Genomic DNA, 57,671 nt, shown 5'->3' on the forward strand with positions numbered 1-57,671 from the left:
TTTAGTGATAAAGTACCAGCAGGCTATATTATTTCTCAATATCCTGAGGCTGGCAGCGTTGTAAAAGAACAACGGATGATTGTTCTTGTTGTGAGTAAAGGTGGTGAGGTTGCCATCGTACCTGACCTTAAAGGATTAAATCGTCGAGATGCAGAACTTAAAATTAAAAATGCGGGACTTGTTGTTGGTCGAGTTGATGAACAATTTAATACAGATGTACCTGCTGATACCATTATTGCGCAGCAGCCTCGCCCACCGGTACAAGTCAATAAGAATACAGCTGTTGATCTTGTGATTAGTAAAGGCGCTGCTCCGCGTAAAATTTCTTTGCCTGATTTTAGAGGTACACCATTAAGTACAGTGGGTACACAACTTGAAAGTTTAAAATTAAAACAAGGCAAAGTAACTGAGGAAGCCAATAGTAAATATTCACCAGGGACGATTATCGGACAAAATCCAGTAGCTGCTACAGAGGCATCAGAAGGTTTAGCTATAGATTTTACTGTCGCAAAAGCCGAAGTGAATACTGCAAAACGAGTCGCACTCGCTATCACCGTGCCTGAAGGAGCTGCTCGCCAAGCTGTGCAGATTATCGTGACAGACACGAATGGACGACGTGTTGTTTATGAGAATGTGCATAAACCTGGAGAAAAGATTGAAAAGGTGGTTGAAGGTAACGGGCAAGTTAGAGTACAAGTCTATAGTAATGGAATCTTATTACAAGAACAAACAATATAGCAGGAGGTACAAATGCTAAATGGAGTAATCATAAGAGCATATAATAGTTTTTATTATGTACAAACTGCTGACAATGTGGTTTCATGTAAATTGCGTGGACGTTTCAAAAAGGAACGATTTTCACTATTAGTGGGAGATCAAGTAGAGTATGAGATGGCAGGTGCTGGTAAAGGCATCATTGAAAATATTTTGCCGCGGCGTAGTATGCTCAGAAGGCCCATGATTGCCAATATTGATCAAGTGATTCTTACCTTTGCCGCGGTGAATCCTAATATCAATCGAATTTTGGTAGATCGTTTTCTCGTTTTGGCGGAAATGTCAGAATTAGAAATCATTCTTTGCATTAATAAAATTGATCTTGCAGATAGTCAAGAGTTAGAAGAGATTGTTACTCACTATCGTGGAATTGGTTATCAAGTTCTTACCGTATCAGCAAAAGCCGATTTAGGCATCAATGAATTACGTAGTAAGTTGTATGGTAAAATTAGTGTGTTTGCTGGTCCATCTGGAGCCGGCAAATCTACGCTACTAAACAATATTGAACGAGGCCTAACCTTAGTAACGGGTGAATTGAGTGAAAAAATTGGTCGAGGTAAGCATACGACCCGTTTTGCAGAGTTATTACCCTTGTCTGGAGGCGGTTTTGTTGTTGACACACCTGGTTTTAGTTTTACTGAGTTCAATGACATGAAACCAACGGAATTAATGCATTGTTTTCCTGAGATATCAGACCGCGTGTCTGAATGTAAATTTAGCACTTGCATTCATTCGAGAGAGCCTCGATGTGCGGTCAAACAAGCCGTAGCAGATGGAAAGATTGATGAACAACGATATCAATCCTACCTTGAGATCTTAGGAGAAATTACTGAAAATAAAAAGGGGTTTTAACTATCATGATAAAAATTGCACCATCAATTCTTTCTGCTGATTTTTCTAAATTAGCAGATGAAATCAAGCGAGTAGAAATTGCCGGAGCTGATATATTACATATTGACGTAATGGATGGTCATTTTGTACCTAATCTAACCTTTGGCCCGCCTGTTGTCGCATCAATTCGCAAAGTAACAACGATGATGTTTGATGTACATCTTATGGTAAATAATCCTCAAGATTTTATTGATTCCTTTGCTAAGGCAGGGGCAGATCTTATTACAATTCATGTTGAGACGGCACCACATTTACATCGTCTCATACAAAATATTAAAGAACATGGATTAAAAGCCGCCGTATCTCTTAATCCTTCCACGTCCCTATCTACGATTGAAGAAGTGCTCGGTGAAGTTGATATGGTGTTATTAATGACTGTCAATCCAGGTTTTGGTGGTCAGAAATTTATTCCAGAGATGCTTGATAAAATTGCTCGATTACGAAAGATGATTACTGAACGTAATTTGTCAGTTGATATTCAAGTCGATGGTGGGATAAATGCAGCAACTGCACGACAAGTGATTGCTGCTGGTGCCAATATTTTGGTTGCAGGATCAGCCGTTTATCAAGCCCCAGATATTGAACAAGCCATTCGGGATATTCGAGGGACTTGATTATTTTAAAAAATACTGGTAATATATATACATAACTAAATAAGTGAGCCTTTGGGGCAAGGTGAAAAAGAGTAATCTTTTAATTCCTTACCGGCGGTGACTAGCCCGCGAGCCGTATGGCTGATCCGGTGAAATTCCGGAGCCGACAGTATAGTCTGGATGGAAAAAGGTTTATATTAAAGTGTGTTTGTGAAAACGCAACCTTAATATAAAGAGTTTGTTGTTGAAACAAGTTCTTTCATAAGGTTTAATATTGATAACTATTTTCCTATATTCTACAAGGCTGTTAAAAAAGTGTAAAAACTTTTTCAACAGCTTATTTTTTTGGAGGATTCAGTTATGGATGAGCAGTATATGAGGCAAGCGCTGGTCATAGCCCAGTATGCCATTGGCCGTACGAGTCCGAATCCCATGGTTGGTGCTGTGATCGTTCGTAATGGACGAGTTGTTGGTCAAGGTTGGCATAAGAAGGCAGGTACGCCACATGCTGAAATTAATGCACTGCAGCAAGCTGGAGAATTAGCTCGAGATGCTACTATGTATGTGACCTTAGAACCTTGTTCCCATCATGGAAGAACAGGGCCATGTGCCGATGCCGTAATTGCCGCAGGCATCAAAAAAGTCATTGTTGCTATGAATGACCCCAATCCTCTTGTTGCAGGGCAAGGTATCAACAAGTTACGTGAAGCAGGTATTGAGGTCATAGAAGGAGTACTCGCAGCTGAAGCTGCTAAGCTTAATGAAATTTTTATTAAGTGGATTTCAACAAAGTTACCTTTTATCGCTTTAAAAAGTGGGATGTCACTTGATGGTAAAATCGCTGCTCATACTGGACATTCCCAGTGGATTACAGGGCCTAAGTCTCGCGAACGTGTGCAGCAACTAAGAGATTGTTATGATGCCATTTTAGTTGGAATTGGTACAGTACTTGCGGATAACCCGCGTTTAACAACTCGCCTTTCATATGAGGGGAAAAATCCAATTCGAATTATTATTGATAGTATGGCACGGACTCCTCTTGATGCACATGTGGTGATTGATGGATTGGCTCCAACAATTATTGTAGTGACTCCCAAGGCCCCAATTGATAGAGTAAATGCTTTGCGTGAATGCGGTGTTGAAGTACTATCTATTGAATCTAAGGAAGCTGGTGTCAACTTACGTCAAACTTTCAAAACCTTAGCTGCGCGTGAGATTACAAGTATTCTCGTTGAAGGTGGCGCAAGAATTAATGGATCAGTCATGGAAGAGCATCTTGTGGATAAAATCTATTGGTTTATTGCCCCTAAAATTATAGGCGGTCATGGTGCCTTAGGTCCTGTCGGGGGACAAGGTGTAACTGACGTAAATCATGCTCATTTGTTTGAAGATATGACGATTGAGCCTATCGGGCAAGATATATTAATTAGCGCTTATATGTGCAACCGGGAGGGACGAGATGTTTACCGGACTTGTGGAAGAATTAGGTAAAATAAAAGCCATTACCCATGGAGCCAAATCTGTACGCATAACGGTATTAGCAAGCACGGTACTAAGTGATGTGCAGCTTGGTGATAGTATCGCTGTTAATGGAACATGTTTGACTGTTGTAGAATTTTCTACAACATGGTTCACAGCAGATGTTATGCCAGAGACGGTAAAGAGCACTGTACTTGCAACTTTAAAAATTGGTGATACAGTCAATCTTGAACGAACACTGCGTGTAGGAGACCGCTTTGGTGGGCATATTGTTAGTGGACATATTGATGGCGTTGGTACGATTAGTGCCAAAGAATTAAATGATATCGCAATGATTGTTACAATCAAAGCAGGTTCTGAAGTAATGAAATACATAGTAAAAAAGGGATCAATTGCCATTGATGGAATTAGCTTGACTGTTGTTGAATATGATCAAGATTGGTTTACTGTATCTTTGATCCCTCATAGTGCTGGTCGCACGACACTTGGATTTAAAAAAATTGGCGACAGTGTAAATCTAGAGGGCGATGTGATTGGAAAATATGTAGAAAAATTACTAGGTTTACAATCCAATCAGCCACATAACGCAAAGAGTAAAATTGAGATGAGTTTCTTACAACAGCATGGTTTTACGCTATAACATGATCTTAAAAAATTTGTGGAGGTATTATAATGAAATTTAATACAATTGATGAAGCGATTGAAGATATAAAAAATGGTAAAATGATTGTTGTTGTTGATGATGAAGATCGTGAAAATGAAGGCGATTTACTAATGGCTGCTGACAAAGTAACTCCTGAAGCCATTAATTTTATGGCTACTCATGGACGTGGATTGATTTGTATGCCGATTATTGGATCAAGACTTGATGAACTTGGAATTGGTGCCATGGTGTGTGATAATACAGATAATCATTGTACAGCTTTTACAGTGTCCGTTGATGCTCATACGACCACAACAGGGATTTCTGCCCCGGAACGGGCCGAAACAGTTCTTGCCATGCTTGATCCCAATTCTCGACCTGAACATTTTAGACGACCAGGCCATGTATTTCCACTCCGCTATGTGGAAGGCGGAGTTTTACGCCGGGCTGGACATACAGAAGCAGCAGTTGATTTACCTAAAATGGCTGGCTTATATCCTGCTGGTGTGATTTGTGAAATTATGAATGATGATGGTACTATGGCGCGGGTACCTGATCTGCAAGAATTTGTGAAAAAACATGATTTAAAATTGATTACCATTGCAGATTTAATCAGATACCGCAAAGCAACTGAACTTTTCATAAAACGTGGAGCTGAAACCACGATGCCAACTCAATATGGAAATTTTAAACTTGTTGCCTATGAAAGTAAACTTGATAATCAGTGTCATATCGCTTTGGTAAAGGGTGATATAGAGGGCAAAAAAAATGTTTTAGTGCGTATACATTCTGAATGTTTAACAGGAGATGCATTTGGTTCACTTCGTTGTGATTGTGGGGAACAATTAGCTACTTCTTTAAAACGTATTGATCAAGAAGGTGAAGGCGTTCTGGTGTATATGCGACAGGAAGGAAGAGGCATTGGTCTTGCCAATAAAATGCTTGCTTATGCATTACAGGATCAAGGCAAAGATACTGTTGAAGCCAATGAACTGTTAGGATTTGCTCCTGATTTAAGAGATTATGGTATCGGAGCTCAAATATTAGTTGATTTAGGTTTGACTAGCATTCGCCTATTGACCAATAATCCTAAGAAGAGAGCTGGGCTTGAGGGTTATGGATTGACGATTTCTGAACGAGTCCCAGTAGAGGTTAAAGCCAATCGATTTAATCAACGCTACTTATCTGTAAAAAAAGCTAAAATGGGGCATTTGCTCAAACAAAATGGGGAGGAATAGATCATGGTAAAAGTTTTTGAAGGACAATTAGTTGCTGAGGGATTAAAAGTTGGTATTGTTGTAGCAAGGTTTAATGAATTTATTAATAGTAAATTGCTCGGTGGTGCATTAGATGGCTTAAAACGTCATGGTGTTAAAGAAGAAGATACTTCAATTGTTTGGGTACCTGGTGCTTTTGAAATTCCTCTCGTTGCCCAAAAAATGGCTGAGAGTAAAAAATATGATGCTGTAATTTGCTTAGGAACTGTCATTCGCGGCAGTACATCACATTATGATTATGTGTGTTCGGAAGTTTCTAAAGGGGTCGCTCAAGTTGGTATGCATACTGGTATTCCTACGATTTTTGGTGTACTGACTACGGAAAATATTGAACAAGCCATTGAACGTGCTGGTACTAAAGCTGGTAATAAAGGTTTTGAGTCTGCAGTGACTGCAATTGAAATGGCTAATTTATTAAAAAATATCTAAAAAAAATTTATTCTGTATTGTTAGTTTGCCAGTCATGAGATATAAAGTTATATCTCATGACTGGCGATTGACATTTGTTATATCTGTTTTAAAAGTAAAATATTTCCAGGAAATAATGGGGTGATGATATGAACATAGGTATTATCAGTGATACCCATGGCTGTGCAGAGACATGGGAAAAGGTTTATACAAGATATTTTATGGAGTGTGAATTAATCATTCATGCTGGTGATATACTATATCATGGTCCGCGCAATGATATTCCCTTAGAATATAATCCAAAAAAATTAGCTGAGTCCTTGAATTCTTGTAGTGTTCCGATCATCGTGGCTTCTGGTAATTGTGATGCTGATGTAGATGGTATGGTTCTTACGATGCCTATCCAATCACCCTATGCTTACATTATGATTGAGGGTATACCTATTGTTGTTAACCATGGACACACTCTTACTGAGCAGACTCAGCAGGAAATGGCAGCTAAGTTTAAAGCCGCTTTATTTATTACTGGGCATACTCATATCCCATCATTGGAAAAACGCAATGGTATTATTTATCTTAATCCAGGTTCGCCTGCTATGTCCAAGCGCCCAGATAAGCGCGGTACTATTGCTAGATTGATTGATCGTACTATTGAAGTATTAGATGTTGCCACAGGGCAATTACTCATGTCAGAGAGGTTATAGGAGGCTATATGCAAGATCATATTATAAAAGCGACAACAGCAGGTGGTGTAAGGGCTTTCGCTGTCGTTACTACAAATTTAGTCGAAGAAGCAAGACAACGTCATGATTGTTATCCAGTGGCAGCAGCTGGACTAGGACGCACGATGACGGCAGCATTACTGTTGGCTGCCAATCTTAAAACAGATGAGAGTATCACCGTTCGCATTGCTGGTGATGGTCCTCTTGGTGAAATTGTTGCAGATGCCCATGCCAGTGGAATTGTGCGAGGTTATGTGAGAAATCCACATATTGATTTACCATTGCGCAATGGTAAGCTTGATGTGGGGGCAGGAGTTGGTAATGGGCAGATTTTCGTAACTCGCTTTACTGGAATGAAGCAGCCTTTCACAGGAAGTTCAGAACTTGTCAGTGGAGAAATTGCTGAAGATGTGACTCAGTATTTATTTGTATCTGAGCAAACGCCCTCAAGTGTCGCACTTGGTGTGTTAGTTCAGCCAGATTTAACTGTTGGTGCAGCTGGCGGCTTTATGATACAAGCTTTGCCAGATGCTGATGATGAAGTATTAAGCCAGATTGAAAAGAATATAGCAATCCTGCCACCTGTATCTCAATTAATTCGTGAAGGTAAAGATGCGGCTGCTATTATCAATATGATTTTTGCAGGACTACCTGTCACTTTATATGAAGAATTTCCTGTCAGTTTTAAGTGTCCTTGTTCTCACGAACGGATTGAAAATGTGCTAGTGAGTCTTGGTGCTGAAGAAATTCATGATATCATTACTAGTGATGGACAAGCTGAGATTTGTTGTCATTTTTGTGGAGAAAAATATCAATTTGATCAAAGTGACCTTGAACATGTTCTTGCGATCATAACAGAAAAAAATAGTACAATGTAAAAAAGACTTGGCTTGTACCAAGTCTTCAGACACAGGCAGAAGCCTAAGTCATTAAAAAAAGACTGGGAAATTCCCCAGTCTTTTTGTTGTGCTGTAATTATAAATTATATTAACTTTTAATTAGATAGCACGTTGAATTTTGCCAGAGCGTAGGCAACGAGTACAAGTATTAACTCTTTTTACTTCACCGTTAACGATCGCTTTAACTCTTTGGATGTTTGGTTTCCAAGTACGTCTAGTTTTTAAATGAGAATGGCTGACATTATTGCCGCTACTTGGGGATTTACTGCAGATTTCACAAAGATTTGCCATGTATTCCACCTCCTTTGATGAAGGACGAGACATCCTTATTACAATAACAGTAGTATTTTAGCATAATTTCCTTAGTTAATGCAAGATCTATTTTTGAGATGCCTTGTATTTATGCGTTTTTCAACAAAAATAAGGAAAGCTAATGACTATGGCAGGAGTTTTAAATCTATATATTGAAATAAAATCATATAGATAGAGATGGGAGGCGTGAAGAGTGATTACAAAAAAAACGGCAATCATTGAGGTACTCCGGTCGCATCCATTAGCCCGAGATATTTTTGCAAAACATGGTATGGGATGTATAGGGTGCATGGGAGCAACGACTGAAACAATAGAAAACGGTGCTAAAATGCACGATATTGACTTAGAAGCATTATTAAAAGAATTAAATGAATCAGATTTAGGGAAATAGGCAAAATAAAATTGCCTATTTCCCTAAATCTATATCATTCAGTAATTTTTATTACTGAAAAATGTGAAGGTGATGGTTTGATCAATTTTTGGACAAGAAGTATTCAATATATTAAAGGCGTGGGGCCACACAAAGCAACTTTATTGAATAAGTTAGGCATATTTACAATTGGAGATTTACTCGAACACTATCCTCGCCGTTATGAGGATCGTAGTCAACTTAAGATGATAAATTCTCTCATTGATGGACAACTAGAAACTTTTAAGGCCAAAGTAGTTAACTTTGTGGAGACTAAGCCACGACGTGGTTTAAGCATTCTCAAAATGAGCGTTAGTGATGGCTCTGGGGTTGCTCAAGTCGTTTGGTTTAATCAGCCTCATATGAAAAAAAAGTATCAGACTGGCATGGAAGTGATTGTATCAGGTAAGATTAAGATTTTTTATCAAGTAGAAGTTCAAAATCCAGAAATTGAAGTCATAGATAGTTCAGAACCGATCGATACTGGACGAATTATCCCTGTTTATGCTGCAAGCGAAAATATTAATCAGCGTTTTTTACGGACAATGATTAATCAAGTATTGAATGACTATCAAGAGATTATAGAAATTTTACCTACGAACATTATTGATAAATTTTCCTTATTTAATCGTAGATTGGCTTTTGAAGCCATTCATTTTCCTCAAAGTATGGAGATTTTAGAACGAGCGAGACAAAGATTGGTATTTGAGGAATTATATTTATTGCAGTGTAGCCTATTGTTACTAAAAAAACAACATAGAAATCATCATATGGGAATAAAACATGGGCTCGATGCTTTGCTTTCAAGTCAAGCATATAAAAACTTACCTTTTAGATTGACTGATGATCAAGAAAAAGTATTATCTGAAGTAAAGTCAGATATGGAAGATATCACAACCATGCAGCGTTTGTTGCAAGGTGATGTTGGTTCTGGTAAAACGATTATAGCAGCCCTAGCGTTGATTAAGACTGTAGAAAATGGTTATCAGGGGGCTATGATGGTTCCAACTGAAATATTAGCTGAGCAGCATTATAAGACGCTATCAGAGCTATTTGCGCCCCTTGGCATTACAGTATGTATGCTTACAGGCAAATTGTCACGACGGCTTCGTGAAGATGTCTTATGTAAATTACGAGAGGGTTTGGTGGATGTCATCATAGGGACTCATGCTCTCATTCAAGAGGTTGTTGAATTTAAATATTTAGGATTGGTAGTGACTGATGAGCAACATCGGTTTGGTGTTCGCCAGCGAAGCATATTACAGGAAAAAGGCAATATGCCTGACGTATTGGTGATGACAGCAACGCCGATCCCTCGAACAATGGCACTTACTGTTTATGGAGATCTTGATGTATCTTCTATCCGACAATTGCCTCCTGGTCGTAAAGCCATCAGAACTTTTGTGCGTGGTAGTGATCGACGACATTTAGTGTACAAGTTTATTGTGGACGAAGTCAAAAATGGACGCCAAGCTTATGTGGTTTGTCCCTTGGTAGAAGAATCGGAAAAAATTGATGCTCAGTCAGCAGTCGAACTTTACGAGCAACTAATACAAACAGATTTAAAAGATATTCCCTGCGGCTTAGTCCACGGCAAAATGAAGGCAGTTGATAAAGAAACTGTAATGAATGGATTTTATAGTGGAGAAATAAAAGTATTGATCGCAACAACGGTGATTGAAGTCGGTGTAAATGTACCAAATGCCACTGTTATGGTGATTGAAGGGGCAGAACGATTTGGTTTAGCTCAATTGCATCAATTACGGGGACGTATTGGTCGAGGTGCTCATCAATCTTATTGTATTTTGCTCTCTGATAATCGAAATCCTGAGACTCAAGAAAGGCTTACGATTATGACAACAACCAATGATGGTTTCGTACTTGCTGAAGAAGATTTAAAATTACGTGGTCCTGGACAATTTTTTGGTACACGACAACACGGTCTTCCAGACCTTAAGATTGCAGATATCATTAGCGATATTAGTATTTTACTAGAGGCTAAACGTGCAGCGGAGCAAACCATTGCAAATGCTGATGATTGTGTGAGTATACGTTCTGTTTTAAGTCAACGGTTTGGTAAAGAAATAGGCATGATGTTTTCCAATTAATTTGTACGTAAAAAAAGGCGACCGCATGGTCGCCAAAGATGGGAGAGGAGAAAATTTACACTATAGTTATGCCACATTTATACTCTATTTATACCTATCATTATCACGCCTCTAGTTGCCTTTTAGTAATAAATTTAGTATAGTAGTAACATTGTTTGTGATCCAGATTTTTCCGTAGTGTGGAGGGGTATAATGGTTAAATTAGTAGGGTGGTTATTTATTATATTATCCTTTGGAATCTTGTATTTATGGCAACCTGAATTTTTTCAACATGCATATGGTATTATTGAACATGGCGATATCGTTGGTTTAGCAGACTATCTACGGAGTTTTGGTTCCTGGTCAATTCTTGTCACAATTCTATTGTTCATTGTTATGACCTTTACCATCGTCTTTCCCTTTATGATTTTATCGGGAGCCGCTGGTATTATGTATGGTCTGTTTTGGGGAGTCATCATTTCATGGACTGGTGAAGTGGTTGGGGCAGTTGTTATGTTCGTCTTTGCCCGTTATTTTTTCCGAACATTGATCGAAGGATGGATAAAGAAAAGTAGTTATTTAAAACAAGTCGATGATTATAGTGCCAAAAACGGATTTAAAGCCTTGCTTATTGCTCGACTATTGCCGTTAGCACCTTCGGGCATTATTACAGCTGTTGCAGCAATCAGTAGAATTAGTTTTAGAGACTTCTTTTTAGCTACTTTAATAGGTAAATTACCACCAGTCGTTATTAAAGTATTATTAGGTCATGATTTAGTATTCGCTGGGGAAAATATGACCCGTTTAATTATAATTGTGGTTGTAGTTATTCTTGTGTATATTGGATTGTGGTGGTATAGACGCTCTAAAAAAGAAAAATAGTTAAAATAATCAGTGATGGAAATAAGGAATGCCTTTGCAGGAATATTGTTATGGATATCGAATAAAAGATAATCATAACAATGAGAAGGAGGTTATACTATGCCTATCGTACAAATTGATTTAGTTGAAGGACGCAGTGTTGACCAAAAGCGCGCCTTAGTAAAAAAGGTGACTGAAGCAATATGTGAAACTGCAGCTTGCCCTGCGGAAGCTGTCACTATTATTCTTAGAGATGCACCTAAGCACGATATAGCTAAAGCTGGCGTGCTAATGTCCGATAAATAGAATTTGAGTCTATCTTTTTGAAAACACTAACAATTACTGATTGATTTTCTGAATAAAAACATCCTCATTGACTATAAATGAGGATGTTTTCTTCTTGTATATTGCCTAAATGATAGTTTTTGAAAATAAAAATGAAAAATTATTAAAAAATTACATAAAAAAGAGTGGATAAGGTCAGTTTAAGTATGTTATTATAGTTGAAATAACTTTTGCAAGTAGTATGAAAGGAGAAACGTTTATGTTTGAAAATAAGTTTATGCAAGAAGGTTTGACTTTTGATGATGTTTTGTTAGTTCCTTCTAAATCAGATGTTCTACCTAAAGATGTTGATGTAAGTACATATTTGACTAAAAATATCAAGCTCAATATCCCAATTATTAGTGCGGGTATGGATACTGTTACTGAAGGGCGTATGGCGATTGCCATGGCTCGGGAGGGTGGTATCGGAGTTATTCATAAAAATATGTCCATCGAGCGGCAAGCTGGTGAAATTGATAAAGTAAAACGTTCTGAACATGGGATAATTGTTGATCCTATTTTTTTATCCCCTGATAATAGTTTGCAAGATGCACAAAACTTGATGGAAAAATATCATATCTCAGGTGTTCCAGTAACTAAAAATAATAAATTAGTCGGTATTTTGACCAATCGCGATTTGCGTTTTGAAACGGATTTGACGCGTAAAATAGAAGACTGCATGACAACGGAGGATCTGATCACAGCGCCAGTTGGGACTTCTGTGGAAGATGCTAAAGCTCTCCTCCATAAACATAGAATTGAGAAATTACCACTGGTTGATAGCGATGGTAAGCTAAAAGGTCTCATTACGATTAAGGATATTGAAAAATCACAAAAATATCCTAATTCCGCAAAGGATCCTAAAGGTCGTTTATTAGTCGGTGCAGCTATTGGTGTAGGATCAGATATGATGGAACGGCTTGCTGCGATCGTTGCTGCTAAAGCTGATGTCATTGTCGTTGATACTGCTCATGGCCATTCACAAGGTGTACTTGATGCTGTTAAAAAAATTAAAGCAGCCTATCCTGAAATTGATTTGATTGCTGGTAACGTAGCTACTGCAGAAGCTACCCGTGATTTGATTGAAGCAGGTGCAGATGCCATTAAAGTTGGTATTGGACCGGGTTCAATTTGTACAACTCGTATTGTTGCTGGTATTGGTGTACCGCAAATTACGGCTGTGTACGACTGTGCAAGGGTTGCACGAGAGTATAATATTCCGATTATTGCCGATGGCGGTATTAAATACTCTGGAGATATGGTAAAGGCTCTTGCTGCTGGTGCTAGTGTTGTAATGCTTGGTAATTTGTTTGCCGGAACAGAAGAAAGTCCAGGTGAAACTGTTATTTATCAAGGACGTAGCTATAAAGTATATAGAGGTATGGGATCGCTTGGCGCTATGGCTCAAGGTAGTAAAGATCGTTATTTCCAAGAAAATATGGACAAACTTGTTCCCGAAGGTATTGAAGGAAGAGTACCATATAAAGGAACACTTGCTGATACGGCCTTCCAATTGATCGGTGGTCTGCGTGCTGGTATGGGATATTGTGGTGTGCCTACGATTAAGGAATTAATCAATAATACTCGTTTTATTCGCATCACGGGAGCTGGTCTAAAAGAAAGCCATCCTCATGATATTAGCATTACGAAAGAATCACCTAACTACAGTTTTTAAACAAGAAAAATCAAAAACACCGTCACGCTTTTACCAAGCTGACGGTGTTTTTGAATTTATAATTTGAAAAGTAAAACCCTTTTCTTTATAAAATTTAATAATACGTGGTAATGCTTTTACTGTCTCAGAATGGCCTTTACCATCATGCATCAAGAGAATTGCATGGCTCCATAAAAAGGTATTCTTTTCTGTTTGTTGAATGATATTGTTTAAAAGTTGCTCTGCTTTTGCATGAGAGGCATCACCAGAGCTAATATTCCAACCCACTTCAATATAACCTTGTTGCTTTAAGATATTCCAATAGGCTTTAGTGAAGTTGCCGGCTGATCCGCCGGGAGCTCGGGAAATATGAGGGCGCACATTAATGATACTCTTAATGATATCGTCATTGTGATGTAGCTGTTCAATATAAGTATGCTCGGATTGATAGAGGTCACGATAAATATGATTGTATGAATGATTACCAATTGCATGTCCTTCATCATAAACACGTTTTAAAAGGTCGGGGTATTTTTTTACTTCTGTGCCCAGTACAAAAAAAGTAGCTTTAATATTATTTTCTTTAAGAATATCAAGTATTAGTGGAGTGTTTTCTAAATCGGGCCCATCATCAAAGGTAAGATAAATCACTTTATCACCATAATATGGTTCAGTGACCGGCAAAATAGTTGGCAAATTGCGTTCTTGTCGCTCTGAAAAGGTAAATTGATCATATTCAGGTTTATTGTTTGTGGTAGGTTCGGTCAGATTTGTATTAGGATTCGCGGTCTCCATTGGTGGCGGTTCTTTTTCTAGTGGCTGCGATGTGGGAATTATTTGTAGAGTGGAAAGAGTTTGTGTTGCAGGTATTGCTAATGTAATCAACGGTGCAGATACAAGAGCAATAAAACAGATGGCGCAAATCATACAAATACTTTTAAAAAAATTATTTTTTTTCGTCATACATTTCTCCTGTAGTTTAATGTTGCGATATAATGTAAAGAATAATTAAATATTCGACAGATAAGTATATATTCCTGCGTGTAAAGTTTATTATGCATTGGAATACTACATGAAAAAGGAGCGTGATAAAATGCGGTGTTGGCTAATCAATGGTATTATCCTTATCATTATTATAAGCTTATCGACTGGAATTGGTTACGCATCTTTTATACCACAGGTTGATGGTTTAGAAAACTTACATTTAGTTGCAGCAACACAAGTTTTTGATAGCAAAGGACAACTTTTGTCTAAATTATTTGAAGAAAATCGCATTGTTGTATCAATTACTAACATTTCACCCTATGTAGGACAGGCAATTATTGCGAATGAAGATAGTCGTTTTTATGATCATATTGGTATCGATCCTATTGGAATTATTCGTGCAATTGTTGTGAATATACGTGCTGGCGGTCTTGTTGAAGGTGGTAGCACATTAACGCAGCAACTCGCTAAAAATATGTTTCTAACACAAGAACGGACTTTTACACGTAAGATAAAAGAAGCATTTTTAGCCATTATGATTGAACGTAAATTTTCAAAACAAGAAATCTTACAAGCATATTTAAACCAGGTTTATTTTGGTGAAGGGGCATATGGAGTAGAGACTGGAGCACAGGTGTATTTTGGTAAACATGCGAGTGAACTAACTCTAGCCGAAAGTGCATTGCTTGCAGGTTTACCTCGCGGACCGAATATTTATTCCCCATATGTTGATAGTAAGGCGGCTTTAGAACGTAGATTGGCAGTACTTACAGGTATGGTGAAACATGGATATATTACACAAGAGCAAGCAGATAAGGCGCAACAACAGCCTATCTCTTTAGTTGGCAAGAAAAAACGGGCTGTACAAGCATCTTATTTTCTTGATTATATAGCGGCAGAACTTGTAGAGCGTTATGGTGCTAACCGTGTCTATAAAGGCGGTCTTAAAATCTATACAACAATCGATAGCAATGTTCAACAAGAGGCTGAAGGAGTACTTGGCCAATATCAAGGGGCCGTACTGGCTCTTGATCCACGCAATGGGTATATTAGGGCGATGGTAGGTGGGCGTAATTATGAAGAAAGCCAACTAAATCGTGCACTGGCTGAAGTACGTCAACCAGGTTCAGCATTTAAACCTTTTGTATATGCTGCGGCCCTTAATCAAGGATTGACAGCAAACGCGATGATCATTGATCAACCTGTCAATATTGGAGGATATGCTCCGCAAAATTATGATAAAAAATATCGTGGTCCCATTACTTTGAAAAAAGGTATTCGCTGGTCAGTTAATATTGCTGCTGTTAAATTAGGGCAACAAGTTGGTATTAACAACATACTTGAGTTAGCTAAAAGTATGGGAATTACTACATTAGTAGAACAAGACAATAATTTATCAACGGCTTTGGGGGGCTTAACACAAGGGGTAAATTTATTTGAGTTATCAACAGCTTATACAGCTTTTGCTAATGGGGGCATTATGTCAAAGCCAGTTGCCATTTTGAAAGTAGTTGATGAGAATGACCAGGTGCTTGAAGAAGCACATTTGACTCAACAATCTGTCCTGCGCGCTGATGTTGCCTATATTCTGACGAATATGATGCAAGGCGTGATTGAAGATGGTACAGGTACACCTGCGAATATTGGGCGCACAGCAGCTGGAAAAACGGGCACAACGGATGGATACGAAACGGCCTGGTTTATGGGTTATACGCCTGAATTACTCGTTGGTATTTATGTTGGAAATGACAATCGGACACCAGTGGAAATTTCAGGTACTCAAGTTGCTGGTATGTGGGGGACTATGATGTCAAAAGTATTGAGGGGGATCAAACCAGTGGAATTTTTGGTTCCTCCCAATATAGTGACGAATGTACCCATCTGTGCTGACTCAGGAAAATTAGCGACTCCTGGATGCCAAGACGTGGAATATAGTGCATTTATTAGAGGTACTCAACCGACAGTGACCGACACTCGCATCAGCCCCAAATTGCAGCCTGAGAAAAAAGCAGAAGTAGCACCCAAGAAAGATGAACAACCACGATGGTGGAAATTACCTATGCCACGATTGCCCAGTTTATAATATTATGATACAATATGTAAGAAACTTTTAAATGGTTGATTTTTTTAGTAGTAAGGAGACTATATGTATAGTGCGCAATAGAATCGAAGTTTTAAATGTAAAGGTTGACGTTGTGACGATGAAAGAGGCTGTAAGTCATGTAGAAGGATTTATTGCTCAGAAAAAACCTCATTTAGTCGTTACCCCTAATGCGGAAATGATCATGATGGCAAATCAAGATAAACATTTTGCGCAAATTATTAATGATGCCGATTTAGTCATACCTGATGGCGCAGGTGTGGTGTGGGCAGCTCGTTATAATGGCGATCCCATGCCGGAACGTGTTGCAGGTTATGATTTGGTTCAAAATTTGTTAGTTGAAGCTGCTAAGAAAAAATATCGCATTTATATGTTAGGTGGAGCACCTGGTATTGTTGATAAAGCCAAAGAAAATGCTGTAAAGCGTTATTCAGGTCTCCAAATTGTGGGGACTCGTCATGGATTTTTTACAAAACAAGAAGAACCAGAAATTATCAACAATATAATAAAATGTCAACCTGATATTTTATTAGTCGCTTTAGGTGTACCGAGACAAGAAAAATGGTTGGTAGAATTTATGGATCAAATTAAAGCGCCTGTAGCCATTGGCGTTGGCGGTACTTTTGATGTAATGGCTGGTGTCGTTCAACGAGCGCCCTTGTGGATGCAAAATTTGAATTTAGAATGGTTATATCGTTTGTTATCTGAGCCGAAGCGTGCCATTCGAATGTTGGCTTTACCACGATTTGTTTTGAAAGTAATGGCAAATAAAAAAAGATGATTAGCAAAATATAATGGTTTGTTAAGAAGAGGTGAATTCATGGTTAAAGCGCCTATCGCTAAAGAAGGATATATATATATTGCTGTTCTAGCATTGATTACTATTGTAGTTTATGCAACGATTGACCCGTATTGGAGTATTGTCCCTGGAGTCTTCATGGGGTTTATTTCCTTCTTCTTTCGTAATCCTAAACGAGAAATACCGACTGATGATTCCTTAATTGTATCGCCTGCTGATGGTAAGGTGATGAGTGTCTGTGAAGTTTATGATGAGCAATTTTTAAATGAAGTTGGTATTAAGGTAACGATTTTTTTATCAGTTTTTGATGTACACATTAATCGGAGTCCTATTGCTGGGGAAATTAAATTTCAACAATATACTTGTGGACGTTTTCGTCCAGCTTATAAAGAATCTGTAGGTTGTGAAAATGAACGTCATTCCATTGGCATAGAAAATGAAAATATGCGTGTATTAGTAACACAAATCGCTGGTCTTTTGGCTAGACGCATTGTTTCGTGGGTGACCCTTGGCAATGTATTAGAAAAAGGCGAACGATATGGTCTTATTAAATTTGCCTCCTGTACGGAAATTATCGTACCTAAAACGGTTGAAATATTAGTTAAAAAGGGTGATCGCGTTACAGGTGGTGATACTGTTATAGGGAGGGTATTAGGATGAAAAGTATCATTCCAAATGCTTTAACGGCTTTAAATCTGATTTTGGGTGTTGGTGCCATTATTTCTACATTCAATGGACAATTTTATGAAGCAGCATTATTTATTGTTGCAGCCATGATTAGTGATGGACTTGATGGTAGGGTGGCGCGGTATTTAAATGCAAGTAGTGAATTTGGTAAGGAATTGGATTCCTTATGTGATCTAGTATCTTTTGGTGTGGCGCCAGCCATATTAGCCTATGCGTTTTTGTTAAAAGATTTACCTGGAATTTTTGGATATCTTGTGGCGGCTTTTTTTGCAACCTGTGGTGCATTACGTTTAGCTCGCTTCAATGTAAATACTGGTGTTGTGAAAGGTTATTTTATGGGGTTACCTATTCCAGCAGGTGGTTGTGTCGTCGCAACATTTATTATGCTTGGTATTAAACCATCTGGCTTATTATTTCCAATCATGGTAACTTTGTGCGGATACCTAATGGTCAGTACGATTAAATATCCTGATTTTAAAGGACAAGGTGAAAAAATTAGAATCATTCCTGCTGTGATTACCATACTTTTAGCTGGTTATATATTGTTTACCATGAAAGATGCGATCTTATTTGTACCATTTTTTGCTTATGCCTTATTTGGTATATTGAATACGATCTTTGGATTATTTGATTATAAATCAGCTACTTCATAAAATGGTTTGCAAGGAACCCCTTGTTTACGCTAAGAAGTGGTTGTCCTTAACTGTAATTGAGAAAGTCATATACTTTCTCAATTACATAAAAAAATAATAGTATCCGCATACTTGGATACTTATTTTTTTGAAGTGATGTAAAAATAAACGAACACAAATCCTTAAATGGTTTTTAGCAAATAAATTGTTGCTTGACAAGGGATATGTTTTAAAATTAGAATAGTATTTGTGTTTTAGTATAAAGTATAGTTAATATGCTTTAAAAATGGGATTTTAAAGGAGCAAAATCCATGAATTATATCTTTGATTATGTAATGATTCCATTACAACTTATTATTGTGTTTTTTACCTTATATTATTTTATCATTGCATTTTTTTGTTTTTGGCCTAAAAAAGAAACTAAAATAATGACGCCTAAAAGTACTTTCGCCATCATTATTGCTGCTCATAATGAAGAACAAGTCATTAAACATTTGGTAGAAAATATTCAAGTCTTAAAATATCCGCGTGAATTATATGATATTTTCGTCGTTGCAGATAATTGTAAAGATAATACTGCTAAAATCGCTCGATCGGCTGGAGCCATTGTTTATGAACGCTTCAATTTAGAAGAACGTGGTAAGGGCTATGCCATGGAGTGGATGTTTGCTAAGTTATTTAAATTACCGCGTAACTATGATGGAGTCATTATCTTTGATGCTGATAATTTAGTACATGAAAACTTTCTATTAGAAATGAATAGTCGATTATGTAAAGGGGAACAGGTTATACAAGGTTATCTTGATTCAAAAAATCCTGATGACACATGGATCTCTGGAACTTTTGCTATTTCGTTTTGGGTAGTTAATCATATTTGGCATTTAGCTAAGTATAATATTGGTTTGTCCAGTGTACTTGGTGGAACAGGTATGTGTATCTCCACTGCAGTGTTACGTAAGTTTGGTTGGGGAGCGACTTGTTTGACGGAAGATATGGAATTCACAATGAAGGTCTTATTAGAAGGCATACCAACGACTTGGGCTCATGATGCAATTGTGTATGATGAAAAACCACTAACTTTTACACAAGCTTGGCATCAACGTAAACGTTGGGCACAAGGTCACTTTGACATTGCCGGAAGATATATTCCACGAATGTTAATTGAAGGAATTAAACAACGGGATCTTAGAATTTTAGATGGAGTTTTTCATTTATTACAACCCTATTTTCTAATTATATCCACATTATTTGTATTATCGAGTTCTGTATATACAATTATTCCTTTCTATACAAATATTATTAACAAAATTTTACCTGTTGAAGTGATGACTGCCATAGGGATTGGACAATATTTATTTCCAGTCATTATCTTAGCGAAAATTGGTGTAAGTCGCAAAACTTGGTTCTATTCAATTTTTTACCCCTTATTCGTTTATAGTTGGATTCCAATTACAATATTAGGTTTTCTACACCGCAATGAACGTGAATGGAGTCATACTGTGCATACACGGAGCATAAGTTATAAAGATGTATTGCTATCTCAGAATAATGAATTCTCAAAAGAGGATTTTTTAACGAAACAAGCTGTAAAATAAGAGATGAGTTAAACACTCATCTCTTATTTTACAAAATCAGAAAAATTATTTTAGGTGCTGGTATTGTACCAGAATATGAAGGAGGATAAATATATGTTTGAATTAACAATTAGTGTTAACTTTGAAGCAGCTCATTATATTAATAATTACCCAGGAAAATGCAGCCGTCTGCATGGACATAACTGGAAGGTTGAGGTCAATATTTATGGGAATAAGCTAGGTGAATTGGGAATGTTAGTTGATTTTCGTGATTTAAAAGCAACAGTTAATAAAATTATGGTCAATTTAGATCATTATTGTTTGAATGAGATTGAACCTTTTTGTAAAATTAATCCTACGGCAGAAAATATTGCAAAATATATATACGATCAACTCGGTGAAACTGGAGAATTTGATCAAGACGTAAAGTTGCGTTCGGTAAGAATATGGGAATCCCCTAATTCAGCAGCAACCTATAGTCAGGAGGCTTAATTGTGGGCAAAACAGTAAATGTTGTTGAAGTCTTTTCCTCGATTCAAGGTGAAGGACAATATGTTGGCTATCGACAGATTTTTGTGAGACTCGTTGGCTGCAATCTTGAATGTGAATTTTGCGATACACCGGATTCCAGACAAGGCATGGCATCGGGACAAATCGAGATCACCCCAGGAAAGCGTGACTTTAAAATCATTTCTAACCCTATTCCCATCTCTCAGCTAGCAGCATATATCAATCAATTATTAATTTTACCACATCATTCAGTGAGCTTAACTGGTGGTGAACCCTTATGCCAAACCCAGGCCATTGAAGAATTAGCACCTCTTATTCATGGTATGATTCATTTAGAGACAAATGGTACATTACCAACAGAATTAGCAAAAGTTTTACCATATATTGATATGATTAGCATGGATATTAAATTACCAAGTACGAGTGGGCAAGAGTTGTGGCAAAAACATGAAGAATTTTTACGTTTGGCAAATACCCGTAGGGTTTTTGTCAAAATTGTTGTTACTAATAAAACGAGTACTGAAGAGTTTCAGCAGGCAATTGAATTAATTGCAACTGTCAATCCTGAGATTCCTTTGATTATACAACCAGTGACTCCGATTAATCATTGCGGGGGTGTGAGTCCTGATCAGGTATTAGTATGGCAAGAACAGGCGCTTACCTTGCTCACTGATGTACGGGTTATTCCCCAAACCCATAAATTTATGGGTCAATTATAATGCGTTTGGAGGGATTTGTTTGCGTATTTTATTGACGAATGATGATGGTATTGGTGCAGCTGGTATTCAGGCACTTTGGCATGAGCTTTCAAAGATTGCTATGGTCGTCGTAGTCGCACCTGATGTTGAACGGAGTGCGACAAGTCAAGCAATTACAGTGCACAGTCCAATACGAGTTGATCAATATGTTTTTGATAATCCCAATATATCAGGCTGGCGCATTGGTGGTACTCCTGCTGATTGCGTCAAGCTTGCCCTGGAAACATTAATGCCAGAATTACCAGATGTTGTTGTTTCGGGGATCAATCATGGACCTAATCTAGGGACTGATGTTCTCTACTCAGGTACAGTTAGTGCGGCTATTGAAGGTGCATTACATGGTATACCGGCCATTGCTGTTTCATTAGATAGTGGAGAAAAGTCTGATTTTCAGGCTGCGGCTGAATTTACGGCGACGCTCGTAGAAAATATAAGAAATCGATCATTACCACTTAATACTTTACTCAATGTAAATGTACCGGCACTCCCTACCGCCCAATTAAATGGTGTAGCTATTACTAAGCTGGGCGTCAGGGAATATGAAAATATTTTTGAACGCAGGCTTGATCCGCGAGGGAGGATGTATTATTGGATGGGTGGTAATATACTAGATAATGAAAATGATGACGATAGTGATATTGTCGCTGTAAAAATGGCCAAAATTTCAGTAACCCCCATTCATTTTGATCTTACAAATTATAGTGCCATGGATGTAATGAAAACTTGGAAGTTATAAGAACGATAAGTTGTGTAATAAATTTGATGACTATATTTTGTGGGCATATTTATCTACAATCTGCATAGATTTACAATAGCAATAATCATACCTAACTTCAGGGAGGGAACGTTGTGTCGAAACGTATTGATCGGACGCGTTTACATACTAAACCACCCAAGGTATCGGGAACAGCTATGTTAATCATTAAAGGAGTAGTCGTTAGTTTTACTTTTTCATTAGCTTGTGTATTATTTTTAACAATGATCAGCATGATGACAGAAAATGCATACGTAGATAATTATATCCAATACATTATGGTTGGTGTGACAATGCTTAGTATTTTTAGTGGCAGTGTTTATGCTGCCCATCATGCTGCAGCAAAAGGAATGCTCATTGGTATAGCGATTGGTATTATTTATGTATTATTTTCCGTGGGCATTGGTATGGAGCTAAACCAAGGAACTGTTTCGGTATTTGTATTGGCGAATAAATTCGTAGCTGGTATTGCAGTTGGCATACTAGGTAGCTTAGTCGGTGTAAATTTATAATATCTTGTGTCATTGGTCATATACATAGTTAAGAAAATAGACTTTCTCGGTTTCTAGTAAAAAGACTGAGGCTTCTACTTGTGTTTGAGGACTTGGCATGAGCTAAGTCTTTTCTTGCTTTATGATATAATACTAGATGGAACCATCTATTTATCCCTTACCGTTGTTATAAAAAGTATATCTTATTATATTGGGTAAAATATAGTACAATAAAAAAATGAGATGATATTGTTTTTTGATGTCGTAAACTAGATCGTATAGCAGGTGATAAAATGATAAAGATTGGAATTATTGGTGGTACAGGCGTGTATGATCCAAAAATCTTAGATCATGTACACCAGGTTGAAACAATGACTCCTTATGGTGCAGTATCTTATAAAGTAGGAGATTTTGAGGGGAAAAGTATTGCTTTTATCCCGCGTCATGGTAGCAAGCATTCAATTGCTCCTCATTTGATTAATTACCGCGCCAATATTTGGGCTATGAAAAAAATAGGCGTGCGTCGAATTTTGGCTACTGCTGCAGTTGGTTCCTTACATTTACCTATGAAATTAGGCGATTTTGTATTAGTGGATCAGTTTATTGATTTTACTAAGAATCGAATTAGTACTTTTCATGAAGGTGGAAAAAGAGGAGTCGTACATGTTGATTTAACTAATCCATATTGCGATTCGCTGCGAGACAAACTATTGACAGTTGGTAAGGATATTGGACTTGAGATTCATGGCCGAGGAACATATATTTGTACCGAGGGCCCTCGTTTTGAGACCCCAGCTGAAATTGCGATGTTTGCAAAATTTGGTGGTCATTTGGTTGGTATGACCAATGTGCCAGAAGTGGTTTTAGCACGTGAAGCTGAAATTTGTTATGGGACGATTGCAATGGTGACTAACTTTGCAGCAGGAGTTTCCCCGAATCCTTTAACATATGGTGAAGTGATTAAAATCATGAATCAAAATACTGAAAATCTGAAGATGCTGCTCATGAATACAATAAAAAATATTGATATTGAGGCTGATTGTAATTGTCAGCACGCTTTGGCTGAATATGGTGGTTTTAAAATTTAAAAGGTGGTGATGATTGTTGATACCGTCTATTCAATGGAAAGATAATTACCTATTCTTGTTAAATCAGACTTTATTACCCAACCAAGTACAATATATTGAATGTCATGATTATCGCATTGTTGCAGAGGCTATTAAACGACTAGAAGTGCGAGGAGCACCGGCAATTGGAGTAGCTGCTGCTTTTGGTATTGTACTTGGAGCACGAGAATTTTCCAACAGTCAATACTTCTGGACAAGTCTGCTTAAGGTAGCTGAGGAACTCGGACAAACTAGACCGACAGCTGTTAATTTATTTTGGGCTATTGAGCGAATGATGGCTGTAGCAAGTCGATATGATCAAAATAGTGAGATTGTTGATGTTGTGTCAGCTCTAGAACAAGAGGCTGTTGCCATTGCTGATGAAGATGTAGCGATCAATTCTAAAATAGCGCATTATGGTGCAGAATTATTTACGACACCAGTTTCAGTATTGACACATTGTAATGCTGGAGCATTAGCTACGGCAGGTGTTGGAACGGCTTTAGGAGTTATTCGACAAGCTTTCGATGATGGAAACATAACGAAAGTATTTGCCGATGAAACTAGACCCTTATTACAAGGAGCTCGTTTGACAGCTTGGGAATTAGTACAAGATCATATTCCAGTGACTCTTATTACTGATAATATGGCTGGCTGGGTTATGAAGAAAAATATGGTACAAGCTGTTATTGTTGGAGCTGATCGGATTACGCTAAATGGGGATGTTGCCAATAAAATTGGTACCTATAGTGTGGCAGTCCTAGCGAAAGAACATAATATTCCTTTTTATGTCGCAGCACCTGTATCCACTTTTGATTTTACGATGGAAAGTGGTTTTGACATTCCAATCGAAGAGCGGGATGCATCTGAGGTTGCTCATTTTGCTGGTATGCGTACTGCTCCTGAAGGTGTAGATGTTTTTAATCCAGCATTCGATGTAACTCCGAATTCTTTAGTTACAGGTATTATAACAGAGTATGGTGTATTACGCGGGCCTTATCGTGAGGCAATTACAGAATTACAACAAAAAATAAAGGGAGTATGATAATATGGAATCAATGATTAGAGATATAAAACTAGCCCCTCAAGGACATGAAAAAATTAATTGGGTTAAAAATTTTATGCCTGTTCTTAACATATTAAATGATGATTTGTCAAAAACTAAGCCATTACGTGGTAAAAATATTGTGGTCACGATGCATTTAGAAGCTAAAACAGCTTATTTGGCTTTAGTACTCAAAAATGCTGGTGCAAATGTTGCTGTGACAGGCAGTAATCCTCTATCCACTCAAGATGATGTTGCAGCGGCGTTAGCTGAGCAAGGTGTTAAAGTTTTTGCTTGGTATAATACAACAGAAGCTGAGTATGAACAATTCTTACATAAAGCACTTGATACAAAACCTGATATCATTGTTGATGATGGTGGCGATTTAGTGTCACTTTTACATGGTGAACGGAGTGAATTACTTCCCAATATCCTAGGTGGTTCAGAAGAAACAACAACAGGTGTTATCAGACTTCGTGGATTGGCTGCGGAAGGAAATTTAAAGTTTCCGATGATCGCAGTAAATGATGCCTATTGTAAATATCTATTTGATAATCGTTATGGTACAGGACAATCAACATGGGACGGTATTATGCGTACAACAAATCTTACAGTAGCTGGTAAGGTCGTTGTTGTAGCTGGTTACGGTTGGTGTGGTAAAGGTGTAGCGATGCGCGCTAAAGGATTGGGTGCTAATGTTATTATTACAGAAGTTGATCCAATCAAGGCGATTGAAGCTGTGTTTGATGGTTTCCGAGTGATGACGATGGAAGATGCAGCAAAAGAAGGAGATATTTTCGTAACACTAACGGGTTGTAAGCATGTAATTTGTCGTGAACATATGGCAGTGATGAAAACAGGGGCTGTCCTTGCTAATGCTGGTCATTTTGATCTTGAAATTAATAAAGAAGATTTAAATGAAATGGCAATTTCAAAGCAAATTGTACGCAAAAATATTGAAGAATTTGTAATGAATGATGGCCGAAAAATCTATTTGTTAGCTGAAGGTCGTTTAGTGAATTTAGCTGCTGGTGATGGTCATCCGACAGAAATCATGGATTTATCTTTTGCTATGCAAGCTTTAGCTGTACTGCATATTTTAGAACATCATAAAGAAATGGAAAATCAAGTTTTTAACTTCCCTGAAGAAGTGAGTACAAAAGTAGCATTGTTGAAACTTACGGCAATGGGACTTAAAATTGATTCATTAACTGCTGAGCAGAAGAAATATTTAATGCAAGCATAAGGTATCTTCAAAAAATAACGAGTCATTCTCTGGTCTATTTATGCGATGTTTCATCACGATAACTTTTACATAGCTCAATATGTACAAGTTATCGTGATTACTTAGCGTCAAATATCCTCAGAAGCTTTGACTTTATTTTCTTTCAGATGCCAAGCATTAAGGAGTGAGTTTGAATTGGATCATACTGAAAAAATTAAAGCTGAAATTTTAGCAGTTGGTTGTAGCATGCTTGATAAGGGGTTAATTGCTGGGACATGGGGTAATATTAGTGCACGGATACCAGGTACTCAGTTTATCGCGGTTACACCATCGGGAAGAGGATATCGTGAATTAACGATTGATGATGTGGTCGTTGTTGATGAAATGGGTACAGTGATTGAAGGAGGATTAAAGCCCTCTTCAGAATTGCCTTTACATATAGAGATTTATCAAGCACGCTTTGATGTACAGGCAATTGTACATACACATAGTGTTTTTGCCAGTGCTTGTGCCGTTGCACATAAGGGGATACCGCCTATTATTGAAGACTTAGTTCAACTAGTCGGTGGTGGTGTTGATGTGGCTGCTTATGCTTTGCCAGGGACTGAAAGATTAGCGAAAAATGTTGTAGCGGCGTTAAGTATAAAAAATGCAGTCTTAATGGCTAATCATGGTGTTGTTGGATGTGGTCAATCCCTCACCGAAGCAATGATGGCCTGTGAATTAGTAGAAAAAGCAGCTCAAATTTTGATTTATGCAAATCAACTTGGAGGAGCTCAAGTACTAAGTGATGAGGACGTTGAGGTTATGCATAAATTTTATGTTGAATATTATCGCCAGCGTCAGCAGGGGAGGAAAATATAGTGGGAAAAATTTTATTAAAAAATGCAGAAGTCTTGGGCAGCAATGGTGAAGTGACTTTAGCTGATGTTGCAATCGATGACACGATCATAGTTCAGGTGGGAGATATTTCAACGGATTGGCATGCTGATCAGATCATTGACTGCACCAATCTATTAGCAGTTCCTGGTTTTGTTAATACTCATACTCATGCTGCCATGTCTCTTTTTCGCGGTTATGCTGATGACATGCAACTGATGGATTGGCTAGAAAAAAAAATTTGGCCAGCAGAAGCTAATCTAGTTGCTGAAGATGTTTACTGGGGTACGTTACTCGCGAATGCTGAAATGATAAAATCAGGAACGACTACTTTTTCGGATATGTATTTTCATATGCCTCAGGTTGCTCAAGCTGTTGCTGACAGTGGTATGAGAGCTGTGCTTGCGAGAGGCATGGCTGGTGTAGCTCCTAATGCAAATCAAGCTTTAATTGAAAGTGAAGCTTTTTTTAATGATTATCACAACTCTGCTGATGGGTGTATTACTGTGATGCTTGGGCCTCATGCTCCCTACACATGTCCGCCAGAATATTTAAAACGTGTTGTTACGCTATCTCAGCGTTTGGGTGCAGAAATTCATATTCATTTAGCAGAGACGATTGGTGAAGTTGAAGAATGTCAGAAAAAATACAGTAAATCGCCGATTGCTCTTATGAAAGAACTCGGTGTACTTGATTGTGGAGTGCTAGCGGCTCATTGTGTTCATCTATCAAGTGAAGACATTGAGATTATGAAAGAAGCCAACGTCCGAGTTGCTCATAATCCAGGCAGTAATATGAAACTTGCCAGTGGTATTGCACCTGTTGCTCAAATGCTGTCTGCAGGCTTATGTGTTGGTCTTGGAACAGATGGTACTGCGAGCAATAATAATTTGGATATGTTAGAAGAAATTCGTTTAGCTGCTATGTTACATAAAGTACAGGCTCTTGATCCACTCCTTATCCCTGCAAAAACGGCAATCAATATGGGGACAAGTTATGGTGCTCAGGCATTAGGCTTAGGAATGGTTACAGGCACGATTGCTCCTGGTTTTAAAGCCGATATTACATTATTTAATATGCATGCTCCCCATTGGTATCCACGTCATGACCGTTTATCTTTGTTGGCATATTCTGCAAGTGGTTCGGATGTACATACTGTCTTAATTAATGGTAAAGTAATACTTGATAATAAGCGATTAACAACAATTGATGAAGAGCAAGTCATGTACGAAGCTAATAAACGTGGTTTGCGCCTTGTTAAATAAGTAAGTCTGATAGTCTGTTTTTAATACTCGCTGCTTAGAAGTGTTAGTTCAATATTTTTTTATTAAAAATTAAAAGGAATTAAGTCGAAAAAGCGCGAATATATCTAGTGATATTATTTATTAAGATCAATTTTTATTTTTGAAGGAGTGTTTATCTTTATGTTAGAAACAAAAGTTCCAGTAGGTATTTCAGCTCGCCACGTACATGTATCACAAGCAGATTTAGATATTTTGTACGGGGAAGGATATCAACTGACTGTCAAAAAAGACTTGTTACAGCAGGGGCAATTTGCTTCCAATGAACTTGTTGATTTGGTTACTGAAAAATCAACATTTCCAAATGTTCGCATTCTAGGACCAGTTCGTAAAGAAACACAAGTAGAAATTTCCCTTAGTGATGCTATGAAATTAAAATTAAATGCTCCAGTTCGTGATTCTGGAGATATCAAAGGATCTCCAGGTGCGACTTTAGTTGGACCTAAAGGTAAAGTAGAGATCAAAGAAGGCGTGATTGCTGCTGGTCGTCACATTCATATGAGCTTAACTGATGCTGATGCATTTGGTGTTAAAGATAAAGACATTGTTAAAGTACGGTGTGGTGGCGAACGTGGATTAGTTTTTGAAAATGTATTAATTCGCGTTCATGAAAGTTTCCGCCTAGAAATGCATATTGACACTGACGAAGCGAATGCGGCTATGTGCAAAAATAGTGGTATGGTAGAAGTTATAAAATAATTAACATTTAAGACTTAGAAAGGATAATATTTTCTTAATTCTAAGTCATGACAATGAAGGCTTGGTACAAGCAAGTCTTTTTAATATCAGTGATTGAGTGATGTGATTCACCAAGCTTATGGCTTGATGGATCACATCATTTTTTTGCGCAATCAGAAAGGATAACATTTTCTAGGGTTTCAAGTAAGAACGACTAAGGCTTCTGCCTGTGTCTGAGGGCTTGGCACAAACCAAGTCTTTTCTTATACTAGTAGCACAATTTATACTTAACGATTCATAACATATAGTGATGGAGTTGCGAGGTGATAGCGTGTTTGCAAAGATCGATAGGCGCAAGCTAACAAATTATCCCTATAAAGTTGGAGTTGCATTAAGTGGTGGAGGAATTAGAGGTACTGCACATATAGGGGTATTAAAGGTATTGGCTGAGAATCATATTCCGATTGATTTGATTAGTGGAACGAGTGCTGGTGCGATTGTTGCTGCTATGTATGCTTGTGGGTATACTCCGCTGCAAATGCAAATAATGATACAAAAACTCAAAATTAATGAATTTATTGATTTAAATATTACAGTGGGTGATCTTTTAAAACATGGCATGAAATGGCTATACAGCGGCATGTTTCGCTTTTGGTCTGTTCTGCCAAGTGGATTGATTAAGGGTGATAAAATTGAACAATACTTCTATAGTTTATGGCAAGAAAAAACTGTTAGAGATACATTGATTCCTGTAGCTATTACTGCAGTTGACTTAAACTCAGCAGATACAATTTTTTTTACTAGTCCAGTATTTAATAATCGCACAATCTTAAATGCCCGCTATTATCACAATACATCTCTAACCGACGCAGTACGTGCAAGTATCTCAATACCAGGAATTTTTTTTCCCAAAAAATATCGCAGCATGACATTAGTTGATGGTGCTGTAAAAAATAATTTGCCAACAGATATTTTACGTCATATGGGAGCTGATATTGTCATTGGAGTCGATCTAGGTTATGATGGTCAGGCTAATTATGATATTAAAACTGTAGGAGAAATATTAATACAATGCATTGAAATTATGAGCCGAGAAGTTACACTGCTCAAATCAGAGCAATGCGCTGATATTATCATCCGTCCGAATACGTTGGATATTAATTTTAAAGATTTAAAACAAGCAATTGTATGCATTGGGCGTGGAGAACAAGCAACACAAGAAAAACTTGCTGATATTAGAAATATGATGGAATCAAAAGGATTCAAATGAATTTGTGTGACTTAAAGAATAAGTTTGCCTAAATGACAAGGTTATGCTTAATTTACTGTGTGGCGAACTTATACTTTAATTTTTGAATGTTGCGTTCATAGTTCGGTAATGTCGTAATTGATTAATAATATCTTTCATAAATAAAAAATCCTAATTGCTTTATATCTAGCAGTTAGGATTTTCTCGGTTTAAATTAAAGTAATACAGGAAGTAGTCGTTTGAGGCTTAGAATGCTATATATTCGTTAACTAAGAATTAGATATAACTCTTTTAAAGATTATAAAACCTAAATTGCAATAAGAAGTTGAACTAGTTGTGCCAAGAGGTTTAATTTTGTTTTAAACTGGGAAGTAAGCTATGCAGCATAAATCTGATCAAGGTACTCTTTAAAAATTTCTGCAGGCGTACTGTAGCCTAGAATTTTTCTAGGAAGATGATTGCACCAATCCACGATAAAAGCGATCTCATCCATGCTGTAGTCAGCAATTGGATGCCCTTTTGGAAAAAATCGCCTGAGAAGCCTATTGTGTCTCTCATTTCTTCCTCTTTCAAACGAAGAGTACGGATGTGTGAAATACACTTTAGTTTCTGTGGATTTTTCCAATAGGCTTAAATCAGCAAATTCTTGACCATTGTCACTGGTAATTGTTTTGAATACATCGGCAAAGTGCTCGCCATATTCTTGTTTGACATCAGCGATTGCAGCCATCACTGCAGGTGCTGTCTTCCCTGCTATTATCCTAGTGAGATACTGGCGTGTTTTACGTTCTGATAATGTCAATAATATCGCATCTTCCTTAGCTTTCTTACCAATTACCGTATCGATTTCCCAGTGACCAAACTCTTCCCGATCTTCAATATCGTTTGCTCTTTCTGTAATGCTTTTCCCCAGTTTTCTCTTGTTTTTTCGTACTCGGGTAGATTTTGTATTTCTTTTTAGTTTTTGTGGCAAATCTACATAGTTATACAATGTTTTAGTACAGACTCTCTCATGACGACTGAACCGATTCTGTGCGATGGATTCTCCAACGCAAGCATCGATCGACCAATTGTGTGAACGCATTTTCTGAATTACGTAATCAATGAACTTCGTTGCTTAAAAACGCTTAAATTTGCGAATACTGTGTTGATAGTTTCTTTGCCCGGCATCAGCAAAATAGACGGAAACAAGGGTAATAGAGAATGAAAGAAAGGCAAAGGCAGGCTAAAAACTGCTACAATAAAAATGTACAAGCATTTGTGACTGGCAATTATATGCCCAACCCCCAAAAGAATAGTGATGAAGTTGTTGTATGATTTCTAGTTTTATTTCATTCCAGCATCTTACTCGAAAACTATAGTCATAATTCGAATATATCATAGGTATTTGAAAATATGGATTTATTGTAATGACACTCAATAGCGGATTTGTATCATTTTTTCTTGACATTATAAATATTGTTTTATAAAATAATACTGACCTCGGTCAATAAAATATTTATAGTATATACACGTATGGGAGGAAATTTTTATGGTACAAGCTAACATAGAATGTATCGTTACATTAGAGGTTGCCAAAAGAGAAGAATTGGCAAGTTTAAAAAAAGACATGCAAACAGCATTTACCGCAGCGGTGATTGAAACTTTTGGTTCTGACTTAGATGGACCAATTCCTTCTGATAAAGATATCGAAGAATCTTTCCATGCTACAGGGGCTGTTATTTATCATATTCTTGCAAATGGGAAAAAGGTAGGCGGTGTTGTACTTACTATTGATGAAATAACACAAAATAATTCATTAGACTTGTTTTTTATTTCTGTAAATGAACACAGTCGTGGTATTGGTTTAAAAGCTTGGCAGGCGATTGAAGAAAAATACCCTAAAACCAAAGTTTGGGAAACGTATACGCCGTATTTTGAAAAACGTAATATTCATTTTTATGTAAATAAATGTGGCTTTCAAATTGTAGAATACTTCAATAAACATCACTTAGATTGTCATAAATCAATTAACGGAGAGGTACCAATAAAAGAAGATTTCTTTCGGTTTAAAAAGATCATTATGTAAGTGATTGTAGTCAGTAGAGTTGTGAGCTATTACTAGGATGAATGAAAGTATAGCGTTTTTCTTATAAGTTTTATCTAGTTAGGAGGCACGGTTTATTATGAGAATTAGAAAAGATCCCAAAGTCCGGCAAGAAGAGCTCATTGATGCGGCCTTAGATTTATTTAGTTCTATTGGTTATAAAAAAACAATGATTGTTGACATAGTGAAGAAGGCTGGTGTAGCCAAAGGAACCTTCTTTTATTATTTTCCAACGAAGGAAGCTGTTTTAGAAGCCATCTGCACGCGCTGGGCAACTGAAATGGCCACATCGTACTTATTAAAAAGTCAACAGGATATGGCAATAAAAAAACTGCAAATCTTCATTTTGCAGTTAGCACTTCCCAGCCAAGTTGATGTTATTATTGATAGGCTCTGGAATGAGAAAGAATTTGATTTAGTTTATACAATTTGGCAAAAACAGGTTGAAAACGTCTTTAACCCTCTTCTAAATGATATTATTCAGAAGGGAAATCAAGAGGGGACCATGCATGTGAATTGTATAAAGGAAACCGTTGCTTTTTTCTGGAGTACAGTAGAATGCTTATTAGATATTGCGTATCTAAAAGAATCAACAGAAATATTGTTAACCAAAATAAAAATTGCTGAATCGATACTGGAACGAATTTTGGGAATCGAAGAGGGGAGGCTCCAATTATCCATTTGCTAAGTTTAAGTTGCGTAGAAAATGCGCATCTTTTTTTACTAACCAACTGACCTGGGTCATAATGCAATTATAGTGATCCTAAAGGGTTAGGATCACTGGAGCAATCATGTATAACTCGTACTGATAGGGAGCAGTACATAAAAAATTTTTTTTATAGAAAGGAAGAGTTTATGAACCTGAAAAAAACACTGATTTTGTGGAGTATGGCCCTTAGTTTTTGCGGCATGCCCCATTTAAGCTACGCCCAACCGATACAATTGACGATCGTAGACAGTATCCAGCTTGCTCTTACACATAGTCCAACAATCAAAGCGGCCGAAGCGGAAACAGCTAAAGCAGAGTGGTTGCTCAAAGAAAATCATTCAAATTATTTGCCTATTATCAGCGTCAATCATATTCAAACCCAGAATTACCCAGGAACTGTTGATTCGCCATCCACTTCTCGCTCTTCATTTATTGAAGCAAAAACGACCTTATACAGTGGTGGGCTCAATGAAGGTCTCACTGCTCAGGCTAAGGAACTTTATACAGGTGCGCAGTATAATCTTGCGCATACCAAACAACAAGTGATCGCCAATACCTATCTGGCCTATTATAATGTTTTGCAAGCTGAAAAAAACGTGGGGCTCGCTGCTGAGGCGGTTCAGCGTTTGACACAACATTTGGCCACCGTTGAGGCACAATACGCTGAAGGGATTGTGATAAAAAGTGATGTGCTACGGACTGAAGTCGAGTTGGCTCAGGCCAAGCAAAACCACAATAAAGCTCAAAATGCTTGCAGACTGGCGAACAATCATTTTATGACCTTACTTGGACTTTCTGCTGATAAAGATATCACGTTAGTAGATACTGGTACGGTATCTGCCTATGAGGGGCCTATTGATCAGGCGATTCAAACCGCATTAGTGAAACGATCAGAACTAAAACAAGCCTATCAGGAAAAAAAAGCCGCCTCTCAGGGCATGCAAATAGCCCAAAGTGGTCAATTGCCCACGGTAAACTTGTCGATCAAAAAAGACTGGCAAAACCAGAGGGCCTCCACCAATCCTTGGTCTGCTCAGGTAGCCATATCATTCAACGTATTTGACGGTAGTAAAACCAAGGCAAAAATCAAACAAGCTGAATGGGAAACCGCACAGAAACATGAACTTCTACAGCAAAAAACAGAGCAAGTCACCTTAGAAACTAGAGAAGCCTATTTTAATATGCAAAACGCCCGCGCTGCTCTCGACATTGCCTCTCAGGTTGTCGCCAAAGCCGAAGAAGATTACACGATTGCTCAGGTGCGTTACCAGGCCGGTATTGGCATTAATTTGGATGTCATCGACTCACAGGGGGCGCTGACATCAGCTAAACTCAATTACATTAACGCTTGCTATGACTACAATAAGTATATTATACAGTTAGCGCAAGCTATGGGCACTATTACGGAGGTTGATATCCATGCAAAACAAGAAACCACACGTTAGAAAATTGATGATATTATTGATTTTGACATTGTTCATTGGTACTGCTAGCTGGCGAATCTACAATGCTCAGCAGCAGGCTAGCTTGGCCATTGATCCTTTAGCAGTCACTACCGTAGCAGTGAGGGAAACGCCAAAAGCAAACACACTTAAATTGACAGGTACAGTAGAAGGTCTAACATCTGCGAATATCAGCAGTCGTCTTGCCGGGAAAATTCATCAGATACTCGTTGAAGACGGTCAGGCCATTTCCCAAGGAGCAATACTTATGACACTAGATACCGTAGAACTAGGAAATGCGGAACGGATTGCTCAAAATAATGTCCGGCAAACAGAGGCCAATTATAATACCGCTCAGGTTGACTATCAGCGCTATTATAATCTGTATGGGAAAAACGCCGTTACCAAACAGCAGCTAGAGAGTGTACAGACCCGAATGATTACCAGTCGTATCGAAGTCGATAATGCCTATGCAAATCTGAATAATGCGCAGAAGCAAATCGCTGACGGTAGCATCGTAAGCCCAGTAACTGGTGTGGTTGCTAATAAAGCGGTCACCATCGGTCAGGTTGTCTCACCTGGCACAACTCTTCTTACGGTAGAACAAATTGACCAAGTCTATGTTGTGGTAAATATTGAACAAAAAGACATTGCTACAGCAAAACTGGGAGCTACCGTAACCGTTGTGGTAGACTCTTATCCTGGCCAGTCATTTACCGGAACGGTAACGGTTATTAATCCAGTAGCCGGCAACGAAAGTCGTATGTTCCGGGTGAAAATCAAAGTGGATAATTCTGAACAGTTATTAAAACCAGGCATGTTTGCCAAAGCAACCTTGACAGCGGGTGAACCACAATCCGTATTGGCCATACCGCGAAATGCTATGATGAGCCAAAAGGGCTTACATTATGTTTATGTTGCAGAAATGGGTCAAGCAAAAAAAATACTGGTAGAAACTGGTGAGCTAATTGGCGATCTGATTGAGGTGAAAGCAGGACTCAAGGTCGGTATGGCTGTGGTGATCGACAACCTGGATAAAATTAAAGATGGTGATGCCTTACTACGGGAAGGGAGTATAGACCGATGAGCTTACCAGAAATTAGCATCAAGCGTCCAGTCTTTGCTACTGTTACCCTTCTCGCTCTTATTCTACTGGGAATTGTTAGCTACTTTCGCATGAACGTGGACGAAATGCCGGATACAACTCTTCCTTACGTATCAGTCAATATTACCTATGAAGGTGCACAGCCAGAACAAATTGATGCGCAGATCACCCAAAAAGTAGAAGAAGCCGTTGGCGAATCCAAAGGGGTAAAACATATCCGGTCTACCTCCCGTGAAGGCGAAGCGGAGATTGGTATTGAATTTAATTTGGATATTGATCCAGCCATGGCAACGCAGGATGTTAGGGACAAAATCAGCGCCATTCGTAGCGAACTGCCTGACAACATGAAAGAGCCAGTCATCGCTCGCTATGATATGAAGGCGGCTCCAGTTGTTGCGATTGCTTTTACTAGCGAAACTGTCAATCGCCGTGAATTAAGTGTTTTCGTAGATGACGTGATGAAACCTCGGTTGCAAAAAATTGCTGGCGTTGGTCAGTTGAAAATAACGGGTCTTCAGAAACGCGAGATTCAGTTGTTGTTAGATCAGGACAAAATGACTGCTTTTAGTTTTTCCATACCAGAAATTACTCAACGCTTACAGCAAGAAAATCAGGATATTCCCGCTGGTAAGCTTATGGCAACCAACCAAAACTTGTTGGTACGCACTGCAGGTAATTTCAAAGATCCTCAGGATTTTCTCTCTGTCGTAATCGGCATGAGAAATGGTGTGCCAGTATATTACGGACAAATAGGCACTGTCAAAGATGGGATCAAGGAAATGGAGGCAATTGCCCGTTACGATAACCAACCGGCCATTGGTCTTGAAATCGGTAAACAATCTGGTGCCAATGCTGTAAAGGTAGCCACACAAGTAAAAGCTGAACTGGAAAAAATTCAGCAGAGCTTGCCGAAGGGGATTGCTATGCATGTGGTTCGTGACGATGCCCAACGTGTAGAAGATTCGATTCATGAAGTGTGGTTCGATCTCATTATTGGCGGTTTTTTTGCCGTTGTGATTGTATTGTGGTTTCTTGGTGACTGGCGCAGTACCATCATTAGCGCCATAGCGATTCCTGCTTCGATTGTGTCCACATTTTTCTTTATGAAATTGGCCAATTTTTCGGTCAATAGCATGTCTCTCATGGGGTTGTCTCTATCAGTCGGTCTCTTGATTGACGACGCCATTGTCGTCATTGAAAATATTATCCGGCACCGACAAATGGGTAAGTCAGCTAGTCAGGCTGCTGCGGAAGGAACCAAAGAAATCTCCTTGGCGGTTATGGCGACTACCTTTACGGTGGTAGCTGTATTTTTCCCCGTAGGCTTTATGTCTGGTTCAGTTGGACAGTTTTTCAAAGAATTTGGATTGTCCATTGCCTTTGCCGTATTAGTATCTCTCTTCATTTCCTTTACTTTGACACCGATGATGGCGGCCTTGTATCTGCCGAATGAGCAGCAGCAGGCGCCAAGTCGTCTGAGGCAGTGGTGGTTAAAGTGGAACGGTTGGTTTGATCATCTTGCTGATGCTTATGCTGCGCTACTCAATACACTGCTTCATCAGCACCGCAAAAAAGTACTAGCGGGAGCCTTCGCCTTGTTTATGCTGAGTATGATGCTATTTCCATATCTAGGTTCTTCTTTTATTCCTACCACTGACAAGGCTCAGTTTACTGTCAAGATAAAAATGCAAGCGGGTGCAACGGTGGAGTCCTTGGATAATAGCGCACAAAAGATGGTCGAAGAACTCCAGTTGTTTCCTGAAATACAGCATATTTACAGCACTTCGGTTAGCGAAGAACAAACATTGTTTGTTACACTGGTGCAAAAAAAAGAACGACAGCGTAGTCAGGCTAACGTTATTAGTGAAGTGCGCCAAAAACTCAACAGCCTCTCTGGTGTTCGGGTCGATATAGAGCAAGGCGACGGTAAACCCGTTGCGGTTTCGATAACAGGTGATTCCGTAGAAAGGTTAGGGGAAATCGCCAATGAACTACAGAAAAGAATGGAAAACATACCTGGTGTGCAAGACATTGTTAGCAGTCACCGCCCTGGTACACCCAATCTAAATATTAGCATCAAAACAGAGCGGGCTAATGATTTGACCGTTTCCGCTGCTACCATTGGCAATAGCCTGCAAACATTGTTGGCTGGAACGATCATCGGTAAATACAGCGATCTTGACGAGCGTGTCGATATTCGTGCACGCCTGACAGCCATGGATCGTAGCCAACCAGACAGCCTGAATAGGATCTATGTGCCCAGCGAAAAAATAAAAGCTGATGGGCAAAAAATGCTCATCCCCCTGTCACAGGTAGCTGAGTGGCAATATATAACAAGCCCAGCAGAAATTAATCGTTATGATCGGCAAAAAGAAATCCGTCTGACTGCCAATTTAGAGAAAACGACCCTCGGTGACTTTAATAATCAGTTTTATCCTAGCATACAAGACATGCCTATACCTGTCGGTTATCAGATCGGTGCTGTCGGTGAATCGGATGATATGGATGAATCCTTCTCCAGTATGAGTATTGCTCTAGCTCTTGCAGTTTCCTTCATCTTCATGATATTGGCAGCGCAGTTTGAAAGCTACAGTGAACCTTTTGCCATCATGCTCTCCTTACCTTTAGCCATCATTGGTGCTCTGCTTGGATTATTCTTGGCAGGTAGCGATCTCAGTCTGATTTCATCAATTGGTATTATGATGCTCATGGGGTTGGCTACTAAAAATGCCATTCTTTTAATCGACTTTGCCAAACAACGAATGCAAGATCATATCTCTTGTAATGAGGCTTTGGTAGAGGCAGCTCGCATCCGTTTGCGGCCTATACTAATGACTAGCGTTGCAATGATTTTTGGGATGCTCCCCATTGCATTGGGATTTGGCCCCGGTTCGGAAGCGCGTGCTCCCATGGCGCATGCTATCGTCGGTGGTTTGATTACTTCAACATTACTTACTTTGCTGGTTGTACCTGTCGTTTATTCTCTAATTCATGACTGGAAAATTCGTAAAATTTCCTTGATAAATGAAAATTTAACAAGGGAGTAGCATATTTTGATAGTCGTATCTAGCTAAATTTTTACGCTGGGGGGCGCAACTCATTTGCCCTGAAGGGATTTTTCCCGACGGCCGCGCGACATTCTTTCGGTGATTTTTGCAATGTACTGATATTAAAAATATGATGGAATCAAAAGGATTCAAATGAATTGATAGTAAAAAGAATAAAATTAATAAAGAAGAAAACCCTACAAAATTGTCATATTTTGCAGGGTTTTCTGCAATTAGTGGTAAATATAATAGTATAAGTGACAATTATATGTAAAAACTTTTGCGAACCAATTAAAGATGTCTTATTTATCACACCATGAAAATCAAATAATAGAACTTACTAAATTATTTTAATAAAGAGGTGTAATATGAGTAAAGTGAAATTTGCAATAGTTGGGTCTGGATCGATTGTTCCTATTCATGCTCAGGCAATCTCAAGTATACATGATGCTGATTTAGTTGCTATTTATGGGCGTTCTGTGGGGCGGGTGAAAGAATTTGCTGCTCAATATAATTGTGATTGGTATGATAATTATGAAGAAATGTTAAAACGAACTGATATTGATGTAGTATCAATATGTACTCCCAATGGAACGCATGCCGATTTGGGGATTGCAGCTGCAATAGCAGGTAAACATGTTGTTATCGAAAAACCAATTGATGTCACCTTAGAAAAGGCCGATGCCTTGATTGAAACTTGTCAAAAACAAGGAGTTAAGCTCGGGGTTATCTTTCAAAGACGTTATTGCGATGGTGTGATGGCTTTAAAGAAGTTAGTCGAAGAAGGGAAATTGGGGAAACTACTTTTTGGAGGATGTTATATTAAGTTATATCGCAGTCAAGAATATTACGATAGCGGGACATGGCGCGGTACATGGGAGATTGATGGTGGTGGTATCCTGATGAACCAAGGTATTCATTATATTGATATGTTGCAATTTCTAGTAGGACCAGTCGCAGAAGTCACAGGATATTGTGGAACTTTTGGTCATACAGGTCTTGAAGTTGAGGATACTGCTTCAGCTGCAGTTAAGTTTCAATCTGGTGCATTGGGAGTCATTGAAGGGACCACTTGTGCTTATCCAGGCCTGGTTTCTCGTGTTGATGTCTATGGGACAGAAGGAAGCGCAGTTATTGAAAATGATGTACTTACTTCTGTTCAACTAAAATCTGGTTATGAATATAAGGCAAACAGTAATTTGGAAAACGCAGGAGTCAGTAGTCCTGATATTTCTTTTGAAGATCATCGACGTCAATTTCAAGAAATCGTTACCGCTTTCCAAAATGATCGAGAATACTCAATTAATGGCTTAGAAGGACGGAAATCTTTGGAAATTATTTTAGCTATTTATAAAGCTGCATTTAATAACGATAAAGTAGTGTTACCTCTAACTGATAGTTTATTTTTAGAACAATTGAAAAGAACAGGTGGATTTAATTCTGGGAGTTGATGGTTTAAAGATCTTTTGACATTTTTTTGAATAGTTATAGCTAAGAAGTTATCTACATGAAAGCGAGATAGGATATGAATTGGATCAATTTGATAACAAAATATACTCCTTATAATGAACAAGAAAAAAAAGATAAAGAAATTATATTATCATGTATTACTATGTTTGATGATGTTTTAAGCAGAAATAATGCAATTACACACATCACGAGCTCTGCATTTGTCGTGAATAAAACTAAAGATAAAGTATTAGTCGTACACCATAATATCTATAATTCATGGTCATGGACAGGAGGTCATGCAGATGGAGAGGAAGATTTATTAGCTGTTGCAATAAAAGAATTAAAAGAAGAAACAGGAATAAAAAGTGTTCAGCCTATTAGTTCACAGATCTTTGCACTTGATATACTGCCTGTGTTAGGACATATAAAACAAGAAAAATATGTGTCTGCCCATCTACATTTATCAGTTGCTTTTTTGATTGAGGCTGATGAAAATGAAGTACTGATTGTTAAAGAGGATGAAAATAGTGATGTAAAATGGATTCCTATTGATGAAATGACTTTATATTCCAATGAGCCTCATATGCAGAAAGTCTATGCAAAAATAATTTCTAAGCTTAAGAAAAGGGAAAAAATGTAGAATCGTTAGGTAAAAGAATTAAGGATAAGATAATTGTCTCCTTGATATGGGAAACATGAGAAATCTTAGTAAGGAGACAATGGAATGAGTAATGAGATAGAATGTAAACCAGAGAGTAACAAGAAGAATCTATCTAGTGAGATTACAACGAGTCAACTCTTTCGTGCATGGCTATACATTGGGTTTACGTCATTTGGTGGTGGCGCTGTTACTTCATATCTGATTCAAGAAACTTTTATTTATAAGCACAAATGGATAACTGAAGAAGACTATGCTCGTATCCTGGCAATGTGCCAAATCGTACCCGGTATCAATATACTTGCCACTACAATACTGATTGGTAAGCAGCTTAGAGGAGGAATGGGGATTGCTGTCTCACTGACGGGCCTTGTTTTACCTAGTGCGATCATCACTGTTGGGATGGCTGCGATCTATGCGAGCCTTAGTAATTTTTCACGAGTACAAGCTGCTTTACGTGCAGTATTTGCTGCTATTTTTGGTATTTCTATTGCTACTAATTGGCGCAACGTAAAACCGATTCTTGAGAGTAATCTTAGACGAGGATCATTCTCATTATTGACGATGCTGAGTATTATGATCGGTAGTGGAATAAGTTATGTGTTTTTTCAACCACCAGTGAGTGTTTTATATCTTGTAGGTGGGTTATGTGGAGCACTTACTTATTGGTATGCGGCTAAGAATATTCGGAGGGATTAGTCAATGGATTGGGTTATGTTTTTTTTGATTGTATTTAAGGCGGTATTGTTTTCGACGGGTGGTTTTGGTCCTTTACCCAGTCTGCATACAGAGCTAATTGCCCATGGTTGGGCGACTGAAAAACAATTTGCCGAAGCCCTGGCAGTTGGACAAATTACTCCAGGCCCTAATGGGCTTTGGGTAATTAGTTTATGTTATTTAATTGCTGGTTTACCAGGAGCAATCCTTGCATGTATTGCCTTACTTTTGCCACCACTGTTAATTTTGATTGTGGAACGTGCTCATGCATCGATTGCCAACCACCCTGCAACTCAGGGGTTACTTGATGGTGTTGTACTTGTAATTGTTAGTTTTAGCATCGTTGTCTTAGCGGGAATTTTTCGGAGCAATGGGATTGATATTGACACGATGATCATCGCGATCATCAGTATTGTTCTTGCCATATCAAGACGGGTATCGACTAATGTAATACTTATATCGGCTGCTTTGGTTGGTTTACTATGGGGTTAAACGATATAGATAAAATCAAGAAGATTGATATAGTGCTAGAAAAGATAACTTTCGTAATTTTTAATGAGTGTAGAGTAAGTTATCGATTGTATTACAAATGACGATGGATTTATCATTTACGTTCAGATTTTATATTAGAAAAGAGGAGCTTTTATGAAAAAATATTTTATGTTTTTAAATTATCTTTTTTATTCGAATCGAGACTTAGGTTTACTTATTTTTCGTTTAGGCATAGGTTGTATGTTTATGTGGCACGGTTTCCCCAAAGTATTTGGTGGAGAACATAAATGGATTGAGATTGGACAAGCAATGGGCACATTAGGGATTCACTTTGCTCCTGCATTTTGGGGCTTACTGTCAGGTTGTACAGAATTAATCGGAGGTTTTCTTTTTATTTTGGGTTTATTTTATCGCCCCACTTGTTTTTTACTGATTGGTAATATGAGTATGGCATTTGTAAGTCAAATGCTAGAGGGCAAAGGTTTATTAAAAGCTGCACAATCAGTAGAGGATGGATTTAGTTTCATTGGGGCTTTGTTTGTTGGACCAGGAAAATATAGTTTGGACTACTATTTAGGATTAGTAGCACTTGATGACACCGATACGACGATATTAAAAAGACATAATAGAGTACGATCATTGTATTAAAAGGATCAGGTATACTTTACTTTTAAAAAAGGCTCACTAAGCAATATATGGATTGCTTAGTGAGCCTTTACTCATCGTTAAAATTTTTATGATGATATTTTAGTATCATTGCTCTGTTGGTGAGAGCGTTATTGGCTTATTATAATCAATTCGATTAAAATTTACTTTTGTGTAAATTTAACTCCCATTTCAAAAGCTTTTTTACAATCATTGGGAAATTCTTCTGTGCGGCGTTGTGCTTTTTTCTCTGGATCAAATGCTGTTACAACATACTTGGAATAATCATCAAATTGATAAGTATCGGTAACAAAAAGTGATTCTGCTGATCCGAAAGTTCTTTCCAGCATCATTTCTGTAATCTTAAGATGACGTTCGTATCCCATGTCATCCATTCGGCTATCGCTCACATTCATTGTATAAATAAAACCTGTCTGTATTTTCTTTTTGAAAAGACTGGAATAATGCTCATCGTACACTAGGTATTGAAATATCAATCGTTCTAGAAATGATCTCATTTCACCAGTAGCAGCTCCTAAGTAAATGGGAGAACCAAAAATAATTGCATCAGCTTCTTCTATCTTTTTGAGGATTGGTGTTAAGTCATCTTGATATGCGCATTTTCCATAACTTTTTCCGTTTTTTAATTTACAGGCAAAGCAGCTTACACATCCTTTATAATTAAGATCATAAAGATGAATGATCTCGGTCTCTGCCCCTTGTGAAGCTGCTCCTTCAAGTGCATGCTGTAGTAAAATCCCAGTATTCCAATTTTTCCGAGGACTACCGTTAAATGCTAAAACCTTCATAAATAATACCTCCACTATGTACTTGATTTTTCTTTATTAATTGTATATGATTTTATAGAAAAAGATAGTATGCACTTTTATGATAGATACTATCCAGAAGGAGAGTATTTATTATAAAATCTTATCTTCTAAAGGGTATTTTTATTTATAACGAGTGAAGACTATTGACAAGAATAACTTGATGAACTAAAATTATTTCGAGAGTTATCGAAGTATAAAATAATTAATTGGAGTAAAAAATGGATACAAAAAAAATGGCAAAAATATTTAAAGCTCTTTCCAATGAAAATCGATTAGAATTATATTTAAAGATTGCTGAAGCACATGAAGCCGGTTTTAAAACTGGTGGTGAATGTTGTGTTGCAGATATTATTGCTTGTTTAAATATTGGTGCACCGACTATTTCACATCATATCAAAGAACTAGTGAACGCAGATTTGATCACCACTGAAAAAAGAGGTAAATTTTTAATATGTAGAGTGAATCAACAATTGGTTGCTGAAGTAAGCGAAATATTATCCCTGCAGCATAAATAGTATTTCCAATTTCTATTCTAAATTTAAATTATAAAAAATTTAGTTGTTCATTTTTTGCTAGATAATTCGATTCTTGTAAAACTATATAATCATATAAATCTGATTTTGGAGAAATGTTCATTATTTGATAAAATGGTGAGAAGGATAAATGCGAGGTAATAACGTATGAAAATACTCATTGGTATTCTTGGAGGGATCATTTTAGTTGCCTTTTTTCTTTTAAAATATCACCCTGTATTTGGCGGGAAAGCATCTAAGGAGCAAATTAATAGTTTTCGACAATCCCCCAATTATAAACATAATCGGTTTGTCAATGAAATTCTTACCGTAATGCATATGGATGCAAAAACACTAGTGACCACATTAAGAGACTTTATAAAAGGCAATCCACAAGGGAGACCTAGCGGATCCATCCCTATGAAGTCCTTATATACTGATGATTCACAAGATGAGGAACAAACAAAAGTTACATGGTTTGGTCATTCGACTGTATTACTTGAGATAGAAGGAAAAAAATTGTTATTAGATCCTATGTTTAGTCAGAGTCCTTCCCCTTTTCCTCTCTTTGGCGCTAAGCGTTATAGCACAACATTACCGATGGCGCTAGAAGATTTGCCCTTCATCGATATTGTTCTTTTGTCTCATGATCATTATGACCATTTAGATTATCCTTCCATCATGAGACTAAAAGATAAAGTTGGTCAGTTTTATGTCCCCCTTGGTGTTGAGAATCATCTGGAGAGATGGGGTATTAATCCTGAAAAAATAAAAAAACATGATTGGTGGAATGAATCTGAATTTTTAGGACTAAGATTGATCGCCACGCCAACACGGCATTTTTCTGGAAGAGGTTTATTCGATCGAAATGCAACCTTATGGTGCTCATGGGTGATTATTGGAAAGCAGTCCAAGATCTATTTTAGCGGCGATGGCGGGTATGGCCCCCATTTTAAAAAAATAGGTGATACCTATGGTCCTTTTGATTTAACCTTAATGGAGTGCGGTCAATATAATGAGCGTTGGTCTGCGATTCACATGCTACCAGAAGAATCGGTACACGCTCATTTTGATGTGAAGGGAAACATCATGATCCCTATCCATTGGGCAGCTTTTTCCTTAGCTCTTCATGATTGGACAGACCCTATTGAAAGAGTAACAAAGAGGGCGAAAGAAAGAAACATCTCTATTTCTACACCGAAAATTGGAGAGTCTGTTGTGGTTGGTGGGAGTGAGTATCCCAGTTCTATTTGGTGGAGATGAATAATCTCAAATTTATTTCCTGTAACCCTTGTGCTATTCATGAAAAAGGCCTCTTATTTGTAGTGATTTTATCCTACAAATAAGAGGTCTTTTTTCGTTAATTTATTTCGTAATTAGAAAATATAACACTTTTTCGATTACAAGTAAGAGTAACCAAGACTTTGGTCTGGACTGGGGGTTGAAGTCAATTTTTTTTCTTAAAGGGTGGATTAGTCAGTGATTATGTAATAAGGTAAGCAACAAATCATGTTATGAAACTTAAAAACAACTTGAGGAATTTTCATTTTCAAGCAATAAAAATAATAAGATGATAATTACGATAACCACAACACAATGATTACCACCATGCTTATCATGCCCATTGCTACAGCCACAACCCATTTGAAGACCTCCTTTTATGGATGAAATAGTGAGGTTTATCATTTCTTTAGTTTATGATAAAAGTGTAAATTTGCCACTGACTTTTTGAGCTAATATCTTTGGCATGAAATATTTCATTTTTTTTCTGTATGTCACCTAAGCTACTTTGATGGAATAATATGCACTAGAGGGGAAAAAGCAGATGAGGAGGAGAAGACATGAAGATCCCCAAAGGAAAAGGATTTGATCTAGTATGTGGCTTAGTCATAACGGTTGTTTTGGATGATTTTACAAGCCTAACTGGAACATTTTTAGGCGAAATACAAGAAAAATGTCACCATCGAAGATGTGATGAATTTCATGAGTTTATATTGATCCAATTAACATGTCCTGTTTGTAAAAAAGATGGACCTAAAATTGCGGAAGGGACATTTTGCGCAATCAATGTAGATAAAATTCAATTTATCTTTCCTGGTATGAAATGCCCTGATAAAAAAGAAGATGATAAGTGTCATGAGAAAAGTGCTGATACCAAAGAAAATGAGCAGTGTGATGAAAATAAAGAACATGATTCGTGGGATGATAATAAGTGGTAAAATTTAAAATGTAGAGTGTTTTTATGATTTCTAGGATTAGAATATAGTGTATATAATAGGATGCATGTGTAACAATTAATATTTATGTTGCGTAGAATATAACATAATAAAAAGGAGGTAAAAGAATGGAAGGATCTTGGGATGAAAAGTGTCAGGATAAAAAGCATAATGATCAATGTATTATCAATATTTTCTGCAACTGTAATGATGGTAAGAAACAAGATGGAAAGTGTCAAGTCAAGTTGCATGAGAATAATGATGATAAGTGGTGTAATAAAGAACATGATGGTAAATGCATCATCAACATTTTTTGTAGTTGCAATGATGATAAGAAGAAGGATTGCCAATGTGATGAAGAAAGTAAGTGGTAGAAAGTCCTTCAGCACATTTCGCTTTTATATTTTATAGGGCAATTGAGAAGGAGGTGTTATAGTGGAAGAAAAGGTTGATAGAAGTCAAACTCATGTGCATGAATTTGAAGGAAGTACCTTTATTGCAGAAGAAGAGGAAGAACCTCATAATCATCGGTTTGCTGGGGTAACAAGTGAAGTAATACCATGTGGAGATAGCCATGTACACGAACTATTAACCAATACAGACTTTTTTGCGGATCATCATCACGAAGTCGGGATTCGAACGGGTCCTGCAATTTCTGTAAGTACTCATAAACACGTTCATTTCGTACGTGGTAAAACCACTGTAAATGATGAACATTATCATAAATTTATATTTGCCACTCAAATTGAAGACCCTCTCGTATGGGATGACTAATGGCATAGAATAGTAAGCTAGATTGAGATGAAAATCGAAAGAACTCCAATGAGGGCTATACTTTAAAAGTTAGCCCTCATTGGATTCAAAGAGACGGCATTTTAAAAAAAATTCTCCAAATCTAACTACATAAAACGATCATATCGTATAACATATAAATGACTGAGATTTTTGCCTGAATCTAAGATTTGGCATAAGCCTTGGTCTTTTCTAATAGCGAAAAAAATGAACATCTCGAAGCGTACCATCTATTACGATCTCAAAAGGATTGATGTGCAGAGGTTGTCTATTTTATAGGAATAAAGCAATACTACTAAAAATAGAGAGAAGCATGATATTGACTATGATAAGTCGCTATGTTAATATATAAGCAACAAAATAAATTGATCCTGCAAGGGGAGTAGCTGTACAGCATTTGTCGTCAACACGGATTTTTCCCGGCGATGCTGGCAATGAGATATTGCAAGCAAGACCTTGTCACATATTCTATAATATGGGGCAAGGTCTGTTTGTCTTATAATTTATCTTGTACATTTAAAATTTAAGGAGGTTTTTCATCATGAATAATTTAAAGACAACCTTGTTATTGGCTGCACTAACAGGTATATTAATGGCAATTGGCGGTCTATTTGGTGGTAGATCTGGTGTAGGTTTTATGCTCATTGTTTCCTTGGCCATGAATCTAGGTAGTTATTGGTTTAGTGATAAGCTGATTCTCAACATGTATGATGCCCGAGAAATCAACGCTGATCAAGGACCTGATTTGTTTAAAATGGTTTCAAATTTAGCTCATCGAGCCAATCTGCCCATGCCTAGAATTTATATCATCGATAGCGATGTACCCAATGCTTTTGCAACAGGACGCAGTCCTCATTATGGCGTAGTCGCTGTTACGACAGGTATTATGAACACTCTCAGTCATGATGAATTGGCGGGGGTTGTTGCTCATGAACTAGCTCATATTAAAAATCGTGATACGCTCATCAGTACGATTGTCGCTTCGATTGCCGGTGTGATTACTTGGGTGGCTCAGATGGCTCAATGGTCCGCATTTTTTGGTATGGGTAATCAAAATGATGATGAAGAAGGTGGCAGTAACATTGTGGGCACACTATTCATGATTATTTTAGCGCCACTGGCAGCAACTTTGATTCAACTTGGAATTTCTCGTTCACGAGAATACTTAGCAGATCAAACGGGTGGTATCATTTCAAATAATCCTTTAGCTTTAGCCAGCGCCTTAGAAAAAATCGATTATTATGCGAAGCATCAAGTGTTACCATCCTCTACACCGTCTACTTCTCATTTATTTATTATTAACCCATTAAGTGGTACTGGTACTTGGCTGATGAGCTTATTTAGCACTCATCCGACAACAGTTGATCGTGTAGCACGCCTTAGACAACAAGCTAATCAAAGATAATATGATCAAATCAGAATAGAGATAAAATAGGGTGGCAGATATAGTGCTTCAAAACACTGTATCTGTCTCCTTATTTTATGAATGAATATTTCTTATTTTTATTAGAGGGAAAATTCTAAAAATATAGAATTGTTTATATATTGAAGGGCAGGGAGGGATATTAAATGAAAAAAATATTCTCATTACGCATAAATATTGGGACAAGGCTTTTTCTAACATCAATGCTCATTGTGATCGCTTTTACGGGCCTCAACATTTATACGTATCTTACGATAAACTCCATGCAAGAGCAGTATAAACAGTTATTAAATGATACAACACTAGCAATCGAAACAGTAAAGAGTATTCATACAGAGATATGGACACAAAATGCAGAAGCCCGTGCTTATATTATCAGCCAAAAAACAACCTACAAGGGTAATTATGAAAATTCAAAGAAACGTACAAAAGATTTATTTGAGAAACTGGAGAATAACTTAGCGATACAACTTCCACAAGAATTATATCATTTACAATCAGCAACAGCAGATTTTGAGAAAACCTTGGAGATTGGCATGGGAATCAGCAACATGTCTGGGGTTAATGAAACACTAAAATTTTTAGATTCTTCTAATGACGAAATTAATAAAGCGGGCATAGAGTCAGAAAAATTTGTAGAGTCTGTGAAAATAGAAACAGATATGAAGATTGAAAATGTTTCCATGTATGTGGAAAGAATGAAGAATATATCTCTTTGTCTCAATATTATCATGTTTTTATTAACAGCTATATCTGCTCTTGTGATTGCCCGGAAGATTTCCCAGCCTTTAAATCGTATCGTGAAAGTCGCACAAGGGATTGCTGATGGTGATTTACGAAAGAAAACCTTAACCCACTTTCCTAATAATGAAATCGGTGATTTATCTCATGCTGTCAATCTTATGATCGATGATTTAAGGGAAATTATCATGCAAGTAACAAAAGCTTCTGAACAAATCTCATCTACCAGTGATGAATTAAGTGCAACTACGGAGCAATCGACTCAATTGGCATTACATGTTGCTAGTGCTGTCACCGAAGTCACTGCAGGATCGACTAGCCAAGCCCATGAGATAAAAAATACAGCTGCAATCATAAATAATATGGTGGATGCTGTTCACCATATTGCATCGACATCTAGTGCGGTTTCAGTCAAATCCCAAAATGCTTTTCAGGTCGCTAATGCGGGCGAAATGGTTACTAATGAAGCCATTCGACAAATGGAAACCATTAATCAATCAGTTAGTCATTCGGCTGAAGTTGTTGATAAATTAAGTAGTAGTTCACGTCAAATTAGTGAGATTATTCATGTAATCAGCGAAATCGCACAGCAAACCAACTTATTGGCACTCAATGCTGCTATAGAGGCTGCTCGAGCTGGTGAGCAAGGGCGCGGATTTGCTGTTGTTGCCTCTGAAGTTCGCAAACTAGCAGAGCAATCCCATGTTGCTGCTGATAAAATTTCGAAGATTATCAAAGAAGTACAACAGGAGACGAATGCTGTTATCCGCACTATGAATATTGGCACACAAGAGACAGCGAAAGGGATTGCGATCATTAGTCAAACTGGCAAAACTTTTAAAAATATTGTTAGTGTAGTAGAAGAATTAGAAGAACAAATACAAATCATAAGTGGAGCAACTGAAGAACTTTCCGCATCGGGAGGACAAATTGTTACTTCTGTCGATAACATAAAACAAGTGGCAATTCAAAATGCTACCAATACTCAAACAATCTCAGCCTCTGCTGAAGAACAGTCTGCATCTATGCACGAAATTGCTCTTTCTTCAGATACCCTTTCGTCTATGTCGCAAAACTTACAAGTTCTGATTAGTAAATTTAAATTATAAAAAATAAAATAGGTCTCTAATAAAAAAATTGCCTTGATGATTCACTTCATCTAAGGCAATTTTTTTATTGAAGTTAGAAAGAGAAAAATGGTGCAAACAATTTCGATTACCAATAATGAATGAGTAACCCAAGAACTAAAAATAGCCCAAAAAGAGTATTTGTCTGCGCTGTGGCAACCATCGCAGGAGCAAGAGATTCTGGTGTAACATTGCTCTGAAAACCTCTTGAAGCTTGGATGGCTTTGGGGATACTGATAAAAGAGAGAAGGGACCAAAGGGGTAATAGATTGCTTGTTACCAAGAATATGATCCAGAGATAAGAAAAGATAAACATTGCAATTAAACAATAAGTGGCTTTCTTTCTTTTCAAAAGGATGGCCAGCGTTTGTCGGCCATGTCTTTTATCGTCCTCTAAATCACGAAGGTTATTGGACATTAAAATGGCGCCAATTAATACAGAAGTAGATATAGATCCCATAATAGAGATCGTGGTAACAGCGCCAGTCTGAAGAAAAGAGGAAATCACAATAATGACAAGACCCATGCAAATACCTGCTACGAGCTCACCAAAAGGTGTTGCTGAAATGGGAAACGGACCACCAGAATAAAAATAGCCCACGGCAGCGCAGCTAAGACCAATCGGCAGTAAATACCAACTACTCTCTTGGCAAAGATACAGACCTAGTAAGATAGCCGTGGCTGTGAGAGATTGTGCAATCCTTAATATTTTTTGGGGAGCAACGCCGTATCGAACAATAGCCCCTCCGATTCCCACAGAGTGTTCGTGGTCCAAACCACGTTTGTAATCATAATATTCATTAAATATGTTTGTAGCAATTTGAATGAGAATACTCGCTAAGAGCATAAGAAGAAATAAATCCAGACGAAAATACTGAGAAGGCAGTGCTAGAACTGTCCCGATCGCTACAGGGATGAAAGAAGCTGTTAAGGTGTGTGGGCGAAGTAACTTCCACCAGATACTGAAATTGTGACCTAACAGTGTGGAAATGGTTTGTAGAGGTTGTCTAACATGTTGCTGTGTCTGCATTATATGACACCTTCTTCCATTTTTCGTTGTTTATGTATATATAATTCCATATAACTCAGAAAAATCCTTCATATCTGTCAGAATAGTCTTGTTTATTATAAATGAAAGATGAATTCTCATCAGAAAGCATGAGTTCATCTCAATAGAAAAATTCTCTATGATGACAAATTTTGATAAAATACATTCATAAGAGATCTTTTTCTTTATGATGAGAAGGGGAGTCGATTAAGACTGGCGAATATATGAGTATGTCCACAGCTGGCATTAAGTACAGCAGACGGCTACTCTTTTACCCTATTTTAGATCAATAAAGGAGTGATTAGGCTATGGATTTTATTGAGCAGATGAAACAAAAGGCTAAGGCGGATAAAAAGCGAATCGTTTTACCAGAGGCTTTGGATCTGCGCGTTATTCAGGCGGCTAGCACGGCTTTACAGGAAGGAATTTCTGAGATTATTTTAATTGGAAATCAGGCAGAAATTTTGCGAACTGCAGGTGATCTTGATTTAACAGGGGCAATCATCATTGATAGTGAAACAGCAGAAAAACGTACAGAATACAGCGCGGCTTTTTATGAACTGCGCAAAGCTAAAGGAACGACACTTAAGCAAGCGGAAGAGTTAATGAAAGATCCAGTTTATTTTGGTATGATGATGTTACAGCAAGGGGATGCCGATGGATTGATCTCTGGTGCGGTACATTCTACAGCTGATACACTACGGCCAGCTTTGCAAATCGTTAAAGCTGCTCGTGATGCAAAGCTAGTTTCGACATTTTTTATTATGGATGTCCCAGATTGTGACTATGGTCATCATGGCGTTTTATTATTTTCTGATTGTGCTTTAAATGAAAACCCCGACGCTGAGCAGCTTTCAGAAATTGCAGTCGCATCAGCGCGGACAATGCAGCGGCTTTTAGGGATTGACCCAATCGTAGCTATGTTATCATATTCCACTTTTGGCAGCGCAAAAAGTACGCTTACGGAAAAAGTAGTACAGGCTGCTCGGTTGGCAAAAGAAAAAGCTCCTGATGTACTCATTGATGGAGAAATGCAACTTGATGCGGCTCTGGTACAAAGAGTTGCAGACTTAAAGGCACCTAATAGTCATGTTGCTGGAAAAGCAAATGTATTAATATTCCCTGATCTGAATGCCGGAAATATTGGTTATAAGCTAACTGAACGTATGGCTAAAGCAAAAGCGTATGGTCCTATTACTCAGGGGCTGGCGAAACCAATTAATGATTTATCGAGAGGATGTAAGGCTGAAGATATTGTCGGCGTCATTGCCATTACAGCAGTACAAGCACAAGGACAGTGATGCCCAAATAAGCTAAACATTAGAAGGTAGAGCTTTTTACTAATCAGAAAGTATAACACTTTCTAGGGGTACATGTAAGGGCAACTAAGACTTTGGTCTGCGCTGAGGCTTGACCAAAGTCAAGTTTTCTTTATCGATAATCTGACTATTACTTCTGTTAATAGTCAGATTATTTAATTGTGCAGGGAATTGTAAAAAAAATGTTGAATACATGATATTGTAAGAAAAAGCAAGATCATTTTAAGAAGATAATGTCTTACCTCAATACATAGAGGGCAGAATGATAATAAATTAATTTTCAACTTGGGAAAGAGGAGCAAGAATGAATAAAGCATCCATTTATGGATTGACATTTGATCAACTAGTAGCATGGCTTATGGAATACGGACATAAAAAATCTCGAGCATTACAAGTGTGGCATTGGCTGTATCGGAAACGAATCAGAGACTTCGCGGAAATGATCGACGTCAACCAAGAATGTATTCAATTATTGGCTGATCATTTTGTCATCCAAACATTACAGGAATATTTACGCCAAGAATCTACAGATGGAACCATTAAGTTTTTATTTAAGCTTACAGATGGAAATTTGATTGAAACTGTATTGATGAGACATAAATTTGGTTTGTCCGTTTGTGTTACAACTCAAGTAGGTTGTAATATTGGCTGTAGTTTTTGTGCTAGCGGACTATTAACGAAAAAACGTGATTTATCGAGTGGTGAAATTGTAGAACAAATTATGAAAGTCCAGCATTATTTAGATAATAAGGCCGAAGATGAAATCGTAAGCCACGTTGTGGTGATGGGGATCGGAGAACCTTTTGATAATTTTAAAAATCTAGTGAACTTTTTACTCGTTATTAAAGATCATAAAGGGCTAGCCATTGCAGCAAGACGCATTACTGTATCGACTAGCGGTCTTGTTGATAAAATTTATCAGTTCACGGACATGCAGTTGCAAGTGAACTTGGCCATCTCTTTACATGGAGCAAAGGACGAAATTCGTACACGGATCATGAAAATAAATTGTGCTTTTCCAATCGAAGAATTAATGCAGGCCGTTGATTATTACCTAGAGAAAACTAATCGTAGGATCACACTGGAATATATTCTACTCAAAGATGTGAATGATCGTAAGGAAGATGCCATTGACCTTGCTCATCTCATTAGCAACAAAAAACACCGCGTTAATGTGAATTTAATTCCATATAATCCAGTGGATGAACATAGCCAATATCAAAGAAGTGAGCACCAGTCCATGCTAGCTTTCTATGATACACTCAAAAAAGAAGGTATTAATTGTAGCATTCGTCTCGAACATGGCACAGATATTGATGCAGCTTGTGGACAGCTACGAAGTAAACAAATCAAAGAATCTAAAGAGGATTAAATCGAACAGGATAAAGGATATTCAAACCTAATTTGAAAAATTAAAGAATAGGAAGGAGAGACTGGTTTCGTGGTTAGATAATGTAAAACTGCCACTCGTAGAAACTGGAAACAATATGATTGAACAAAAAAAAGCCATGATCTGTCTCTTTCTAACGGCCCTTCTATGGAGTGCAGGTGGTGTATTAATAAAACTAGTAGATTGGCATCCCATGGCGATTTCTGGTGGACGTAGTTTGATTGCAGCGATTGTAATTTGGATTGCTTTTAGGAAAGAAAGCCTTTCTTTTTCAAGACCGCAGTGGATCGGTGCCATCGCTTATTGCAGTTGTGTCAGCTGCTTTGTTGTAGCGACTAAAATGACGACTGCAGCTAATGCGATTTTACTACAGTACACGGCTCCTGTATTTGTAGCTTTGTTAGGTACTTGGTTCCTCAATGAAAAAGCCACTCGCCGTGATTGGTTAACTATTTTTATAGTCCTTGGTGGCATGGTTTTTTTCTTTATTGATAAAGTGGGCGCTGGTAATATGCTAGGTAATCTGATTGCCGTTTTGTCTGGTGTTAGTTTCGCTCTATTTATCGTCTGTATGCGTATGCAAAAAGATGCTTCACCCTATGGAACAGTACTCATTGGCAATGTATTGACTTTTGGGATTAGCCTCTTCTTTTGGTCGAATACTTCATTTGATCATAGAAATTTGCTTGGTATCTTGTCACTAGGACTTTTTCAGTTAGGGATGGCTTATGTATTATATTCTTATGGGATACGCCATGTTCCAGCGCTTAAAGCCACTCTGATTACCTCAGTTGAGCCCATTTTAAATCCTGTCTGGGTCTTTTTATTGATTGGTGAACAACCAGGATTTTATTCTATGATTGGTGGTTTGATTGTCTTAGGAGCTATCCTGCTCCGTTACTGGACTGGAGACTCTGTAACCAATCAAGTCAAAACATAATATATCCCTTACGTTCCTTGGTCTGTGAGTTATTAATTTGTAATATAATGATTAAAAACAAGGGGATGAAATCATGAATATGACGGATAACACGATCTTGATTACAGGGGGCGCATCAGGTATTGGTTTAGCATTAGCAGAGCGATTTCTTCAAAGAGGCAATGAAGTCATTATTTGTGGACGTAGAGAGGATAAATTGCAGGAGGCAAAAGAAAAATTCCCGCAATTGCACATTCGGGTTTGTGATGTAGCGAAAGAATGCGATCGAAAATCATTGGTTGTGTGGGCACTACATGAATTTCCTAAATTAAATATTTTAGTGAACAATGCAGGTATTCAACAAAGGGTTAATCTTTTGGAAGCAACTGCTGACTGGAATTACTATCATCAAGAAATTTCAGCAAATCAAGAAGCGCCGATTCATCTTTCGATGCTGCTCATTCCCCATCTAATGAGAAAAAAAGAAGCTGTCATTGTTAATGTAACTTCAGGCCTAGCATTTGTTCCTCCTGCCTGGGTGCCAATATATGGTGCAACAAAAGCAGCCATGCATTCATTTACGGTGAGTCTAAGGCTGCAAGTCGAGAAAAGTAATATTAATGTTGTTGAAGTTCTTCCTCCAGCAGTGAATACTGATTTGGGCGGAGTTGGGCTACATACCTTTGGTGAGCCTTTAGATGAATTTGCGGATGCTGTATTTGAAGGTTTTGAAAATGGTGATTTGGAAATTGGATATCGGTCTAGTGAGAAAGTCATTCGAGCATCGAGAGACGAAATTGATGAAATTGTAATGCGCAATTGGGAACGTTTACAAATACCCAAAATTTGAAGAGAATTTTAAATAGAAGGACGGGAACTTTGTTGGTGGAATCGATATCCTGCCTGAAATAAAGTTCCTGTTTTCTATTTTTCATAACTGTGGTACTCGATTTTATCCTATATATAGTAATAGTAATTGGAAATTTTTAAATAAATGGATTAGGTGAAAGTTATGTTGATATTGGATAATAACAGTCGTCAGCCTTTACATAATAAAATCTATCATCAGATTAAAAATCAAATATTGTCAGGAAAATTACCTCCAATGACGAAACTTTTATCAATTAAAAATTTAGCTAATGAATTATCTGTAAGCCGTAATACGGTGGAATATGCCTATCAACAGTTATATGCAGAAGGGTATATTACTAGCAAGCCTAGAAGTGGTTACTATGTATCAGTAATGGACCCAGAATTTTTTGCGTCATCCCTGAGACATACAGGCACATCCTTAGAAAAAAATTCTGACAAAGAAAAAGCCTATTCTTTTGATTTTCATCCTGCTTGTCTTTCAGCAGAAAGTTTCCCTGTTAATCTATGGCGTAAATTGTACACAGAGTGTTTAAAGGAAGATTATAAACAGCTTGCTTTTTATGGCTCTCAGCAAGGTGATCTAGCATTACGTCATGAGATTCAAAAATATCTGGCCCATTCTCGTGGTGTTTCTTGTGCTCCAGAACAAATTGTCATTTGTTCTGGTCTCCAAGATAGCCTCTCTCTTATAGCACCTATCTTGAGAGAACATCATTCCATACTTGCAGTGGAAGATCCTGGACATTTTATTCCGAAATCTGTTTTTCAAAACTATTCTTTTTCTCTTGTTCCTATACCAGTCAATCAAGACGGTATTGATTTAGAGTATTTAAATAGTACCACAAGTACTGTTGTATATGTTACTCCTTCTCATCAATTTCCATTAGGTTGCGTCATGCCTGTCGCAAATCGACTCAAGTTAATTGAGTGGGCAGAAAAAGTTGGAGGAGTGATTATTGAAGATGACTATGATAGTGAACTAAGGTATTACGGTAAACCTATTCCTGCATTGCAAGGATTACATTCTCGAGGAAATATCGTATATATGGGTACCTTTTCTAAGGTATTATCTCCTGCTCTTCGAGTTAGCTATATGGTATTACCTTATCAGCTTCTGACCACATATCATAAAATATTTAAGGATTATTCCACTAATGTTTCTTTCTTAGAGCAAAGAACACTCAATAAGTTGATGGAACTGGGATATTGGGAACGACATTTGCGTAAAATGCGAACCATTTATAAAAAAAAGCATGATGCACTGATTCAATCCATCCATCATCATTTTGGTTCTCAAGTTAATATAATTGGGGAAGGGGCGGGACTTCACATAGTTTTAGAGTTAGTTGGCAATTCTCTTACGGAAGAGGAACTGATGAGTCGTGCCCGTAGTAGCGCTGTCCGATTACTTCCTCTCTCTATGACTTATCTACATCATCGTGGTAAACATTCGCAAATCATGCTTGGATTTGGTAGTATGAATAATCTTGAAATTGATCAAGGAATTCAACGATTATATCAAGCTTGGTATTTTTAACTGTTTAATAGGGCTGATAATGAAAATTTTAGTGATAAATAATAACATTTGTATTGGAGAGTCACGAAAATGACAAAAATAGCCGTCATAAAAACTAATTCTTATGAAGGACAAGTTGTGCAGCAAGCTATGGCAGAATTACTTGATGAATTAGGCGGTATGTCTCAGTTTGTTAAGCCTGGTGAAAAAGTATTAATTAAACCCAATATGTTAGAAGGTTTACCTCCCGAAAAAGCAGTAACGACCCATTCGTAAATCCTTCAGGCCATCATTCGACAACTGAAGCTGCCAAGGATATTTACAGCCAACTATAGGAGGAAAAAACTCATGAAACGAATTGGTATTGTTGGTCCGGAAAGTTCAGTAACACGCATCCTGAAAGTGGCCAATCATAATTCCTATAATGTTGAATTTATCGGTTTTGCCTATCGTGAAGATGAACGTGAAATAGAAACTATATTACAGCAAAATCGCTCGGAGGTGCA

Annotated in this window: 60 protein-coding genes and 1 riboswitch (2 of these 61 running past the window's edge); of the genes, 54 read left to right on the forward strand and 6 right to left on the reverse strand. The window is 37.7% G+C overall.

The genetic code is table 11. The features are described from left to right. The 9 genes from pknB to hslO form a co-directional block, all read left to right on the forward strand. On the forward strand, positions 1-738 hold the final stretch of the coding sequence (pknB, locus tag ACAN52_RS03250) for a Stk1 family PASTA domain-containing Ser/Thr kinase (protein ID WP_378952157.1). 1,143 nt of this gene lie to the left of the window's left edge; only the last 738 of its 1,881 coding nucleotides appear in the window; its start codon lies beyond the left edge, outside the window; it ends in the stop codon at positions 736-738. A 12-nt stretch (positions 739-750) separates the two neighbouring features. Continuing rightward, complete coding sequence (gene rsgA, locus ACAN52_RS03255) at positions 751-1,626, forward strand: ribosome small subunit-dependent GTPase A (RefSeq protein WP_378952160.1); 876 nt, start codon at positions 751-753, stop codon at positions 1,624-1,626. A gap of 5 nt (positions 1,627-1,631) precedes the next feature. Then, complete coding sequence (rpe, locus tag ACAN52_RS03260) at positions 1,632-2,279, forward strand: ribulose-phosphate 3-epimerase (RefSeq protein WP_378952163.1); 648 nt, start codon at positions 1,632-1,634, stop codon at positions 2,277-2,279. A 43-nt stretch (positions 2,280-2,322) separates the two neighbouring features. Next, positions 2,323-2,454: riboswitch (FMN riboswitch) on the forward strand. Positions 2,455-2,618: 164 nt separating this feature from the next. Then, positions 2,619-3,749: a bifunctional diaminohydroxyphosphoribosylaminopyrimidine deaminase/5-amino-6-(5-phosphoribosylamino)uracil reductase RibD gene (gene ribD / locus ACAN52_RS03265; RefSeq protein ID WP_378952166.1), complete on the forward strand. Its 1,131-nt coding sequence runs from the start codon at positions 2,619-2,621 to the stop codon at positions 3,747-3,749. Then, complete coding sequence (gene ribE, locus ACAN52_RS03270; RefSeq protein WP_378952169.1) at positions 3,718-4,377, forward strand: riboflavin synthase; 660 nt, start codon at positions 3,718-3,720, stop codon at positions 4,375-4,377. The genes ribD and ribE (ACAN52_RS03270) overlap by 32 nt, the downstream gene beginning before the upstream one ends. A gap of 32 nt (positions 4,378-4,409) precedes the next feature. Further along, positions 4,410-5,618, forward strand: coding sequence for a bifunctional 3,4-dihydroxy-2-butanone-4-phosphate synthase/GTP cyclohydrolase II (locus ACAN52_RS03275; RefSeq protein ID WP_378952172.1), 1,209 nt, complete (start codon positions 4,410-4,412; stop codon positions 5,616-5,618). A gap of 3 nt (positions 5,619-5,621) precedes the next feature. Further along, positions 5,622-6,086 carry a 6,7-dimethyl-8-ribityllumazine synthase gene (gene ribE, locus ACAN52_RS03280; protein ID WP_378952175.1) on the forward strand — a complete coding sequence of 155 codons (465 nt, stop codon included), beginning with the start codon at positions 5,622-5,624 and terminating at the stop codon, positions 6,084-6,086. Between the two features lie 128 nt (positions 6,087-6,214). Beyond that, complete coding sequence (gene yfcE / locus ACAN52_RS03285; protein WP_378952178.1) at positions 6,215-6,769, forward strand: phosphodiesterase; 555 nt, start codon at positions 6,215-6,217, stop codon at positions 6,767-6,769. An 8-nt stretch (positions 6,770-6,777) separates the two neighbouring features. Further along, a complete protein-coding gene (hslO, locus tag ACAN52_RS03290) occupies positions 6,778-7,665 on the forward strand; it encodes an Hsp33 family molecular chaperone HslO (RefSeq protein ID WP_378952181.1) in 888 nt (295 codons plus the stop codon). Positions 7,666-7,785: 120 nt separating this feature from the next. Here hslO and rpmB read toward each other — a convergent pair whose 3' ends face one another. Continuing rightward, positions 7,786-7,977, reverse strand: coding sequence for a 50S ribosomal protein L28 (gene rpmB / locus ACAN52_RS03295; protein ID WP_378952184.1), 192 nt, complete (start codon positions 7,975-7,977; stop codon positions 7,786-7,788). A 214-nt stretch (positions 7,978-8,191) separates the two neighbouring features. Here rpmB and ACAN52_RS03300 point away from each other — a divergent pair, with 214 nt between their 5' ends. From ACAN52_RS03300 to guaB, 5 genes are all read left to right on the forward strand, one after another. Next, entirely contained in the window at positions 8,192-8,389 is a 198-nt protein-coding gene (locus ACAN52_RS03300) for a DUF1858 domain-containing protein (protein ID WP_378952187.1), read from the forward strand. A gap of 77 nt (positions 8,390-8,466) precedes the next feature. After that, complete coding sequence (gene recG, locus ACAN52_RS03305) at positions 8,467-10,515, forward strand: ATP-dependent DNA helicase RecG (protein WP_378952190.1); 2,049 nt, start codon at positions 8,467-8,469, stop codon at positions 10,513-10,515. A 192-nt stretch (positions 10,516-10,707) separates the two neighbouring features. Further along, positions 10,708-11,376, forward strand: a complete 669-nt coding sequence (locus tag ACAN52_RS03310; protein ID WP_378952193.1) for a TVP38/TMEM64 family protein — start codon at positions 10,708-10,710, stop codon at positions 11,374-11,376. A gap of 99 nt (positions 11,377-11,475) precedes the next feature. Further along, entirely contained in the window at positions 11,476-11,661 is a 186-nt protein-coding gene (locus tag ACAN52_RS03315) for a 2-hydroxymuconate tautomerase (RefSeq protein WP_378952196.1), read from the forward strand. A gap of 238 nt (positions 11,662-11,899) precedes the next feature. Continuing rightward, positions 11,900-13,354, forward strand: coding sequence for an IMP dehydrogenase (gene guaB, locus ACAN52_RS03320; protein ID WP_378952199.1), 1,455 nt, complete (start codon positions 11,900-11,902; stop codon positions 13,352-13,354). A 30-nt stretch (positions 13,355-13,384) separates the two neighbouring features. On the opposite strand, the gene ACAN52_RS03325 is transcribed toward guaB, so the two are convergent. Further along, complete coding sequence (locus tag ACAN52_RS03325) at positions 13,385-14,296, reverse strand: polysaccharide deacetylase family protein (RefSeq protein WP_378952201.1); 912 nt, start codon at positions 14,294-14,296, stop codon at positions 13,385-13,387. Between the two features lie 130 nt (positions 14,297-14,426). Between ACAN52_RS03325 and ACAN52_RS03330 the strand changes: the two genes are divergently transcribed. The 16 genes from ACAN52_RS03330 to ACAN52_RS03405 all read left to right on the forward strand — a co-directional run bounded on the left by ACAN52_RS03330 (position 14,427) and on the right by ACAN52_RS03405 (position 30,127). Next, complete coding sequence (locus tag ACAN52_RS03330; RefSeq protein ID WP_378952204.1) at positions 14,427-16,400, forward strand: transglycosylase domain-containing protein; 1,974 nt, start codon at positions 14,427-14,429, stop codon at positions 16,398-16,400. 70 nt (positions 16,401-16,470) lie between these two features. Beyond that, positions 16,471-17,199, forward strand: a complete 729-nt coding sequence (locus ACAN52_RS03335; protein ID WP_378952207.1) for a WecB/TagA/CpsF family glycosyltransferase — start codon at positions 16,471-16,473, stop codon at positions 17,197-17,199. Between the two features lie 39 nt (positions 17,200-17,238). Beyond that, positions 17,239-17,877 carry a phosphatidylserine decarboxylase family protein gene (locus ACAN52_RS03340; protein WP_378952210.1) on the forward strand — a complete coding sequence of 213 codons (639 nt, stop codon included), beginning with the start codon at positions 17,239-17,241 and terminating at the stop codon, positions 17,875-17,877. Next, positions 17,874-18,557 (forward strand): CDP-diacylglycerol--serine O-phosphatidyltransferase, encoded by a 684-nt coding sequence (gene pssA / locus ACAN52_RS03345; protein WP_378952213.1) that lies wholly within the window; start codon positions 17,874-17,876, stop codon positions 18,555-18,557. Before ACAN52_RS03340 ends, pssA begins: the two co-directional genes overlap by 4 nt. 290 nt (positions 18,558-18,847) lie before the next feature. Beyond that, positions 18,848-20,131, forward strand: a complete 1,284-nt coding sequence (locus ACAN52_RS03350; protein ID WP_378952216.1) for a glycosyltransferase family 2 protein — start codon at positions 18,848-18,850, stop codon at positions 20,129-20,131. 93 nt (positions 20,132-20,224) lie between these two features. Continuing rightward, positions 20,225-20,602, forward strand: a complete 378-nt coding sequence (queD, locus tag ACAN52_RS03355; RefSeq protein WP_378952219.1) for a 6-carboxytetrahydropterin synthase QueD — start codon at positions 20,225-20,227, stop codon at positions 20,600-20,602. Positions 20,603-20,604: 2 nt separating this feature from the next. Further along, positions 20,605-21,339, forward strand: coding sequence for a 7-carboxy-7-deazaguanine synthase QueE (locus tag ACAN52_RS03360; RefSeq protein ID WP_378952222.1), 735 nt, complete (start codon positions 20,605-20,607; stop codon positions 21,337-21,339). 19 nt (positions 21,340-21,358) lie between these two features. After that, positions 21,359-22,114 carry a 5'/3'-nucleotidase SurE gene (surE, locus tag ACAN52_RS03365; RefSeq protein ID WP_378952225.1) on the forward strand — a complete coding sequence of 252 codons (756 nt, stop codon included), beginning with the start codon at positions 21,359-21,361 and terminating at the stop codon, positions 22,112-22,114. A 113-nt stretch (positions 22,115-22,227) separates the two neighbouring features. Further along, positions 22,228-22,644: a TIGR04086 family membrane protein gene (locus ACAN52_RS03370; RefSeq protein WP_378952228.1), complete on the forward strand. Its 417-nt coding sequence runs from the start codon at positions 22,228-22,230 to the stop codon at positions 22,642-22,644. A gap of 257 nt (positions 22,645-22,901) precedes the next feature. Beyond that, positions 22,902-23,711 carry an S-methyl-5'-thioadenosine phosphorylase gene (gene mtnP / locus ACAN52_RS03375; RefSeq protein ID WP_378953088.1) on the forward strand — a complete coding sequence of 270 codons (810 nt, stop codon included), beginning with the start codon at positions 22,902-22,904 and terminating at the stop codon, positions 23,709-23,711. 19 nt (positions 23,712-23,730) lie between these two features. Then, the gene (gene mtnA, locus ACAN52_RS03380; protein WP_378953090.1) at positions 23,731-24,774 is read left to right on the forward strand and encodes an S-methyl-5-thioribose-1-phosphate isomerase; all 1,044 of its coding nucleotides are present in this window, start codon (positions 23,731-23,733) and stop codon (positions 24,772-24,774) included. 4 nt (positions 24,775-24,778) lie between these two features. After that, a complete protein-coding gene (locus ACAN52_RS03385) occupies positions 24,779-26,020 on the forward strand; it encodes an adenosylhomocysteinase (protein ID WP_378952231.1) in 1,242 nt (413 codons plus the stop codon). Between the two features lie 174 nt (positions 26,021-26,194). After that, positions 26,195-26,863 carry a class II aldolase/adducin family protein gene (locus tag ACAN52_RS03390; protein ID WP_378952234.1) on the forward strand — a complete coding sequence of 223 codons (669 nt, stop codon included), beginning with the start codon at positions 26,195-26,197 and terminating at the stop codon, positions 26,861-26,863. Further along, positions 26,863-28,143 carry an amidohydrolase gene (locus tag ACAN52_RS03395; RefSeq protein WP_378952237.1) on the forward strand — a complete coding sequence of 427 codons (1,281 nt, stop codon included), beginning with the start codon at positions 26,863-26,865 and terminating at the stop codon, positions 28,141-28,143. The genes ACAN52_RS03390 and ACAN52_RS03395 overlap by 1 nt, the downstream gene beginning before the upstream one ends. A gap of 159 nt (positions 28,144-28,302) precedes the next feature. Beyond that, positions 28,303-28,878, forward strand: coding sequence for a phosphate propanoyltransferase (gene pduL / locus ACAN52_RS03400; protein ID WP_378952240.1), 576 nt, complete (start codon positions 28,303-28,305; stop codon positions 28,876-28,878). Between the two features lie 310 nt (positions 28,879-29,188). Next, positions 29,189-30,127 carry a patatin-like phospholipase family protein gene (locus tag ACAN52_RS03405; RefSeq protein ID WP_378952243.1) on the forward strand — a complete coding sequence of 313 codons (939 nt, stop codon included), beginning with the start codon at positions 29,189-29,191 and terminating at the stop codon, positions 30,125-30,127. A gap of 355 nt (positions 30,128-30,482) precedes the next feature. Here ACAN52_RS03405 and ACAN52_RS03410 read toward each other — a convergent pair whose 3' ends face one another. Then, positions 30,483-31,211: an IS30 family transposase gene (locus tag ACAN52_RS03410; protein ID WP_378953092.1), complete on the reverse strand. Its 729-nt coding sequence runs from the start codon at positions 31,209-31,211 to the stop codon at positions 30,483-30,485. A 426-nt stretch (positions 31,212-31,637) separates the two neighbouring features. Between ACAN52_RS03410 and ACAN52_RS03415 the strand changes: the two genes are divergently transcribed. The 10 genes from ACAN52_RS03415 to ACAN52_RS03460 all read left to right on the forward strand — a co-directional run bounded on the left by ACAN52_RS03415 (position 31,638) and on the right by ACAN52_RS03460 (position 42,462). Next, positions 31,638-32,174, forward strand: coding sequence for a GNAT family N-acetyltransferase (locus ACAN52_RS03415; protein WP_378952246.1), 537 nt, complete (start codon positions 31,638-31,640; stop codon positions 32,172-32,174). A 97-nt stretch (positions 32,175-32,271) separates the two neighbouring features. After that, a complete protein-coding gene (locus ACAN52_RS03420) occupies positions 32,272-32,880 on the forward strand; it encodes a TetR/AcrR family transcriptional regulator (protein ID WP_378952249.1) in 609 nt (202 codons plus the stop codon). A gap of 167 nt (positions 32,881-33,047) precedes the next feature. After that, entirely contained in the window at positions 33,048-34,346 is a 1,299-nt protein-coding gene (locus ACAN52_RS03425) for a TolC family protein (protein WP_378952252.1), read from the forward strand. Continuing rightward, entirely contained in the window at positions 34,321-35,430 is a 1,110-nt protein-coding gene (locus ACAN52_RS03430; RefSeq protein ID WP_378952255.1) for an efflux RND transporter periplasmic adaptor subunit, read from the forward strand. Before ACAN52_RS03425 ends, ACAN52_RS03430 begins: the two co-directional genes overlap by 26 nt. Continuing rightward, entirely contained in the window at positions 35,427-38,495 is a 3,069-nt protein-coding gene (locus ACAN52_RS03435; protein WP_378952258.1) for an efflux RND transporter permease subunit, read from the forward strand. The genes ACAN52_RS03430 and ACAN52_RS03435 overlap by 4 nt, the downstream gene beginning before the upstream one ends. A gap of 368 nt (positions 38,496-38,863) precedes the next feature. Beyond that, entirely contained in the window at positions 38,864-39,946 is a 1,083-nt protein-coding gene (locus ACAN52_RS03440) for a Gfo/Idh/MocA family protein (RefSeq protein ID WP_378952261.1), read from the forward strand. A 74-nt stretch (positions 39,947-40,020) separates the two neighbouring features. After that, positions 40,021-40,587 carry an NUDIX hydrolase gene (locus ACAN52_RS03445; protein WP_378952264.1) on the forward strand — a complete coding sequence of 189 codons (567 nt, stop codon included), beginning with the start codon at positions 40,021-40,023 and terminating at the stop codon, positions 40,585-40,587. An 84-nt stretch (positions 40,588-40,671) separates the two neighbouring features. Beyond that, a complete protein-coding gene (locus tag ACAN52_RS03450; RefSeq protein WP_378952267.1) occupies positions 40,672-41,304 on the forward strand; it encodes a chromate transporter in 633 nt (210 codons plus the stop codon). A 3-nt stretch (positions 41,305-41,307) separates the two neighbouring features. Further along, the gene (locus ACAN52_RS03455; protein ID WP_378952270.1) at positions 41,308-41,814 is read left to right on the forward strand and encodes a chromate transporter; all 507 of its coding nucleotides are present in this window, start codon (positions 41,308-41,310) and stop codon (positions 41,812-41,814) included. A gap of 153 nt (positions 41,815-41,967) precedes the next feature. Then, complete coding sequence (locus ACAN52_RS03460) at positions 41,968-42,462, forward strand: DoxX family protein (protein ID WP_378952273.1); 495 nt, start codon at positions 41,968-41,970, stop codon at positions 42,460-42,462. A gap of 161 nt (positions 42,463-42,623) precedes the next feature. On the opposite strand, the gene ACAN52_RS03465 is transcribed toward ACAN52_RS03460, so the two are convergent. Next, on the reverse strand, positions 42,624-43,268 hold the full coding sequence (locus tag ACAN52_RS03465; protein ID WP_378952276.1) for a flavodoxin family protein: 645 nt from the start codon (positions 43,266-43,268) through the stop codon (positions 42,624-42,626). Positions 43,269-43,507: 239 nt separating this feature from the next. On the opposite strand from ACAN52_RS03465, the gene ACAN52_RS03470 reads away from it, so the two are divergent. Both ACAN52_RS03470 and ACAN52_RS03475 read left to right on the forward strand, forming a co-directional pair. Next, positions 43,508-43,804 carry an ArsR/SmtB family transcription factor gene (locus ACAN52_RS03470; protein ID WP_378952279.1) on the forward strand — a complete coding sequence of 99 codons (297 nt, stop codon included), beginning with the start codon at positions 43,508-43,510 and terminating at the stop codon, positions 43,802-43,804. Between the two features lie 165 nt (positions 43,805-43,969). Beyond that, positions 43,970-45,064 carry an MBL fold metallo-hydrolase gene (locus ACAN52_RS03475; protein ID WP_378952282.1) on the forward strand — a complete coding sequence of 365 codons (1,095 nt, stop codon included), beginning with the start codon at positions 43,970-43,972 and terminating at the stop codon, positions 45,062-45,064. 258 nt (positions 45,065-45,322) lie between these two features. Here the strand turns inward: ACAN52_RS03475 and ACAN52_RS03480 are convergent, their stop codons facing one another. Further along, complete coding sequence (locus tag ACAN52_RS03480; RefSeq protein ID WP_378952285.1) at positions 45,323-45,445, reverse strand: hypothetical protein; 123 nt, start codon at positions 45,443-45,445, stop codon at positions 45,323-45,325. Positions 45,446-45,642: 197 nt separating this feature from the next. Here ACAN52_RS03480 and ACAN52_RS03485 point away from each other — a divergent pair, with 197 nt between their 5' ends. The 5 genes from ACAN52_RS03485 (at position 45,643) to ACAN52_RS03505 (ending at position 50,082) form a co-directional block, all read left to right on the forward strand. After that, positions 45,643-46,020: a hypothetical protein gene (locus ACAN52_RS03485; RefSeq protein ID WP_378952288.1), complete on the forward strand. Its 378-nt coding sequence runs from the start codon at positions 45,643-45,645 to the stop codon at positions 46,018-46,020. Between the two features lie 125 nt (positions 46,021-46,145). Continuing rightward, positions 46,146-46,391: a hypothetical protein gene (locus ACAN52_RS03490; RefSeq protein WP_378952291.1), complete on the forward strand. Its 246-nt coding sequence runs from the start codon at positions 46,146-46,148 to the stop codon at positions 46,389-46,391. A gap of 61 nt (positions 46,392-46,452) precedes the next feature. Next, positions 46,453-46,791, forward strand: a complete 339-nt coding sequence (locus tag ACAN52_RS03495) for a YmaF family protein (protein WP_378952294.1) — start codon at positions 46,453-46,455, stop codon at positions 46,789-46,791. A gap of 559 nt (positions 46,792-47,350) precedes the next feature. Next, a complete protein-coding gene (locus ACAN52_RS03500) occupies positions 47,351-48,214 on the forward strand; it encodes a zinc metalloprotease HtpX (protein ID WP_378952296.1) in 864 nt (287 codons plus the stop codon). A 164-nt stretch (positions 48,215-48,378) separates the two neighbouring features. Beyond that, positions 48,379-50,082, forward strand: a complete 1,704-nt coding sequence (locus ACAN52_RS03505) for a methyl-accepting chemotaxis protein (RefSeq protein WP_378952299.1) — start codon at positions 48,379-48,381, stop codon at positions 50,080-50,082. Between the two features lie 106 nt (positions 50,083-50,188). Here ACAN52_RS03505 and ACAN52_RS03510 read toward each other — a convergent pair whose 3' ends face one another. Further along, positions 50,189-51,130 (reverse strand): 1,4-dihydroxy-2-naphthoate polyprenyltransferase, encoded by a 942-nt coding sequence (locus tag ACAN52_RS03510; protein ID WP_378952301.1) that lies wholly within the window; start codon positions 51,128-51,130, stop codon positions 50,189-50,191. Between the two features lie 326 nt (positions 51,131-51,456). On the opposite strand from ACAN52_RS03510, the gene pta reads away from it, so the two are divergent. The 7 genes from pta to ACAN52_RS03545 all read left to right on the forward strand — a co-directional run. After that, positions 51,457-52,449, forward strand: coding sequence for a phosphate acetyltransferase (gene pta, locus ACAN52_RS03515; protein ID WP_378952304.1), 993 nt, complete (start codon positions 51,457-51,459; stop codon positions 52,447-52,449). A 322-nt stretch (positions 52,450-52,771) separates the two neighbouring features. Next, the gene (rlmN, locus tag ACAN52_RS03520; RefSeq protein ID WP_378952307.1) at positions 52,772-53,839 is read left to right on the forward strand and encodes a 23S rRNA (adenine(2503)-C(2))-methyltransferase RlmN; all 1,068 of its coding nucleotides are present in this window, start codon (positions 52,772-52,774) and stop codon (positions 53,837-53,839) included. Positions 53,840-53,954: 115 nt separating this feature from the next. Next, positions 53,955-54,797 (forward strand): DMT family transporter, encoded by an 843-nt coding sequence (locus ACAN52_RS03525; RefSeq protein ID WP_378952310.1) that lies wholly within the window; start codon positions 53,955-53,957, stop codon positions 54,795-54,797. Positions 54,798-54,870: 73 nt separating this feature from the next. Then, the gene (locus ACAN52_RS03530; RefSeq protein ID WP_378952313.1) at positions 54,871-55,626 is read left to right on the forward strand and encodes an SDR family oxidoreductase; all 756 of its coding nucleotides are present in this window, start codon (positions 54,871-54,873) and stop codon (positions 55,624-55,626) included. Between the two features lie 162 nt (positions 55,627-55,788). Continuing rightward, positions 55,789-57,186, forward strand: a complete 1,398-nt coding sequence (locus tag ACAN52_RS03535) for a PLP-dependent aminotransferase family protein (protein WP_378952316.1) — start codon at positions 55,789-55,791, stop codon at positions 57,184-57,186. 69 nt (positions 57,187-57,255) lie between these two features. Continuing rightward, the gene (locus ACAN52_RS03540) at positions 57,256-57,441 is read left to right on the forward strand and encodes a hypothetical protein (protein WP_378952319.1); all 186 of its coding nucleotides are present in this window, start codon (positions 57,256-57,258) and stop codon (positions 57,439-57,441) included. 72 nt (positions 57,442-57,513) lie between these two features. Beyond that, on the forward strand, positions 57,514-57,671 hold the start of the coding sequence (locus ACAN52_RS03545; RefSeq protein ID WP_378952322.1) for a hypothetical protein. 1,177 nt of this gene lie beyond the right edge of the window; the window shows 158 of its 1,335 coding nt (coding positions 1-158); the start codon lies at positions 57,514-57,516; the stop codon falls past the right edge of the window.

It is taken from the genome of Pelosinus sp. sgz500959 (assembly GCF_042610375.1).
Taxonomy (GTDB): domain Bacteria; phylum Bacillota; class Negativicutes; order DSM-13327; family DSM-13327; genus CTSoil-075.

What these genes read in the sequence shown, in the direction of transcription:
- ribE (WP_378952175.1), top strand. Translation starts at nt 5,622, where the DNA reads ATGGTAAAAGTTTTTGAAGGACAATTAGTTGCTGAGGGATTAAAAGTT.
- ACAN52_RS03455 (WP_378952270.1), top strand. Translation starts at nt 41,308, where the DNA reads ATGGATTGGGTTATGTTTTTTTTGATTGTATTTAAGGCGGTATTGTTT.
- ACAN52_RS03315 (WP_378952196.1), top strand. Translation starts at nt 11,476, where the DNA reads ATGCCTATCGTACAAATTGATTTAGTTGAAGGACGCAGTGTTGACCAA.
- ACAN52_RS03505 (WP_378952299.1), top strand. Translation starts at nt 48,379, where the DNA reads ATGAAAAAAATATTCTCATTACGCATAAATATTGGGACAAGGCTTTTT.
- guaB (WP_378952199.1), top strand. Translation starts at nt 11,900, where the DNA reads ATGTTTGAAAATAAGTTTATGCAAGAAGGTTTGACTTTTGATGATGTT.
- ACAN52_RS03420 (WP_378952249.1), top strand. Translation starts at nt 32,272, where the DNA reads ATGAGAATTAGAAAAGATCCCAAAGTCCGGCAAGAAGAGCTCATTGAT.
- pta (WP_378952304.1), top strand. Translation starts at nt 51,457, where the DNA reads ATGGATTTTATTGAGCAGATGAAACAAAAGGCTAAGGCGGATAAAAAG.
- ACAN52_RS03475 (WP_378952282.1), top strand. Translation starts at nt 43,970, where the DNA reads ATGAAAATACTCATTGGTATTCTTGGAGGGATCATTTTAGTTGCCTTT.
- ACAN52_RS03385 (WP_378952231.1), top strand. Translation starts at nt 24,779, where the DNA reads ATGGAATCAATGATTAGAGATATAAAACTAGCCCCTCAAGGACATGAA.
- ACAN52_RS03425 (WP_378952252.1), top strand. Translation starts at nt 33,048, where the DNA reads ATGAACCTGAAAAAAACACTGATTTTGTGGAGTATGGCCCTTAGTTTT.
- ACAN52_RS03530 (WP_378952313.1), top strand. Translation starts at nt 54,871, where the DNA reads ATGAATATGACGGATAACACGATCTTGATTACAGGGGGCGCATCAGGT.
- ribD (WP_378952166.1), top strand. Translation starts at nt 2,619, where the DNA reads ATGGATGAGCAGTATATGAGGCAAGCGCTGGTCATAGCCCAGTATGCC.
- ACAN52_RS03540 (WP_378952319.1), top strand. Translation starts at nt 57,256, where the DNA reads ATGACAAAAATAGCCGTCATAAAAACTAATTCTTATGAAGGACAAGTT.
- ACAN52_RS03485 (WP_378952288.1), top strand. Translation starts at nt 45,643, where the DNA reads ATGAAGATCCCCAAAGGAAAAGGATTTGATCTAGTATGTGGCTTAGTC.
- ribE (WP_378952169.1), top strand. Translation starts at nt 3,718, where the DNA reads ATGTTTACCGGACTTGTGGAAGAATTAGGTAAAATAAAAGCCATTACC.
- ACAN52_RS03275 (WP_378952172.1), top strand. Translation starts at nt 4,410, where the DNA reads ATGAAATTTAATACAATTGATGAAGCGATTGAAGATATAAAAAATGGT.
- hslO (WP_378952181.1), top strand. Translation starts at nt 6,778, where the DNA reads ATGCAAGATCATATTATAAAAGCGACAACAGCAGGTGGTGTAAGGGCT.
- rpmB (WP_378952184.1), bottom strand. Translation starts at nt 7,977, where the DNA reads ATGGCAAATCTTTGTGAAATCTGCAGTAAATCCCCAAGTAGCGGCAAT.
- ACAN52_RS03535 (WP_378952316.1), top strand. Translation starts at nt 55,789, where the DNA reads ATGTTGATATTGGATAATAACAGTCGTCAGCCTTTACATAATAAAATC.
- ACAN52_RS03325 (WP_378952201.1), bottom strand. Translation starts at nt 14,296, where the DNA reads ATGACGAAAAAAAATAATTTTTTTAAAAGTATTTGTATGATTTGCGCC.
- ACAN52_RS03470 (WP_378952279.1), top strand. Translation starts at nt 43,508, where the DNA reads ATGGATACAAAAAAAATGGCAAAAATATTTAAAGCTCTTTCCAATGAA.
- ACAN52_RS03465 (WP_378952276.1), bottom strand. Translation starts at nt 43,268, where the DNA reads ATGAAGGTTTTAGCATTTAACGGTAGTCCTCGGAAAAATTGGAATACT.
- ACAN52_RS03440 (WP_378952261.1), top strand. Translation starts at nt 38,864, where the DNA reads ATGAGTAAAGTGAAATTTGCAATAGTTGGGTCTGGATCGATTGTTCCT.
- ACAN52_RS03435 (WP_378952258.1), top strand. Translation starts at nt 35,427, where the DNA reads ATGAGCTTACCAGAAATTAGCATCAAGCGTCCAGTCTTTGCTACTGTT.
- rsgA (WP_378952160.1), top strand. Translation starts at nt 751, where the DNA reads ATGCTAAATGGAGTAATCATAAGAGCATATAATAGTTTTTATTATGTA.
- ACAN52_RS03350 (WP_378952216.1), top strand. Translation starts at nt 18,848, where the DNA reads ATGAATTATATCTTTGATTATGTAATGATTCCATTACAACTTATTATT.
- yfcE (WP_378952178.1), top strand. Translation starts at nt 6,215, where the DNA reads ATGAACATAGGTATTATCAGTGATACCCATGGCTGTGCAGAGACATGG.
- ACAN52_RS03500 (WP_378952296.1), top strand. Translation starts at nt 47,351, where the DNA reads ATGAATAATTTAAAGACAACCTTGTTATTGGCTGCACTAACAGGTATA.
- ACAN52_RS03310 (WP_378952193.1), top strand. Translation starts at nt 10,708, where the DNA reads ATGGTTAAATTAGTAGGGTGGTTATTTATTATATTATCCTTTGGAATC.
- ACAN52_RS03525 (WP_378952310.1), top strand. Translation starts at nt 53,955, where the DNA reads ATGATTGAACAAAAAAAAGCCATGATCTGTCTCTTTCTAACGGCCCTT.
- ACAN52_RS03460 (WP_378952273.1), top strand. Translation starts at nt 41,968, where the DNA reads ATGAAAAAATATTTTATGTTTTTAAATTATCTTTTTTATTCGAATCGA.
- ACAN52_RS03330 (WP_378952204.1), top strand. Translation starts at nt 14,427, where the DNA reads ATGCGGTGTTGGCTAATCAATGGTATTATCCTTATCATTATTATAAGC.
- ACAN52_RS03445 (WP_378952264.1), top strand. Translation starts at nt 40,021, where the DNA reads ATGAATTGGATCAATTTGATAACAAAATATACTCCTTATAATGAACAA.
- rpe (WP_378952163.1), top strand. Translation starts at nt 1,632, where the DNA reads ATGATAAAAATTGCACCATCAATTCTTTCTGCTGATTTTTCTAAATTA.
- ACAN52_RS03450 (WP_378952267.1), top strand. Translation starts at nt 40,672, where the DNA reads ATGAGTAATGAGATAGAATGTAAACCAGAGAGTAACAAGAAGAATCTA.
- rlmN (WP_378952307.1), top strand. Translation starts at nt 52,772, where the DNA reads ATGAATAAAGCATCCATTTATGGATTGACATTTGATCAACTAGTAGCA.
- pduL (WP_378952240.1), top strand. Translation starts at nt 28,303, where the DNA reads ATGTTAGAAACAAAAGTTCCAGTAGGTATTTCAGCTCGCCACGTACAT.
- ACAN52_RS03340 (WP_378952210.1), top strand. Translation starts at nt 17,239, where the DNA reads ATGGTTAAAGCGCCTATCGCTAAAGAAGGATATATATATATTGCTGTT.
- pssA (WP_378952213.1), top strand. Translation starts at nt 17,874, where the DNA reads ATGAAAAGTATCATTCCAAATGCTTTAACGGCTTTAAATCTGATTTTG.
- queD (WP_378952219.1), top strand. Translation starts at nt 20,225, where the DNA reads ATGTTTGAATTAACAATTAGTGTTAACTTTGAAGCAGCTCATTATATT.
- ACAN52_RS03415 (WP_378952246.1), top strand. Translation starts at nt 31,638, where the DNA reads ATGGTACAAGCTAACATAGAATGTATCGTTACATTAGAGGTTGCCAAA.
- ACAN52_RS03430 (WP_378952255.1), top strand. Translation starts at nt 34,321, where the DNA reads ATGCAAAACAAGAAACCACACGTTAGAAAATTGATGATATTATTGATT.
- ACAN52_RS03490 (WP_378952291.1), top strand. Translation starts at nt 46,146, where the DNA reads ATGGAAGGATCTTGGGATGAAAAGTGTCAGGATAAAAAGCATAATGAT.
- ACAN52_RS03480 (WP_378952285.1), bottom strand. Translation starts at nt 45,445, where the DNA reads ATGGGTTGTGGCTGTAGCAATGGGCATGATAAGCATGGTGGTAATCAT.
- ACAN52_RS03510 (WP_378952301.1), bottom strand. Translation starts at nt 51,130, where the DNA reads ATGCAGACACAGCAACATGTTAGACAACCTCTACAAACCATTTCCACA.